General features: G+C 70.9%; 58 protein-coding genes and 1 tRNA gene (1 of these 59 only partly in view). 23 read left to right on the top strand and 36 right to left on the bottom strand.

What is annotated here, in order from left to right; translation table 11 throughout:
* Positions 1 to 32: 32 nt before the first annotated feature.
* Genes EZM51_RS15195 through EZM51_RS15190 form a run of 3 tightly spaced genes read left to right on the top strand, consistent with a single transcriptional unit; the run spans position 33 to position 1,623 of the window.
* A complete protein-coding gene (locus tag EZM51_RS15195; protein WP_136709157.1) occupies positions 33 to 827 on the top strand; it encodes a class E sortase in 795 nt (264 codons plus the stop codon).
* Position 828: 1 nt separating this feature from the next.
* Positions 829 to 984, top strand: coding sequence for a hypothetical protein (locus EZM51_RS20615; protein ID WP_169053936.1), 156 nt, complete (start codon positions 829 to 831; stop codon positions 982 to 984).
* Positions 985 to 1,623, top strand: a complete 639-nt coding sequence (locus tag EZM51_RS15190; RefSeq protein WP_136709156.1) for a gamma-glutamyl-gamma-aminobutyrate hydrolase family protein — start codon at positions 985 to 987, stop codon at positions 1,621 to 1,623.
* A gap of 14 nt (positions 1,624 to 1,637) precedes the next feature.
* Here the strand turns inward: EZM51_RS15190 and pknB are convergent, their stop codons facing one another.
* From pknB to EZM51_RS15145, 9 genes are all read right to left on the bottom strand, one after another.
* On the bottom strand, positions 1,638 to 3,332 hold the full coding sequence (gene pknB / locus EZM51_RS15185; RefSeq protein WP_136709155.1) for a Stk1 family PASTA domain-containing Ser/Thr kinase: 1,695 nt from the start codon (positions 3,330 to 3,332) through the stop codon (positions 1,638 to 1,640).
* Between the two features lie 34 nt (positions 3,333 to 3,366).
* Positions 3,367 to 5,076 (bottom strand): protein kinase, encoded by a 1,710-nt coding sequence (locus EZM51_RS15180; RefSeq protein ID WP_136709154.1) that lies wholly within the window; start codon positions 5,074 to 5,076, stop codon positions 3,367 to 3,369.
* Positions 5,073 to 6,527 carry a penicillin-binding protein 2 gene (locus EZM51_RS15175; protein ID WP_136709153.1) on the bottom strand — a complete coding sequence of 485 codons (1,455 nt, stop codon included), beginning with the start codon at positions 6,525 to 6,527 and terminating at the stop codon, positions 5,073 to 5,075. Before EZM51_RS15175 ends, EZM51_RS15180 begins: the two co-directional genes overlap by 4 nt.
* Complete coding sequence (locus EZM51_RS15170) at positions 6,524 to 7,927, bottom strand: FtsW/RodA/SpoVE family cell cycle protein (protein ID WP_136709152.1); 1,404 nt, start codon at positions 7,925 to 7,927, stop codon at positions 6,524 to 6,526. The genes EZM51_RS15175 and EZM51_RS15170 overlap by 4 nt, the downstream gene beginning before the upstream one ends.
* Positions 7,920 to 9,152: a PP2C family serine/threonine-protein phosphatase gene (locus tag EZM51_RS15165; protein WP_136709151.1), complete on the bottom strand. Its 1,233-nt coding sequence runs from the start codon at positions 9,150 to 9,152 to the stop codon at positions 7,920 to 7,922. Before EZM51_RS15165 ends, EZM51_RS15170 begins: the two co-directional genes overlap by 8 nt.
* Before the next feature lie 3 nt (positions 9,153 to 9,155).
* Positions 9,156 to 9,707 (bottom strand): FHA domain-containing protein, encoded by a 552-nt coding sequence (locus tag EZM51_RS15160; RefSeq protein WP_136709150.1) that lies wholly within the window; start codon positions 9,705 to 9,707, stop codon positions 9,156 to 9,158.
* Positions 9,704 to 10,447 carry a DUF3662 and FHA domain-containing protein gene (locus tag EZM51_RS15155; RefSeq protein ID WP_136709149.1) on the bottom strand — a complete coding sequence of 248 codons (744 nt, stop codon included), beginning with the start codon at positions 10,445 to 10,447 and terminating at the stop codon, positions 9,704 to 9,706. Before EZM51_RS15155 ends, EZM51_RS15160 begins: the two co-directional genes overlap by 4 nt.
* A 66-nt stretch (positions 10,448 to 10,513) precedes the next feature.
* Positions 10,514 to 13,024: a glycosyl hydrolase family 65 protein gene (locus EZM51_RS15150; RefSeq protein WP_136709148.1), complete on the bottom strand. Its 2,511-nt coding sequence runs from the start codon at positions 13,022 to 13,024 to the stop codon at positions 10,514 to 10,516.
* Positions 13,021 to 13,851 (bottom strand): beta-phosphoglucomutase family hydrolase, encoded by an 831-nt coding sequence (locus EZM51_RS15145; RefSeq protein WP_136709147.1) that lies wholly within the window; start codon positions 13,849 to 13,851, stop codon positions 13,021 to 13,023. The genes EZM51_RS15150 and EZM51_RS15145 overlap by 4 nt, the downstream gene beginning before the upstream one ends.
* A 342-nt stretch (positions 13,852 to 14,193) precedes the next feature.
* Here EZM51_RS15145 and EZM51_RS15140 point away from each other — a divergent pair.
* A tRNA-Leu gene (locus EZM51_RS15140) sits at positions 14,194 to 14,280 on the top strand.
* An 83-nt stretch (positions 14,281 to 14,363) separates the two neighbouring features.
* On the opposite strand, the gene EZM51_RS15135 is transcribed toward EZM51_RS15140, so the two are convergent.
* Together EZM51_RS15135 and EZM51_RS15130 are read right to left on the bottom strand one after the other, a co-directional pair.
* On the bottom strand, positions 14,364 to 14,963 hold the full coding sequence (locus EZM51_RS15135; RefSeq protein ID WP_136709146.1) for a histidine phosphatase family protein: 600 nt from the start codon (positions 14,961 to 14,963) through the stop codon (positions 14,364 to 14,366).
* A 67-nt stretch (positions 14,964 to 15,030) separates the two neighbouring features.
* The gene (locus tag EZM51_RS15130; protein WP_349236069.1) at positions 15,031 to 16,482 is read right to left on the bottom strand and encodes a PEP/pyruvate-binding domain-containing protein; all 1,452 of its coding nucleotides are present in this window, start codon (positions 16,480 to 16,482) and stop codon (positions 15,031 to 15,033) included.
* An 86-nt stretch (positions 16,483 to 16,568) separates the two neighbouring features.
* Between EZM51_RS15130 and EZM51_RS15120 the strand changes: the two genes are divergently transcribed.
* A complete protein-coding gene (locus EZM51_RS15120) occupies positions 16,569 to 17,297 on the top strand; it encodes a transcriptional regulator (RefSeq protein WP_349236068.1) in 729 nt (242 codons plus the stop codon).
* Positions 17,298 to 17,401: 104 nt separating this feature from the next.
* The gene (locus EZM51_RS15115) at positions 17,402 to 17,644 is read left to right on the top strand and encodes a hypothetical protein (protein ID WP_136709143.1); all 243 of its coding nucleotides are present in this window, start codon (positions 17,402 to 17,404) and stop codon (positions 17,642 to 17,644) included.
* Positions 17,645 to 17,821: 177 nt separating this feature from the next.
* On the opposite strand, the gene EZM51_RS15105 is transcribed toward EZM51_RS15115, so the two are convergent.
* A complete protein-coding gene (locus EZM51_RS15105) occupies positions 17,822 to 18,682 on the bottom strand; it encodes an SDR family NAD(P)-dependent oxidoreductase (RefSeq protein ID WP_136709142.1) in 861 nt (286 codons plus the stop codon).
* A 180-nt stretch (positions 18,683 to 18,862) separates the two neighbouring features.
* On the opposite strand from EZM51_RS15105, the gene EZM51_RS15100 reads away from it, so the two are divergent.
* The gene (locus tag EZM51_RS15100; protein ID WP_136709141.1) at positions 18,863 to 19,735 is read left to right on the top strand and encodes a helix-turn-helix transcriptional regulator; all 873 of its coding nucleotides are present in this window, start codon (positions 18,863 to 18,865) and stop codon (positions 19,733 to 19,735) included.
* 9 nt (positions 19,736 to 19,744) lie between these two features.
* Here EZM51_RS15100 and EZM51_RS15095 read toward each other — a convergent pair whose 3' ends face one another.
* Together EZM51_RS15095 and EZM51_RS15090 are read right to left on the bottom strand one after the other, a co-directional pair.
* Complete coding sequence (locus EZM51_RS15095) at positions 19,745 to 20,932, bottom strand: 4-hydroxybenzoate 3-monooxygenase (RefSeq protein WP_136709140.1); 1,188 nt, start codon at positions 20,930 to 20,932, stop codon at positions 19,745 to 19,747.
* Positions 20,933 to 21,083: 151 nt separating this feature from the next.
* Complete coding sequence (locus tag EZM51_RS15090; RefSeq protein WP_136709139.1) at positions 21,084 to 21,842, bottom strand: IclR family transcriptional regulator; 759 nt, start codon at positions 21,840 to 21,842, stop codon at positions 21,084 to 21,086.
* A 55-nt stretch (positions 21,843 to 21,897) separates the two neighbouring features.
* Here EZM51_RS15090 and EZM51_RS15085 point away from each other — a divergent pair, with 55 nt between their 5' ends.
* From EZM51_RS15085 to pcaC, 6 genes are all read left to right on the top strand, one after another.
* Positions 21,898 to 22,701: an IclR family transcriptional regulator gene (locus tag EZM51_RS15085; RefSeq protein ID WP_248305685.1), complete on the top strand. Its 804-nt coding sequence runs from the start codon at positions 21,898 to 21,900 to the stop codon at positions 22,699 to 22,701.
* Between the two features lie 99 nt (positions 22,702 to 22,800).
* Positions 22,801 to 23,616: a protocatechuate 3,4-dioxygenase subunit beta gene (pcaH, locus tag EZM51_RS15080; RefSeq protein ID WP_136709137.1), complete on the top strand. Its 816-nt coding sequence runs from the start codon at positions 22,801 to 22,803 to the stop codon at positions 23,614 to 23,616.
* Positions 23,616 to 24,194, top strand: a complete 579-nt coding sequence (pcaG, locus tag EZM51_RS15075) for a protocatechuate 3,4-dioxygenase subunit alpha (RefSeq protein ID WP_136709136.1) — start codon at positions 23,616 to 23,618, stop codon at positions 24,192 to 24,194. Before pcaH ends, pcaG begins: the two co-directional genes overlap by 1 nt.
* The gene (locus EZM51_RS15070; protein ID WP_248305681.1) at positions 24,184 to 25,614 is read left to right on the top strand and encodes a lyase family protein; all 1,431 of its coding nucleotides are present in this window, start codon (positions 24,184 to 24,186) and stop codon (positions 25,612 to 25,614) included. Before pcaG ends, EZM51_RS15070 begins: the two co-directional genes overlap by 11 nt.
* Positions 25,611 to 26,381: an alpha/beta fold hydrolase gene (locus EZM51_RS15065; RefSeq protein WP_136709135.1), complete on the top strand. Its 771-nt coding sequence runs from the start codon at positions 25,611 to 25,613 to the stop codon at positions 26,379 to 26,381. The genes EZM51_RS15070 and EZM51_RS15065 overlap by 4 nt, the downstream gene beginning before the upstream one ends.
* Before the next feature lie 5 nt (positions 26,382 to 26,386).
* Positions 26,387 to 26,791 carry a 4-carboxymuconolactone decarboxylase gene (gene pcaC, locus EZM51_RS15060; protein ID WP_136709134.1) on the top strand — a complete coding sequence of 135 codons (405 nt, stop codon included), beginning with the start codon at positions 26,387 to 26,389 and terminating at the stop codon, positions 26,789 to 26,791.
* A 178-nt stretch (positions 26,792 to 26,969) separates the two neighbouring features.
* On the opposite strand, the gene EZM51_RS15050 is transcribed toward pcaC, so the two are convergent.
* Complete coding sequence (locus EZM51_RS15050) at positions 26,970 to 27,875, bottom strand: LysR family transcriptional regulator (RefSeq protein ID WP_282568149.1); 906 nt, start codon at positions 27,873 to 27,875, stop codon at positions 26,970 to 26,972.
* 153 nt (positions 27,876 to 28,028) lie between these two features.
* Here EZM51_RS15050 and EZM51_RS15045 point away from each other — a divergent pair, with 153 nt between their 5' ends.
* Entirely contained in the window at positions 28,029 to 29,384 is a 1,356-nt protein-coding gene (locus tag EZM51_RS15045) for an aminomethyltransferase family protein (protein WP_136709131.1), read from the top strand.
* A 22-nt stretch (positions 29,385 to 29,406) separates the two neighbouring features.
* Here EZM51_RS15045 and EZM51_RS15040 read toward each other — a convergent pair whose 3' ends face one another.
* The 9 genes from EZM51_RS15040 to EZM51_RS15000 all read right to left on the bottom strand — a co-directional run bounded on the left by EZM51_RS15040 (position 29,407) and on the right by EZM51_RS15000 (position 36,604).
* Positions 29,407 to 30,198, bottom strand: a complete 792-nt coding sequence (locus EZM51_RS15040; protein WP_136709130.1) for an IclR family transcriptional regulator C-terminal domain-containing protein — start codon at positions 30,196 to 30,198, stop codon at positions 29,407 to 29,409.
* Positions 30,199 to 30,222: 24 nt separating this feature from the next.
* On the bottom strand, positions 30,223 to 31,392 hold the full coding sequence (locus EZM51_RS15035; RefSeq protein ID WP_136709129.1) for a thiolase family protein: 1,170 nt from the start codon (positions 31,390 to 31,392) through the stop codon (positions 30,223 to 30,225).
* Complete coding sequence (locus EZM51_RS15030) at positions 31,389 to 32,024, bottom strand: 3-oxoacid CoA-transferase subunit B (RefSeq protein ID WP_136709128.1); 636 nt, start codon at positions 32,022 to 32,024, stop codon at positions 31,389 to 31,391. The genes EZM51_RS15035 and EZM51_RS15030 overlap by 4 nt, the downstream gene beginning before the upstream one ends.
* Entirely contained in the window at positions 32,021 to 32,731 is a 711-nt protein-coding gene (locus tag EZM51_RS15025; RefSeq protein WP_136709127.1) for a 3-oxoacid CoA-transferase subunit A, read from the bottom strand. Before EZM51_RS15025 ends, EZM51_RS15030 begins: the two co-directional genes overlap by 4 nt.
* A gap of 471 nt (positions 32,732 to 33,202) precedes the next feature.
* The gene (locus tag EZM51_RS15015) at positions 33,203 to 33,592 is read right to left on the bottom strand and encodes a hypothetical protein (RefSeq protein WP_136709126.1); all 390 of its coding nucleotides are present in this window, start codon (positions 33,590 to 33,592) and stop codon (positions 33,203 to 33,205) included.
* An 843-nt stretch (positions 33,593 to 34,435) separates the two neighbouring features.
* The gene (locus EZM51_RS15010; protein ID WP_136709125.1) at positions 34,436 to 35,140 is read right to left on the bottom strand and encodes an SOS response-associated peptidase; all 705 of its coding nucleotides are present in this window, start codon (positions 35,138 to 35,140) and stop codon (positions 34,436 to 34,438) included.
* A gap of 44 nt (positions 35,141 to 35,184) precedes the next feature.
* Positions 35,185 to 35,307 (bottom strand): hypothetical protein, encoded by a 123-nt coding sequence (locus EZM51_RS21245; protein ID WP_282568148.1) that lies wholly within the window; start codon positions 35,305 to 35,307, stop codon positions 35,185 to 35,187.
* Positions 35,286 to 35,558 carry a CDGSH iron-sulfur domain-containing protein gene (locus EZM51_RS15005; protein WP_136709124.1) on the bottom strand — a complete coding sequence of 91 codons (273 nt, stop codon included), beginning with the start codon at positions 35,556 to 35,558 and terminating at the stop codon, positions 35,286 to 35,288. Before EZM51_RS15005 ends, EZM51_RS21245 begins: the two co-directional genes overlap by 22 nt.
* On the bottom strand, positions 35,555 to 36,604 hold the full coding sequence (locus EZM51_RS15000; protein WP_248305680.1) for an iron-containing redox enzyme family protein: 1,050 nt from the start codon (positions 36,602 to 36,604) through the stop codon (positions 35,555 to 35,557). The genes EZM51_RS15005 and EZM51_RS15000 overlap by 4 nt, the downstream gene beginning before the upstream one ends.
* A 128-nt stretch (positions 36,605 to 36,732) precedes the next feature.
* Here EZM51_RS15000 and EZM51_RS14995 point away from each other — a divergent pair, with 128 nt between their 5' ends.
* The 3 genes from EZM51_RS14995 to EZM51_RS14985 are packed head-to-tail and all read left to right on the top strand — an operon-like array spanning position 36,733 to position 39,435.
* Positions 36,733 to 37,212, top strand: a complete 480-nt coding sequence (locus EZM51_RS14995) for a universal stress protein (protein WP_136709123.1) — start codon at positions 36,733 to 36,735, stop codon at positions 37,210 to 37,212.
* Between the two features lie 4 nt (positions 37,213 to 37,216).
* Positions 37,217 to 38,608, top strand: coding sequence for an MBL fold metallo-hydrolase (locus EZM51_RS14990; RefSeq protein WP_136709122.1), 1,392 nt, complete (start codon positions 37,217 to 37,219; stop codon positions 38,606 to 38,608).
* Positions 38,605 to 39,435, top strand: a complete 831-nt coding sequence (locus tag EZM51_RS14985) for a universal stress protein (protein WP_136709121.1) — start codon at positions 38,605 to 38,607, stop codon at positions 39,433 to 39,435. The genes EZM51_RS14990 and EZM51_RS14985 overlap by 4 nt, the downstream gene beginning before the upstream one ends.
* 87 nt (positions 39,436 to 39,522) lie before the next feature.
* Here the strand turns inward: EZM51_RS14985 and EZM51_RS14980 are convergent, their stop codons facing one another.
* On the bottom strand, positions 39,523 to 40,359 hold the full coding sequence (locus EZM51_RS14980; RefSeq protein WP_136709120.1) for a universal stress protein: 837 nt from the start codon (positions 40,357 to 40,359) through the stop codon (positions 39,523 to 39,525).
* A gap of 162 nt (positions 40,360 to 40,521) precedes the next feature.
* On the opposite strand from EZM51_RS14980, the gene EZM51_RS14975 reads away from it, so the two are divergent.
* Both EZM51_RS14975 and EZM51_RS14970 read left to right on the top strand, forming a co-directional pair.
* Positions 40,522 to 40,959: an Hsp20/alpha crystallin family protein gene (locus EZM51_RS14975; protein WP_136709119.1), complete on the top strand. Its 438-nt coding sequence runs from the start codon at positions 40,522 to 40,524 to the stop codon at positions 40,957 to 40,959.
* 110 nt (positions 40,960 to 41,069) lie between these two features.
* Positions 41,070 to 41,519, top strand: coding sequence for a pyridoxamine 5'-phosphate oxidase family protein (locus EZM51_RS14970; protein ID WP_136709118.1), 450 nt, complete (start codon positions 41,070 to 41,072; stop codon positions 41,517 to 41,519).
* A gap of 48 nt (positions 41,520 to 41,567) precedes the next feature.
* Here the strand turns inward: EZM51_RS14970 and EZM51_RS14965 are convergent, their stop codons facing one another.
* Both EZM51_RS14965 and EZM51_RS14960 read right to left on the bottom strand, forming a co-directional pair.
* Entirely contained in the window at positions 41,568 to 42,206 is a 639-nt protein-coding gene (locus tag EZM51_RS14965; protein WP_136709117.1) for a response regulator transcription factor, read from the bottom strand.
* Positions 42,203 to 43,909, bottom strand: a complete 1,707-nt coding sequence (locus tag EZM51_RS14960) for a GAF domain-containing protein (protein ID WP_136709116.1) — start codon at positions 43,907 to 43,909, stop codon at positions 42,203 to 42,205. Before EZM51_RS14960 ends, EZM51_RS14965 begins: the two co-directional genes overlap by 4 nt.
* A 225-nt stretch (positions 43,910 to 44,134) precedes the next feature.
* Here EZM51_RS14960 and EZM51_RS14955 point away from each other — a divergent pair, with 225 nt between their 5' ends.
* Positions 44,135 to 44,956, top strand: a complete 822-nt coding sequence (locus EZM51_RS14955) for a universal stress protein (RefSeq protein WP_136709115.1) — start codon at positions 44,135 to 44,137, stop codon at positions 44,954 to 44,956.
* On the opposite strand, the gene EZM51_RS14950 is transcribed toward EZM51_RS14955, so the two are convergent.
* Both EZM51_RS14950 and EZM51_RS14945 read right to left on the bottom strand, forming a co-directional pair.
* Positions 44,946 to 46,589, bottom strand: coding sequence for an ABC transporter permease (locus tag EZM51_RS14950; protein ID WP_169053935.1), 1,644 nt, complete (start codon positions 46,587 to 46,589; stop codon positions 44,946 to 44,948). The two genes, EZM51_RS14955 and EZM51_RS14950, sit on opposite strands and share 11 nt — an antisense overlap.
* A complete protein-coding gene (locus EZM51_RS14945) occupies positions 46,586 to 47,509 on the bottom strand; it encodes an ABC transporter ATP-binding protein (protein WP_136709113.1) in 924 nt (307 codons plus the stop codon). The genes EZM51_RS14950 and EZM51_RS14945 overlap by 4 nt, the downstream gene beginning before the upstream one ends.
* A 42-nt stretch (positions 47,510 to 47,551) precedes the next feature.
* Between EZM51_RS14945 and EZM51_RS14940 the strand changes: the two genes are divergently transcribed.
* From EZM51_RS14940 to EZM51_RS14930, 3 genes are all read left to right on the top strand, one after another.
* The gene (locus EZM51_RS14940; RefSeq protein ID WP_136709112.1) at positions 47,552 to 47,854 is read left to right on the top strand and encodes a hypothetical protein; all 303 of its coding nucleotides are present in this window, start codon (positions 47,552 to 47,554) and stop codon (positions 47,852 to 47,854) included.
* A gap of 81 nt (positions 47,855 to 47,935) precedes the next feature.
* A complete protein-coding gene (locus tag EZM51_RS14935) occupies positions 47,936 to 48,262 on the top strand; it encodes a hypothetical protein (RefSeq protein WP_136709111.1) in 327 nt (108 codons plus the stop codon).
* Between the two features lie 37 nt (positions 48,263 to 48,299).
* Complete coding sequence (locus EZM51_RS14930; protein WP_211195934.1) at positions 48,300 to 49,217, top strand: DNA-3-methyladenine glycosylase 2 family protein; 918 nt, start codon at positions 48,300 to 48,302, stop codon at positions 49,215 to 49,217.
* Positions 49,218 to 49,256: 39 nt separating this feature from the next.
* On the opposite strand, the gene EZM51_RS14925 is transcribed toward EZM51_RS14930, so the two are convergent.
* The 7 genes from EZM51_RS14925 to EZM51_RS14895 form a co-directional block, all read right to left on the bottom strand.
* Complete coding sequence (locus EZM51_RS14925; protein WP_169053934.1) at positions 49,257 to 50,765, bottom strand: FAD-binding oxidoreductase; 1,509 nt, start codon at positions 50,763 to 50,765, stop codon at positions 49,257 to 49,259.
* Positions 50,766 to 50,840: 75 nt separating this feature from the next.
* A complete protein-coding gene (locus tag EZM51_RS14920; RefSeq protein ID WP_136709109.1) occupies positions 50,841 to 51,131 on the bottom strand; it encodes a hypothetical protein in 291 nt (96 codons plus the stop codon).
* On the bottom strand, positions 51,128 to 51,535 hold the full coding sequence (locus tag EZM51_RS14915; RefSeq protein WP_136709108.1) for a metalloregulator ArsR/SmtB family transcription factor: 408 nt from the start codon (positions 51,533 to 51,535) through the stop codon (positions 51,128 to 51,130). Before EZM51_RS14915 ends, EZM51_RS14920 begins: the two co-directional genes overlap by 4 nt.
* Before the next feature lie 419 nt (positions 51,536 to 51,954).
* A complete protein-coding gene (locus tag EZM51_RS14910; RefSeq protein WP_248305679.1) occupies positions 51,955 to 52,815 on the bottom strand; it encodes a carbohydrate kinase family protein in 861 nt (286 codons plus the stop codon).
* Between the two features lie 4 nt (positions 52,816 to 52,819).
* Positions 52,820 to 53,176: a hypothetical protein gene (locus EZM51_RS14905; protein WP_136709107.1), complete on the bottom strand. Its 357-nt coding sequence runs from the start codon at positions 53,174 to 53,176 to the stop codon at positions 52,820 to 52,822.
* Entirely contained in the window at positions 53,173 to 54,393 is a 1,221-nt protein-coding gene (locus EZM51_RS14900) for a peptidoglycan-binding domain-containing protein (RefSeq protein WP_136709106.1), read from the bottom strand. Before EZM51_RS14900 ends, EZM51_RS14905 begins: the two co-directional genes overlap by 4 nt.
* 251 nt (positions 54,394 to 54,644) lie before the next feature.
* Positions 54,645 to 54,678 carry the final stretch of a cupin domain-containing protein gene (locus tag EZM51_RS14895; protein WP_136709105.1) on the bottom strand. Its footprint extends 311 nt past the window's final position, so the window shows 34 of its 345 coding nt (coding positions 312-345); its start codon lies off the right edge, out of view; its stop codon occupies positions 54,645 to 54,647.

The following is a 54,678-nucleotide window of genomic DNA, read 5'->3' as shown; positions in this document are numbered from 1 at the left end:
GGTTCTGTGCACGCGGGAATAGAATCGCTCCTATGTCCGACGAGCAGCCCGAACCGTCACCCGCGCGGGGTGCGGCGACCTCGGGCGGCCGACGGCCCGTCAGCGTCGTCGGCGTGCTCGGCGAGGTCCTGCTCACGGCCGGCGCGCTGATCCTGCTGTTCCTCGGCTGGCAACTCTGGTGGAACGACGCGATCATGGCCGGCCAGCAGTCGACCGCGGCATCCGGTCTCAGCGCGGAATGGCTCGAAGAGGCGCGGGCCGCCCGTGCCGACGACGCTCCGCCCGCCGCCGAAGACTACGGAGACCCCGTGGTCGCGGCCGCCTCGTTCGACAACGGCGATCCGTTCGCGATCATGTACGTGCCGCGCTTCGGCGAGGATTCCCAGCGGCGCATCGCCGAGGGCGTCGGACTCGACGTGCTGAACAGCACCGAACTCGGGGTCGGCCACTACCCCGACACGCAGATGCCGGGTGAGGTGGGCAACTTCGCGATCGCGTCGCATCGCAGCGCGTACGGCGGCGGCATGCACGAGATCGAGCAACTCCGACTCGGTGACGCCATCTACATCCAGACCCGCGACGGCTGGTACACCTACCGGTTCCGCGACCTCGAGTACGTGACGCCCGAGACCGTCGAAGTGCTCGCCCCGGTGCCGCACCACCCCGACCTGGAGCCGTCGGACCGCATCATCACGCTCACGAGCTGCAATCCGCTGTACTCGACGGCGGAACGCATCATCGCGTACGGCGTGCTCGAGTCATGGCAGCCGAGCACCGCCGGTGCGCCCGCCGAGATCGCCGACATCGTCGAGAGCTGGGAGTCCTGACATGTACGCTGCACTCTGGCGGGTGCTTCCCGGGCCGGTGTGGGTGCGGATCATCCTGCTCCTGCTGATCGCCGCGGCCGTCGTGTTCGCGCTCTTCACATGGGTGTTCCCATGGGTCGACGGCATCGTCAATCCGATCGAAGTCACGGTGGAGTGAATGACCCGAGTACTCGTCATCGACAACTACGACAGCTTCGTCTACACGCTGAACGGCTACCTGCAGGAGCTCGGCGCCGAGACCGAAGTGGTGCGCAACGACGCGATCGCGCCCGAGGACGTGCCCGCGCGCATCGCGGAGTACGACGCCGTGCTCATCTCGCCCGGACCCGGGAAGCCGTCTGATGCCGGAGTCTCCATCCCGGTGGTCGAGGCAGCGCTCGCCACGGGCCAGCCCCTCCTCGGCGTCTGCCTGGGGCACCAGGCGATCGCCGAGGCGTTCGGTGCCGTGGTGACGAACGCCGAGGAACTCATGCACGGCAAGACGTCGAGCATCACGCACGACGACAGCGACTTCTACGCGGGCGTGCCGCAGCCGTTCACCGCCACGAGGTATCACTCCCTCGCCGTCGTCGACGACACGGTGCCGCCCGAGCTCGTGGTCACGAGCCGCACCCAGGGCGGCGTCATCATGGGCCTCCGCCACGAGTCCGCGCCCATCTTCGGCGTGCAGTTCCACCCCGAGTCGGTGCTCACCGAGGGCGGATATCGGATGCTCGGCAACTGGCTCGCAGAGGCCGGGATGCCCGAAGCCCGCGAACGCGCGGTGCACCTGCATCCCCTGGTTCGCGCGAGCTGACGCCCGCCGCGCCGTCAGCCGGCGCAGTAGGTGAGCTCGACGTCGGACCGCTGCGGCACGTCGCCGGGAGGCAGCGATTGCTGCGTCACGGGCGAGCCGGGCTGCGACTTGCACGACGGGTCGGGCTTCGGGATCGGATTCAGCTGCAGGTTCTCGGCCGACAGGTACGAGGATGCCGCCGACAGCGTCTGCCCCGTGAGGTCGGTGAGCGTGACCATCCCGCTCGAGATGCGGAAGTCGACGGTCGACTCCGCCTCGACGGAGCTGCCCGCCTCGGGCGACGTGCCGAGCACGGTGTCGGCGGGCACGGACGGCGAGTTCTCCCGCGTCTCGGTGCCGGGGACCAACCCGACCGCCTGCAGGTCGGTCTTCGCCTGCTCGAGGGACTTGTTGCGCAGGTCGGGCACCGTCACGGCCTCGCGACCTGACGATACCCAGATGGTCACGGCGGTACCGGCGTCGACGATCTCGGCGGCGGGCGGGTCGGTGCGGATGACCTGGCCGGCCGCGACGGTGTCGCTCGTCTCGTCGATGCGGCTCGCCGGCAGCCCGAGTTCCTGGAGTTGCCGCACCGCCTCCTCGTACGTCACGCCCGCCAGCGCCGGGATCTCGCGTGCGTTCGACGGCAGGTCGTCGGTCGGTTGCAGGTTGAACGCCCAGTACATGACGGCGACGACGATCACGACGACCCCGATGATGCCCGACCAGATCCAGACCGCGGGGGGACGACGCTGGGTGCGAGTCATCGTCTCGTCCTCGGTGAGCTGGCGCAGTGCGAGTTCCGACGTCGACAGGGCCCCCGTCGGCGCGCCGAACAACAGGGTCGCCTCATCGGGTTGCTGGTGCACGGGGACCCGACCGGTCGCCGCGACGTCGACGTCGGCGCGGAACTCGGCGGCCGTCTGATAGCGCTCGTCACGGTTCTTCGTGAGCGCGTGCAAGACGACCGCGTCGAGCGCGGGTGAGACCTTCGGGTTGATGACGCTCGGCTTGACCGGCCGTTCGCTGACGTGCTGGTAGGCGACGGCCACCGGCGTGTCGCCACGGAACGGCGGCCGCCCGGTGAGCATCTCGAAGAGCACCACGCCCGTCGAGTACAGGTCGGTGCGGGCGTCGACCGTCTCGCCCTTCGCCTGTTCGGGCGAGAAGTACGATGCGGTGCCGAGGATGGCCGTCGTCTGGGCGACCGTCGTCGCCGAATCGGAGACCGCGCGCGCGATGCCGAAGTCCATCACCTTCACCTGGCCGGTCGAGGTGATCATGATGTTGCCGGGCTTGATGTCGCGGTGCACCACACCCGCACGGTGCGAGTACTCGAGCGCCGTGAGCACGCCGTCGATGACGCGCACGGCCGCGATCGGCTCGAGCGGACCCTCGTGGATGATGTCCTTCAGGAGCCGCCCCTCGACGTACTCCATGACGATGAAGGGCAACTGCACCTCGTGACCCGCCGAATCGACGACGGTCTCCTCGCCCGCGTCGAACACGCGGACGATCGTGGGGTGCGCCATTCGCGCGGCCGACTGCGCCTCCTGGCGGAACCGCATCCGGAACGCCGGGTCGGTCGCGAGCTGCGGCTTCAGGAGCTTGATCGCGACCTGACGGCCGAGACGGGCGTCGGTGCCGACGTGCACGTCGGACATGCCGCCGCGCCCGATGAGCGCACCCACGCGGTATCGTCCCGCGAGCACGCGTCCTTCATCGCTCACCGTGCAGCTCCGTCCCGTACGTCCACGTCGTCCGTCAGCCGTTCCCGTTGGCCTGCTCGATCTGGACCGTCAGGGCCGGTGAGAACGGCGAGTCGAGCTGACCGCAGAAGTAGCGGAAGGTGACGTCGAACGATCCGCCGGGGGTGTTGTCGACGTTGATCTGCGCACTCGTCGTGCCGGGTCCGAAGACCGGGTTGTTCGGAACGGACGCGTCACCCGTGACCGCGACCTCGTATCCGCTGAGGGTCTGCCCGGCAGGGCACGACTGGGCGTTCCAGCTGACGGTGATCTGCCCGACGTCGGCCGGAACCGGGTTGTCGTCGGTCGTCGGCGGGTCGCTCGGCGCGCTCGGGGCGACGGGGTCGGTGAGGTAGGTGAGCGTGATGTTGGTGCCGGGCTGCACGGGCCCGCTCGGGTTCACCTCGGAGACGGTGTTCGCGAGCCCTGGCTCCGTGGCCGGGGCCCCCGCCTGACGCGTGACGGGCAGGCCGAGCGCCTCGATCGCCGCCGCCGCATCGTCGATGTGCATGCCGATGTAGGAGTTGCGGTCGACCTGGATCGTCTGCGGCGCCTCGGTGGTGGACGGCGTGGTCGCCGTCGGGGTCGGAGTGCCCGTCGCCGTCGGACGGGCCGACGTCGAGGCGGGAGGGTTCCGGTCGCCCTGGTTCAGCGCGAGCGCGATGATGGTGCCGATGAGCACGATCGCGAGGATCGCGATGAGCACGATGAGCGGCCAGGTCCACGGGCTGCGCTTGCGCTGGGCCGGCTCCTCCTCGACCGTCTCGGTCGTGCTCATGCCGCCCCCTGCGGCCGCCGGCAGCACCGTGGTCGCGGCCGTGGCGCCCGGCTGGGGCATGAGCATCGTCGCCGCGGTGATGCCGCCGGCGCCGAGCACGGCGGGAACGGCCGCGGCGGCGGCCTGCACGTCGCCGCGACGGAGCGCCGTCGCGGCGCGCGCGAGGTGCGCGGCCGACTGCGGACGGTCGGCCGGGTTCTTCGCGATCGACGAGTACACGAGGTTGCGCACCGGCTCGGATACCGTGACCGGAAGGTCGGGCGGCGTCTCGTTGATCTGCGCCATGGCGATCGCGACCTGCGACTCGCCCGTGAACGGCCGGCGGCCGGCGAGGGCTTCGTAGGCGACGATGCCGAGCGAGTAGATGTCGGTGGTCGGCGACGCCGGGTGGCCCGACGCCTGCTCGGGCGAGAGGTACTGCACGGTGCCCATGACCTGGCCGGTGGCGGTGAGCGGTACCTGGTCGGCGATGCGGGCGATGCCGAAGTCGGTGATCTTCACCCGTCCGTCGGGCGTGATGAGCAGGTTGCCGGGCTTGATGTCGCGGTGCACGAGGCCCGCGGCGTGCGCGGCCTGCAGCGCGGCCGCGGTCTGCGCCACGATGTCGAGCACCTTGTCGGTCGAGAGTACGTGCTCACGCTCGAGGATGGTCGAGAGCGCCTCGCCGGGCACCAGCTCCATGACGAGGTAGGCGCTGCCCTCCTCCTCGCCGTAGTCGAAGACGTTCGCGATGCCCTCGTGGTTCACGAGCGCGGCATGCCGGGCCTCGGCGCGGAACCGCTCGAGGAAGCCGGGGTCGCCGAGGTACTCGTCCTTCAGGATCTTGATCGCGACCTGACGGCCGATGACGAGATCGGTGGCCTGCCACACCTCACCCATGCCGCCGATGGCGATCCGGGACTGCAGTTCGTAGCGCCCTCCGAAGGTGAGCCCTGCGCTCGGTCTCATGTGTTCAGCACCGCCTCTAGTACCTGCTTTGCGACGGGTGCGGCGATGAGATTGCCGTACCCCTCCTGACCAAGTCCCCCGCCATCCTCCACGAGTACCGTGATCGCATACTGAGGGCTGTCGGCGGGGGCAAAACCCGTGAACCAGAGAGTGTAGGGGTCACTCTCGCCGTTCTCTGCAGTACCCGTCTTACCGGCCACGCTGACGCCGTCTATTCTTGCATTACTCGCGGCCCCGTTCTCGACGCCGTTGACCATCATCTGCACCATCGTGTCGGCCGTGTCCTGGCTGATCGCCCGGCCGAATTCCGAGCCCTCGAACTGCTGCAGCGGCGTGAAGTCGGGAGCCGTGATCGCGTCCACCATGTTCGGGTTCATGACGATGCCGCCATTGGCGATGGCGGCCGACACCATGGCCATCTGGAGCGGCGTCGCACGCACCGTGTACTGGCCGAACGCGCTGAGCCCGGTCTGCGGCTCATCGAGCGCCCGGGGGTACGTGCTCGCCTCGGTGGAGTTGGGGATCTCGAACTCGGTGTTGAAGCCGAACTTCTCGGCCTGCTCGCGGATCGCGGCATCGCCGAGCTCCATGCCGAGCTCCGCCATCGGGATGTTGCACGAGAGTCGCAGCGCGTCGGCGAGCGTGACCTCGGCACCCGGCCCGCACGTGCCGCCGCCCGAGTTGCGCACCACCGAGTCGGTGCCCGGCAGGGTGAGCGTCGCGGGGTTGGGGAAGGTCGACTGCGGCGTGTAGCGGCCCGATTCGAGCGCGGCCGCCGTGACGACCAGCTTGAACACCGAACCGGGCGGGTTCATGTCGCCGCCGGTCGCCCGGTTGAACAGCGGGTCGCCCGGATCGGCGAGCAGCCCCTCGTAGGTGGCCTGCACCTGGGCCCCGTCGTGTACGGCCATCGCATTCGGGTCGAACGTGGGCTTGGTCACCATGGCGAGGATGCGCCCGGTGGCCGGCTCCGTGACGATCACCGCGCCCGTGTAGTCGCCGAGGGCGTCCCACGCGGCCTGCTGCAGCACGGGGTCGATGGTGACGTCGACGGAAGCCCCCATGGGGTCCTGCCCGGAGATGAGGCGATTGAGCTGGTCGAAGAACTGGCTCGACGACTGGCCGCTGAGATAGGAGTTGAGCGACGCCTCGAGGCCGGTCGCCTCGCCGTTCACCGGGATGTAGCCGGTGATGGGCGCATAGAGGGGACCGTTGGCGTAGACGCGCTGGAACTTGTAGAGATCGTCGGAGGCCTGCGAGAACGCGACCGGCGTGCCGTTCACGAGGATCGGCCCGCGCTCGACCGAGTAGCTCTCGTAGAGCGTGCGCGAGTTCCGGGGGTCCGCCGCGAGGGCGTCGGCCTGCACGTACTGGATGATCGTCGTCGAGACGAACAGGGTCAGGAACATGAGCAGCGCCACGATCGTCACGCGCTTGAGTTCGCGGTTCATCCGTCGATCACCAGCCTCGGATGGTTGCGCACGGTATCGGAGAGTCGGAGCAGCAGCGCCACGATGATCCAGTTCGCCACGAGCGACGAGCCGCCGGCCGCGAGGAACGGCGTGGTCAGACCGGTGAGCGGGATGACGCGCGTGACGCCGCCGACGACGATGAAGACCTGCAGCGCGATGACGAAGGCGAGGCCGACGCCGAGGAGCTTGCCGAAGTCGTCCTGTCCGGCGAACCCGATGCGGAAGCCGCGGGCGACGAACAACGCGTACAGGGCGAGGATCGCGAAGATGCCCGCGAGGCCGAGCTCTTCGCCGAGGCTCGCGATGATGTAGTCGCTCTGCGGGACCGGGGTGATGTCGGGCCGGCCCTGGCCCCAGCCCGTGCCGATCAATCCGCCGTTCGCGAGTCCGAACAGGCCCTGCACGAGTTGGTAGCTGCCGCCGAAGTCCTGGTCGAATCGCTCGGGATTGAACGGGTCGAGCCAGTTCGCGAACCGGTTGCCGACGTAATCGAGCGTCTGGCTCGCGACGATGGCGCCGCCGATGAAGAGGCTGAGCCCGAGCACGACCCAGGAGAGCCGGCTCGTCGCCACGTAGAGCATGACCAGGAACAGGCCGAAGTAGAGCAGGGCGGTGCCGAGGTCGCGTTGGAACACGATGACGGCCATGGACAGCGCCCACACCACGAGCAGCGGGCCGAGGTCGCGGGCGCGCGGGAACCGCATGCCGAGCACGGTCCGGCCGACCATCGAGAGCGAGTCGCGGTTGCGCACCAGATACCCCGCGAAGAACACGGCGAGGGCGATCTTCGCGATCTCACCCGGCTGGAACGACGCGACGTTCCCGAACTGGATCCACACCTGGGCGCCGCCTTCCGCCTTGCCGAGGCCGGGCACGAGCGGCAGCAGCAGCAGCACGATGGCGACGAGGCCGGAGAGGTAGGTGTAGCGGAACAGCACGCGATGGTTGCGCAGCGCGAGGATCGTCGCGATGGCCGCGACGATCGCGATCGCGCTCCACACGATCTGTCGCACCGAGGCGCTCTCCCAGCCGGATTCGCCATCGGCGATGTCGATGCGGTAGATCATCGCGATGCCGAGCCCGTTGAGCAGGGTGGCCACGGGAAGCAGGAGCGGGTCTGCGTCGCGCGCCACGAAGCGCATCGCGACGTGCAGGCCGAACACGAGCACCGACAGGCCGGCGCCGAGGAGCACGACCTGCGTGTCGATGCGGCCGAGGGCGCCGAGCTGCACGAGCACGATGGCGCCGACATTGATGAGGCATGCGAGGAGCAGGAGCCACAGCTCGGTGTTGCGGAGTCGCTGGGGGACCCGGATCCGCCGCACGCCGCCCGGCGGCGTACCGGTCGAGACCCCGCCCGCGGTTCGCTGGTCAGTCAACGGATTCCTCCAGTCGCTGCACGATGCGGTAGGCCTCGGCGAATGAGCCCGCACTGATGGTCTGCTCCACGCGCTGCTGGTCGTAGGTTCGCAGGTCGGCCATGTCGATCGTGGTCTCGGTGTGGAGCTCGTGCAGCGAGATGGGGCCGAGGTCCTGCTGGATGCCCTGGAAGATGGCCACCCTGCCGTTCGATTCGCCCACATAGTAGCGCGTCTGCGTCCACTGGTAGCCGAGCACGAACGTCGTCACGATGGCCCCGATGAGCAGGACGATCCAGAAGGTCCACATGAAGCGCCGACGCCGACGCCGACGTTCGTCCTCTTCGATGATCTCGTCGAAGTAGTCCTCGGAGTCGGGCTCGAAGTGCGTCTCCTGCACGGGGTGCGGCCGGAACGGCGCCAGGCGGATGCCCCGGGGTCGCACCGGTTCCGCCGCCGCGCCGAACGCGAGCGGGGCCGCCGCCGAGCCGACCACGAGTGGCGGCGTCGCCGGCGCGGGGGGCTCGCCGATGTCGACCACCACGACGGTGACGTTGTCGGGCGCGCCCCCGTCGAGGGAGGCCTTCACGAGCCGGTCGGCGACCTGCCTCGCCCCGGTGTCGGCCGAGAGGAACTCGTGCAGGTCCTCGAACGAGACCACGCCGGACAGGCCGTCGGAACAGAGCATCCAGCGGTCGCCGGGGCGCGTGTCCAGCACCATCGAGTCGATCTCGGGCGAACTCTCCACGTCGCCGAGCACGCGCATGAGCACCGAGCGCCGCGGGTGCACCATCGCCTCCTCGGCCGTGATGCGCCCGGCGTCGACGAGCCGTTGCACGAACGTGTGGTCGGTGGAGATCTGGCTGAGCTCGCCCGAGCGCAGCAGGTAGATGCGCGAGTCGCCGATGTGCGAGATCACGACCCGGTCGCCCTGCACGAGCAGCGCGCTCACCGTGGTTCCCATGCCGGTGAGCTCCGAGTGCTCGGCCACGGTCTCGGCGAGTTGCCGGTTGGCGGCGACCAGGGCGCCCTCGAGGGCGGCCGCGGCATCCGGTGCCGAGGGGTACTCCTGATCGGCGTCGGCGATGCGGGTCGTCGCGATCGCGCTCGCCACATCGCCGCCGGCGTGGCCGCCCATGCCGTCGGCCACCAGGAAGAGGTGGCGTCCGGCGTAGCCGGAGTCCTGGTTGTTCGAGCGGATGCGCCCGACGTGCGAGACCGCGGCGCTCGCCTTGACCGTCGCCATGGGCTACCGCCGCAGCTCGAACGTCGTCGCTCCGACCTTCACCGTGGCTCCGAGCGGGATCGGGGTCGGCACGGTCACTCGGGAGCCGTTGAGGAAGGTGCCGTTCGTGGAATCGAGGTCCTGGATCATCCAGCGGCCGTTCCACAGCATGAGTCGGGCGTGGTGGGTGGAGGTGTAGTCGTCGCGGATGATGATCGCCGAGTCGCTGGAGCGGCCGATCGTGATCTCGTCGCGGCCGAGCGGGAACTCGGCACCGGCCTTCTGGCCGCTCGTGATCACGAGCCGTGCGGCGTTCTCGGTCGACGCGGTCTCGCCGCCGGGGCCGGACGCCGGTGCGGCCGGGTGGGAGACGGCCTCGGTCGCCACGCCGGCGGAGCCGCCGGCACTCGGGAAGGCGGATGCCGCGACCGGCGCCGCGGCGGCGGCATCGGGCTGGAGCTTGCGCACCCGTTGGCCGAAGAGGTCGCTGCGGAGGGCGTACACGATCGCGAAGACGAAGACCCAGAGCAGCAGGAGGAATCCGAGCTGGAGGACCAGGAGGGTGAGTTCGCTCATTCGCCGGGCCCCCAGAATCCGCCCATGTCATGGCGTTGGGTGGCGGGGTCGGAACGCCCCCCGGGAGCCGGGGCGGACGCCTGGGCGAGGACGCGGAAGACGATGCGGGAGCGGCCGATGGTGATGACGGAGTCGGGTTCCAGCACGGCGTCCTTCACCGGGGCGCCGTTCAGCTGGGTGCCGTTCGTGGAGCCGAGGTCGCGGACGCGGGCGCGCGTGCCGTCCCACTGCACCTCGGCGTGGCGGCGCGACGCCCCGGAGTCGTCGAGCGTGACATCGGCCTCGCTGCCGCGGCCGATGACGGTACGGCCCTTGAGGATCGGGTAGCGGGTGCCGCCCACGTCGAGCACCGGGGTCCAGGCGACCTGCCCCTTCACGTTGCGTGAGTCGACCTGCACCATGCCCTCGGTGAGGCCGGGGTCGGACTGCAGCGCGATCGAGATGCCGCCCGCGAACTGGAAGCGCTGGCTCGCGGCGTGCTTCTGCACGAGATCGGTGAGCTCGTCGATGAGGGCGGGACCGAGTCCGGCCATGCGGTCATGGTCGGCCGGCGACATCCGCACCGAGAACGTGTTCGGCACGAGGACGCGGTCGCGTGAGACGACCGCCGCCTTCGTGTCGATCTCGCGCTTGAGTGCCGCGGTGATCTCGACGGGTTGCAGCCCCGAGCGGAAGGTCTTCGCGAATGCGCCGTTGACGGCGCGCTCGAGACCCTTCTCGAAGTTGTCCAGTAGGCCCACAGGTCTCCCGATCCGGTTTCCGTGATTGTGTGACATGGTAGCCCGAGCGGCTGGGAACGCCCCCGCTCAGTCCACGCCCAAGGACAATTCCTCCTCGTCCACGTCGAGCGACAGCGTGGGAATCGATGCGGTGAGCAGGGTGCCGTCGGCGCGGCGGGTGCCGGTGACGTCGCGCATGGTGGGGGCGCCGTAGAGGCGTGGTCCTTGTCCGTCGAGGGGGATGGTGACGGGTGCGTCTGGGGTGATGTGGATGTCGGTGCCGCGGACGCGGACGTGTGCGTGGTCGCCGGTTTCGATGGTGAAGGTGATGGTGTCGGGTTCGAGGGTGGTGCGGATGCGGGTGCCGTGGAGGGTGATGCGGAAGGTGAGGCGGGTCCAGTCGTCGGGTAGGCGTGGGTCGAAGGTGATGGTGCCGTTGTGGTCGCGGAATCCGCCGAAGCCGGCGACGAGGGTGGACCAGACGCCGCCGGTGGAGGCGACGTGGACGCCGTCGGCGGTGTTGTTGTGGAGGTCGGCGAGGTCGACGAACAGGGCGGAGCGGAAGTATCGGATCGCGAGTTCGTGGTAGCCGACTTCGGCGGCGATGATGGATTGCACGACCGCGGAGAGGGTGGAATCGCCGGTGGTCAGGGGGTCGTAGTACTCGAAGTTCGCGCGTTTGTCGTCGCTTGTGAAGCGGTCGCCTTGGAGGTAGAGGGCCAGGACGACGTCGGCTTGTTTGAGGACTTGGAAGCGGTAGATGACGAGGGGGTGGTAGTGCAGGAGCAGGGGGCGGCGGTCTTCGGGGGTGTTCTCGAGGTCCCAGAGTTCTTTCTGCAGGAACGCGGAGTCCTGGGGGTGGATGCCCAGTTGCGGGTCGTAGGGGATGTGCATGTGCGCGGCCGCTCGGCGCCAGCCGGCGACTTCGCCGGGGGTGACGCCGAGGCGTTGGACGAGTTTGTGGTACGCGATGGGGTCGTGGATCTGGAGGTTGTCGACCGCGGCCGCGGCGGCGGCGAGGTTCGCGCGGGCCATGACGTTGGTGTAGAGGTTGTCGTTGACGACGGTGGTGTATTCGTCGGGTCCGGTGACGCCGTGGATGTGGAACACGTCGTCGGCGTTGGAGCGCCAGAAGCCGAGGTCTTCCCACATGCGTGCGGTTTCGACGAGGATGTCGATCGCGCCGCGGGCGAGGAAGTCCTCGTCGCCGGTCGCGGCGACGTATTGGCAGAGGGCGTAGGAGATGTCCGCGTCGATGTGGTACTGCGCGGTCCCGGCGGCGTAGTACGCGGATGATTCCTGCCCGTTGATGGTGCGCCAGGGGAACAGGGCGCCGTGCTGGTTCAGTTCCATCGCGCGGGCGCGGGCGGCGTCGAGCATGCGTTGCCGGAAGCGGAGCACGTTGCGGGCCACGATCGGGGCGGTGTAGGAGAGGAACGGGAGGACGTAGATCTCGCTGTCCCAGAAGTAGTGGCCGCCGTATCCGGAGCCGGAGACCCCTTTCGCGGCGACGCCGCCGCCGTCGGTGCGGGCGGTGGCCTGCGCGAGTTGGAACAGGTTCCAGCGGGTGGCCTGCTGGATCGCGGGCTGGTCGGCGATCTCGACGTCGGAGCGGGTCCAGAAGTCATCGAGCCAGGCGCGTTGCTGGTCGAAGACCTCCGCGACGCCGAGTTCCGCGGCCCGGTCCAGGGTGCGGTCGGCGCGGTCGACGAGCTCCCGGGAGGGCACCTTGCGGGCGGTGTGGTACGTGATCGTCTTCGTGATCCGGATCGGGTTGCCGCGGCTGGCGTGCACCCGGTAGATGTGCTTGGCGAGGTCGTCGCCGATCGAGCCGGTCTCGGTGTACGGGTTCTCGGTCGCGATCGAGTGCTCCGCGCCGACCGCGATCGCCATGCCCGAGTTCGTGGTCTGGTAGCCGAGCAGGTACCTCGCGTTCTCGGCGCGCTGATAGCGCGGCTGCAGGACCCGCTCGTTGAACTGCTCCGCCTTCCGCGGATCGAACCCGGCCGCCGTCTCGGGCACCCCGGACCGGTACTCGTCACGACCGTCCTGCCGGTTCAGGATGTGGGACGTGATCGTGACCGCGGCATCCGCGTCGAGCAACTCGACCTCGTAGTCCAGGACCGCGAGGTGACGGTCGGTGAACGACACCATCCGCCGGCTCGTGATCAGCACCCGCTTGCCCGACGGGGTACGCCACTGGATCGACCGGTTCAACGTCCCGAGCCGGAAATCCAGCCGCCGCTCATACGACAGCAACTCGGCCTCGGTCAGCACCAACGGTTCGTCATCGACGTACAGGCGGATGATCTTCGCGTCCGGGACGTTCACGATCGTCTGCCCGACCCGCGCGAACCCGAACGCCTCCTCCGCATGCCGGATCGGCCACGTCTCGTGGAACCCGTTCACGAACGTGCCGTGATAATGACCGTCCCGGCCCTCCTCGACATTGCCCCGCAACCCCAGGTACCCGTTACCCACCGCGAACAACGTCTCGGTACGACCCATGTCGTCCTCACCGAACTCGTGCTCGACCAACGCCCACTCATCGACCGGGAACCGAGTCCGATTCAACGGATCATGATCAGCGAACCTCATACCGGTTCCTCCCGGATCGTGCTGGGGAATGCGGCCTCGGTCGCTGAGCCCGTCGAAGCGGTTGCCGCGGCGCGCTCGACCGCGGGAATGAGCTCATCGAGCTCGTCGACGATCACGTCGGCGCCGAGTTCGGCGAGCGTGTGGCGCCCGACGCCGCGGTCGACGCCGATCACGATGCCGAACTCGCCCGCGGCTCCCGCCTTCACGCCGGACTCGGCGTCCTCGACGACCGCGCACACGGTGGTCGGCAGCCCCAGCAGTTCGGCGGCGCGCTCGAATGTGTCGGGCTGGGGCTTGCCGGGCAGGCCCTCCCGCGCGGCCACGGCCCCGTCGACGACGACCTCGAACCGGTCGGCGAGGCCGGCGGCCTCGAGCACGGCGGGCGCGTTCTTCGAGCTCGAGACGACGGCCACGTGGCATCCGCTCGCCTGTACGGCGTCGAGGAACGCGACACTCGCCGGGTAGGCCTCGACGCCCTCCTCGGCGAGCGTGGCGTTGAAGGCGTCGTTCTTGCGGTTGCCGAGTCCGTGCACGGTGTCGGCGGACGGGGCATCCGTCACCTCGCCCTCGGGCACGACGATGCCGCGGCTGGCCAGCAGGCTGCGCACCCCGTCGTAGCGGGGCTTGCCGTCGATGTGGGCGAAGTAGTCGGCGTCGGTGTACGGCGCGGCGCCGTGCTCTTCGAGGTACGGCGTGAACAGGCGCGACCAGGCGTGCATGTGCACGACGGCGGTCGGCGTGAGCACGCCGTCGAGGTCGAAGAGGTAGCCGCGGATGCCGCTGAGGTCGACGTCGCGGGGGTCGGAAGACGAGGCAGGGGGAGTCATGGATTCCGGGGGAATGTCTGGGGAGGCGTCGGGCGAGGTCACGGTCGTCCTCTCATCGTGTCGGTCGGGGCACCGGACCCGCTGATCGATGCTATTCCCGTGCGCCGGGGCGAGCGCAAGTGGCAGCGGAACTCGAAGCAATCCCGAAGGGTCGCTCGGCCTGCATTCTTCGAGTCGAAGGAAGAACCTCGCGACGCGCCGTGCGGACACCGCGTGTCGCGTGATTCGCCCTGCAACCGGAGCAGTGGATGTCGCGAGCCGGCGCCGGCCGCCGCCGAATGGCGATTCCCGGGGTCGGGGTGATAACCTCGGTTGGTTGGCGCACTTCGGTGCGCCCCACGTGCGCGAGTGGCGGAATTGGCAGACGCGCTGGCTTCAGGTGCCAGTACTCGCAAGGGTGTGGGGGTTCAAGTCCCCCCTCGCGCACCAGTGTGAATTCGGCCCCTGGGCGATCGGCCTGCGAGCAGTGGGGACGAGTTGGGCGTTGTCGCGGGAACGCAGACGATCGAGGGTCAGGGCCGGGCGGCGTTGGGGAATCCGGTCCAGCGGAGTTCGGCGGGGAGGTGGCTCATGTCGTTGAACATGGTGATGCCAGAAATGCCGGGACGGTACTCGATGACGGTGAGCGCGGTGTTGGCGCTGTTGAGGCCGAGCCACCGTGCCGGGGGCGCGTCGAGGGCGTCGCGGATGAGCCATGCGATCGGGTAGGTGTGCGTGATGAGCACTTCGTGCACATCGTCGGCCTGCTCGGGTGGCGAGGCGAACCGGGCGGTCAGGCTCTGCGCGATCCGGTTGCCGGCGGCGGCTTCTGCGAGGTCGTAGCCGTCGAAGAACCGCACCCAGGCGCGGGGCGTTTCCTCGGGCGTCGGCAGATACGGCACATGGTCGACAAGCTCCGCAGCTTCAGCGACAGACGCTCCTGACCGGAGTTGGGCAACCACCTGCTGTGCGGTGTCGGCGGCGCGCGGCAGCGGGGAGTGCCATACCGCGTCGATGGGAAGGTGGGCGAGGCGCTGGCCGAGGAGTCTTGCCTGCTCGCGGCCGGTGTCGGTGAGCTCGCCGAATGCGTCGGCGTCGCCATGTCGTGCGATGTAGAGATGTCGTGTCGCCATGAGTTGTCAGGAGCTCGGCGCCTTACGCCATCGCCCCGTTTCCTTTCTGTTGAATGCGTGGTCGGCGTCAGTCCTGTGCAGCGGTGACGGTTCCCTCGGTGCCGTTGACGGTGATTCGGGTGCCGTCGTGGATCCGGGCGGTGGCCTGTGGCACGCCGAGGACGGCGGGGATGCCATGCTCACGGGCCACGATCGCCGCATGTGAGAGCACCCCGCCGGTCTCCGTGACGACAGCGGCGACGACGCGGAACAAGGGCGTCCATGCGGGGTCGGTGTAGGGGCAGATCACGATGTCTCCGGGCTGGACGCGGGCGAAGTCGGATGGGCCGCGCAGGACGCGGGCGATCCCGGTGACGACGCCGTGGGCTCCCGGCGACCCGGCCAGAGACGCGCCTTCCGTCGGGGTGGTCTGTGCCGGCAGCGAAGGGAGGGACGCGGTGATCGGCCTCGCCTGGAGAATCCACGCCTGTCCGTCTGCGATCGCCCATTCGATGTCCTGGGGCTGACCGAGAAGCCCCGCGATCCTGCGTCCAAGAGCCGTGAGGGTCGTGACGGCCGCATCGTCCAGTGTCGGGAGTGTCTGCTGTAGCTCGGGCACGTCGGAGGCGGTGAGGCCGCCGCGGCGATCGCGGTCCAGGCGTGTCGTCTTGCGCACGATGGTGCGCCGGATGGTTGCGTCTGTTGCCACCTCATAGGTGTCGGGGGTGACGCTGCCCCCGACGACGCTGACCCCCAGGCCCCACGATGCCTCGATCCGAATGCCGTCCTCGGGCCGGGCTGGAGTGAACATCACGCCGGACACTTCGGCGTCGATCATCCGTTGGACGAGCACGGCCATGTCCCGATCGCCGTCCACGGCGCCGCTGTTCCGGTGGTGCCAGTATTCGGTGGCGCGTGCCGAGGACGACGACGCCCAGCAGACCCGGATCGCCTCCGCGACCGCTTGCGCGCCGTGCACGGCCAGCACGCTCTCGTACTGGCCGGCCGCCGACGCGCCGGCGGTGTCCTCGTCCGCGGCCGATGAGCGCACGGCTGCCGGAGGGTCGCCCAGCTCGGCAAGGCGCCGCGCGAGCACCTCCCGCAACGCCTCGGGCACCGAGAAGCCGGCGTCACTCCGAGCGGCGCGGTAGGCGGCAAATGGCACGACGAAACCGTCTGGCACCGGCAGACCCGCTCGCAGCATGGTCGACAGCGACGCCGCCTTGCCGCCGCAGGTGTCCGCTTTCGCGTTCCGTAGAGTCGTGACCACAACCTCAACCATCAACGTTTTGTTGACAACAATATGTTGATTCTCGAGGATGGATGCATGGAACGCAAGCACGAATTCGACCTGTCGGCCGAGAGGGACCACGCGCAGGCGCGCCGAGAACGCGACGCGCAGGACCGGCTTCTCACGCTTGGCGCCGATGGGCTGAGCGCTCGCCCGTGGCGGCCTGAACCGGTACCGCCCACGGCCGTGGAGTTGACGCAGTTCGCGCTCTGGCGCTCCGCTCACCTCTCTCCCGATGATCTGCTCCACGCGCTCGCTCTCCTTCCGGCAGCGCGGGCCGAAGTCGAGGGCGTGGAGACCGGGTTGCTGTTCACGGCCCGAGCTGCGGGGTTGACGTGGGCGCAGATCGCCGAGGCGATGGGCTTCCGCTCTCCCCAGGCGTGCCACCAGCACTTCAGCAGACTCACCACCCGGCAGGGCGACCGAGCATGACCCGGCCCTCACCGCCGTCCTTGCTGGTGCTGCACGGGGTGCGGCTCCTGGGCCTTGCAGACAACGCCGCGATCGCCGAGCGTGCCGGGGTCGGTCACGAGGAGACGATCGACATTCTGCACGATGCGGAGCAACACGGCTGGGTGCAATACAACTCGTTCGCGGGCCTCGAAGGATGGTCACTCACCGAGGAAGGCAGAATCGAGAACGAGCGCCAGCTCGCCGACGAGCGCTCAAGCGCCGACCCCGGCGACGCAATCGTGGCGGTCTACCGCGACTTCCTCCCGATCAACGCACGATTCGTGCGAGCATGCACCGACTGGCAGGTCAAACCCACCAGCGAAGACCGCCTCGCTCCCAACGACCACACCGACCCCGCCTGGGACGCCCGTATCCTCGATGAACTCGCCGCCCTCAGCGCCGCCCTCACTCCACTGATCGAGCGACTGGCCGGCGTGCTCACGAGGTTCGCCGGATGCGACGCCCGCTTCGACGCGGCACTCCGCCGCGCGCAGGTCGGCCAGAACGGATGGGTAGACAGGACCGACATCGACTCCTGCCATCGCGTCTGGTTCCAACTCCACGAAGACCTCGTGGCGACCCTCGGCATCGACCGCAGGACGGAGTACTGAGACCCTCGCTCGCAGCACCGGCAGGCATCTCGAACGACCGCCGACGGTGCTCTCTCAGGTTCCGATGCCGCGGACCCACGGCCGCCGCACTCGGACGCTTCAATGTGTTCGGCACGGTGGTCGCGCTCTACGTGCTCGCCGTCGGCATCAACGGGCTGCAGCTCGCGGGCTCGCCACGCTGGGTCGACGACCTCTTCTACGGCCTGGCGCTGCTGCTCGCGGTCGCGCTGTCGCAGTGGGAGAAGCGCGCGAAGCGGCGGGCGGGGCGTGAGCGAGGCCGGCGAGACAGGCGACGAGGATGTCCCGCCCGCCGTCGGCCCCAGGAGCGTGCGGCGGTCGTCGTGTGACGCCGCGACCTCAGAGCTCGGTCTCGAACGGGCAGCCCGTGTACGCCTCGGCGAGGTAGCGGCGGACGCCTCCGACTCGACCACGGAGCGCAGCTCGCCGAGCTGGCGCAGGCGGTCGAAGTCCGAGGCGTCCGGCGCGACGTGCAGCTTTCGGCACGGGCCGTGCGGCTCGATCACTCAGGCCGCGTCGGCGATGTCGATGGTCACGGCCAAGGCCCGGGCGGCCTCGATGTCGGCAGTCAGTGCGCGCACGCGGGCCTCTGCGAGCGCGAGGGCATCCGATCCCAGCAGCTGGTGCATCGGCGCCGCATCGGTGGTCGCGACCGCGATGATCGCCGATGCGGCCTTCGCGGGGTCGCCGGGCTGGGTTCCGGGCATCCGCAGGTGCTGCTCCACCATCTCCCTGATGGCCGGGTAGGCGTCGACGGTCGAAGTCGGGAGACCCAGCGACACCGGTCGCAGGAAGTCGGTGCGCATGTAGCCGGGCTCGACGAGGTTGACCCTGATGCCGTGGTCGGCCACTTCTGCAGCGAGTGACTCGGTGAGCGCCTCGAGCGCGAACTTGCCGGCGCCGTAGAGGCTCCAGCCCGGGAAGGGCAGCAGGCCCACGATCGAGGACACGTTGATGATGTGGCCGCTGCGGCGCTCGCGGAAGCTCGGCAGTAGCGAACGCAGCACGTTCCAGACACCGAAGACCTGCACGTCGAACATGGCGCGCGCTTCGGCGTCGGAGACCTCCTCGACAGCGGCGAGGAACCCGTAGCCGGCGTTGTTGACCACCACGTCGATGCCGCCGAAGCGCTCGATGGTGGCGGTGACGGCCGCGGATACCTGCGCCTCATCGGCGAGGTCGACCTGGAGGGGCAGCAGCCGCGCAGTATCGGTGCCGTCGAGTGAGGTGGTGAGGCGTTCGACGGAGCGCGTGGTGGCCGCGACGTTGTCGCCACGGTCGAGCAGCTGCGTGACGAGCTCGAGGCCGAGGCCGCGCGAGGCGCCGGTGACGAACCAGGTGGCGGGGTGATCAGTGGGGTGGGTCATGATGTAGCTCCTTCCGAGTCGGTGGCCGGCACGCGCGTGCGGGCCACTTCCAGACTCGGGCTGTACGCCGCTGTTCGGGTCCGCTCCTCGAGCCCTCTCCGACCGCGGACCGGGCGGCCTAGGACTCGGCGGTCCACCCATGCCGATCCGCGCCGCGCCGCTCGGAGCCAGAATGGAGTCATGCCGGAGAAGAACTTCGAGCTCGCCGACTTCCTGCGTCGCGCACGGAGTCAGTGCGACCCCTCACGGGCCGGCCTCCCGGCCGATGGCCGGGTGCGGCGAGTGCCGGGCCTGCGCCGCGAGGAGGTCGCGTTCCTGGCCGGCGTGTCCACCGACTACTACGCCCGCCTCGAGCAGGGGCGGCGGATCGTGCCGTCGCAGTCCGTGGTCGACGCGATCGGTCGCGCCCTGGGGCTCGACCAGGCGGGGAGGGCTCACCTCGCCGACCTCATCGGACTCGGTACGGCGACGGCGCGCCCTCACGTCCTGCCGGTCCAACGCGTGCGTCCGGGCGTGTACCAGATGCTCGAGGCCCTCGACGGCGTGCCGGCCATCGTTCTCGGCCGTCGTGCCGACGTGCTCGCCCAGAACCGCCTGGGCAAGGCGCTCTTCACCGACTTCGAGCGATTCCCTGCGGCGCACCGGAACTACGCCCGGTGGATGCTCCTCGACGAGGAGGCGCGGTCCCTGTTCGTCGACTGGGAGGACCAGGCGCGCACCGCGGTCGAGAACCTGCGTCTCCAGGTGGGCAACGACCCGGGCGACCGCGCGGCCACGGAGCTCCTCGCCGGGCTGCGTGAACGCAGCCCGGAGTTCGGCAGGTGGTGGGACGCCCACCACGTGAACCAGCGCACGTACGGGTCGAAGCGGCTCCGGCATCCAGTGGTCGGCGATCTCACGGTCGAGTACGAGACCCTGACGCTTCCGGGCGACGGAGACACGACGCTGTTCCTCTATTCGACGGAGCCGAACTCGCCGTCGGACCGGGCGTTGCGCGTGCTCGCAAGTTGGTCGCTCACGGGCGATGGCGCCGTGCGCTCGGATGCCGGGTAGGCGGCCGGCTCAGAGTTCGGTCTCGAACGGCCAGCCCGTGTACGCCTCGGCGAGGTAGCGACGGCCCGCCTCCGACTCGACCACCGAGCGGAGCTCGCCGAGCTGGCGCAGGCGGTCGAAGTCCGAGGCGTCCGGCGCGACGTGCAGCATGCTCGTCATCCACCAGGAGAAGTGCTGCGCCTTCCAGATGCGGCGCAGCGCCGTCTCGGCGTAGCGGTCGAGGGGACGCTCGTCGCCGTCGAGCAGCAGCGCGCGCAGTGCGCGGTCGAGCAGGAGCACGTCGGCGACGGCGAGGTTCATGCCCTTGGCGCCCGTGGGCGGCACGGTGTGCGCCGCGTCGCCGACGAGCGCGACGCGGCCGCGGCGCAGCTCGTGGGCCACGAAGCTGCGGAAGCGCAGCACGTCGCGCTGGAAGATCGGGCCCTCGAGCAGTTCGTGTCCGTCGACGCGCGACCGGAGGTCGTCCCAGATCTCGCGCTCGCTCAGCGACTCGGGGTCGATCTCCGGGTCGCACTGGAAGTACATGCGCTGCACGGTGGCGCTTCGCTGGCTGATGAGCGCGAACCCGTTGGGCGAGTTGCTGTAGATGAGCTCGGGGGCGCTGGGCGGCGCCTCGCAGAGGATCCCGAACCACGCGAACGGATACTCGCGGAAGTAACCCCCAGTGGTGGAACCGGTCACGGCGGTGCGGGCGACGCTGCGCGATCCGTCGGCGCCGACGACGAAGTCGGCCTCGATCACGAGCGGCTCGCCGTCGGCGGTGGTCGCGTGCACGACCGGCCGATCGGTGTCGGCGCCCTCGACGGCGACGGCGGTGACGCCGAACCGCAGGTCCTGGCCGGCGGCGAGGCGCACCGCGATGAGGTCGATGAGCACCTCGTGCTGGGGATAGAGCCAGACGCCGCGCCCGGTCAGCGCGGCGAAGTCGATGCGGTGCCCCTCGCCGGCGAAGCGGAGCTCGATGCCGTCATGCCGGTGACCGACGGTCTTCACGCGATCGGATGCCCCGGTGGCCGCGAGCACCTCGGCGGTGCCGTGCTCGAGGATGCCGGCTCGGATCGTGTGCTCGATCTCCTCGCGCGTGCGCTGGTCGATGACGATCGACTCGATGCCGGCCTGCCCGAGCAGGTGCGAGAGGAGGAGCCCGGCCGGGCCGGCCCCGATGATGGCGACCCGGGTGCGGGTGGTGGCGGTCATGCGGTCTCCTTCGACGAACGTGCAGGCGTGCGGATGTCGCGACCCAGTGTGCGATGCCGACCACGACCTCGGCGGACTGTTTCCCGATGAATGGGAAACCATCCAGACGCGGACGCTGACGCCGACCCCGACGCCGACGCCGGCGCTGCCGCTACTCGCGTCGCCGCCCCAGCGTCCGCGTGATCCCCGCGGACGCGGCGGTCAGCTCCTCGATCGCCGCGGCCTCCGCCCCGGAGTCGCGCGGGAGCACCACGGAGAGCGCGGCGATCACGTGTCCGCGTTCATCGCGCACGGGCACGGCCACGCCGGTGGAGACGCGCTCGATGGAGCCGGGCGCCACGACGTGACCGCGCCGCCGCACGTCGGCCAGCGCGCGGCGGAGGACCGCGGCATCCGTGATCGTCTCAGGCGACACCGCCTGAAGCGGTTTCGCGAAGACCCGCTCGACCACGTCGGCGTCGGCGTACGCGAGCAGCACGAGTCCCGACGACGACGCGTGCAGGGGGAGCCGGCCCGCCACGCGCGTGATGTTCGCGCCGGAGGTCGGCGACGAGAGCCGCTCGAGGAACAGCGCCTCGTCCTGCTCGAGCACGGCGAGCTGCGTGTGCTCGCGCAGTCGCGCCTGCACGCGCTCCATGAACGGCAGGGCCGCCTGGCGCAGGCGGAGCGCCCGGGAGCCGCGGAGCGCGAGCTCCCACAACCGCATGCCGAGGCGGACCCGATGGTGCTCGTCGCGCTCGAGCAGGCCCGCCTCGACGAGGTCGTCGACGATGCGGTGCGCGGTCGACGACGGCAGGCCGGCCCGCCGGCCGATCTCGGCGGCGGTCTGCACGGTGCGATCGGTGGAGAAGGTCTCGAGGATGCGCACGAGCCGTTCGATCGCGGAGTCACCGGAAGGTGAGTTCGCCATGCCCTCAGGGTCTCACGCTGGAGTAGCCTCGGCTCAGGAGGCACCCTTGAGCGACGTGGGCGACGAGAGCGACGCGAGCACGGAGGCTGCCGCGGGAGAGCCGGCCGAGGGCGTGCTGGCCCGTGCCATGCGGGTGATGAGCTGCTTCACCGAGGAGGAGCCGGCACTCTCGGCCGCGCAGCTCGCCGCGCACACCGGCATGCCGACATCGACCATGCATCGGCTGCTCGCGCAGCTCGTCGAGTACGGGCTCGTCATGCGGGTGCCGGGCCACGCCTACACGATCGGCGCGCGACTGTGGGAGCTCGGCGAGCTCTCGCCGCTGTCGCTGCGGCTCCGCGAGACGGCGCTGCCCCACATGATGCGCCTCTACGAGGCGACGGGCGAGAACGTGCACCTCGCGGTGCTCGATGCGCCGACGCCCGAGACGGCGACCGCCCTCTTCGTGGGCCGGCTCACGGGGCAGGGATCGATCCCGACGCTCGGGCGCATGGGCGGGAGGCATCCGCTGCACACCACCGGCGTCGGCAAGGCGCTGCTCATGACCCGTGACGAGGCGTGGCTCGGCCGATTCTTCTCGGTGCCGCTCGAGCGCGAGACGACGCACTCGATCACCTCGGAGGAGGAGCTCCGGGCCGACCTCGGGCGGGCGCGCGCCCGCGGCTACGCCACGACCCGCGAGGAGATGACCCTCGGGAACCTGTCGGTCGCGGCGCCGCTCGGGCGGGTCGACGGCCTCCCGCCCGCGGCGGTCGGCGTGGTCGCGCGACTCAGCCGTGCCGACGAGCGGCATCTCGGGCCGCTGGTGGTGCAGGCGGCGAAAGAGCTCACCAAGGCTCTGCGCGCGGGCACGACCTGAGCAGGATTCCCGCTGAGTGAGAATCCGCACGGGCTCCGGATGCTTCGAATGTCACCCTTGAAGGAAGCCACCAGCCGCGGTGACAGTCGAAGGAGACCCATGACCAGCAACAAGACGGCGGCGGCGCCCGAGGAGCTGCTCGCGGCGCCCGACCAGGCGACGCAGAACCAGATCACGCAGGAGATCCGCGACCTGCACGACGAGGTCGCGCGACGCGAAGCCGAGGGCGAGACCGTGCCCTCGACGATGTGGAACTTCCCGCCCTACCGCTCGAGCATCCTGCGCCACCCGACCAAGAACCCGCGCCTCGTCGACCCCGAGACGATCGAGCTGTGGTCGCCCGCGTACGGGCAGCGCGACGTCGCCGCCATCGAGTCCGACCTCACCCTGCAGCACACGGGCGAGCCGCAGGGCGAGCGCATCACCGTGCAGGGCCGGCTGCTCGACTCGTGGGGCCGCCCCGTCGCGAACCAGCTCATCGAGGTCTGGCAGGCGAACGCGGCCGGCCGCTACATCCACCAGCGCGACCAGCACCCGGCGCCGCTCGACCCGAACTTCACGGGCGCGGGCCGCTTCATCACGAACGACAACGGCGAGTACAAGTTCACGACCATCAAGCCGGGGCCGTATCCGTGGAAGAACCACGTCAACGCGTGGCGCCCCGCGCACATCCACTTCTCGATCTTCGGGTCGGGATTCACGCAGCGCATCGTGACGCAGATGTACTTCCCGGGCGACCCGCTCTTCGCGCTCGACCCGATCTACAACACCATTCCGCGCCAGAAGGACCGCGACCGGCTGGTCGGCACGTACGACCATGACCTCACGGTGCCCGAGTTCTCGATGGGCTACCGCTGGGACATCGTCGTCGACGGTCCGGATGCCACGTGGTTCGAGCCCGAGGGAGACCACTGATGACCGCCCGCAACCTGCGCGACCTCGGCCCGAAGACGCACGAGAAGACGCCCGGCCAGACCGTCGGACCGTTCTTCGCGTTCGGCACCGTGTACCCGAAGATGAACGAGGTCGTGTTCCCGCACAGCCCCGGCTCGGTTCGCCTGTCGGGCGCCGTGTACGACGGCGCCGGCCAGCCGATCCCCGACGCGCTCGTCGAGATCTGGGGCGCGGACTCCGAGGGCAACATCCCGCGCGGTCGCGGCTCCCGCCGTCGCGACGACTTCACCTTCACGGGATACGGCCGCTGCGCCACGACCGACGAGGGCGGCTTCGTGTTCTGGACGCTCAACCCGGGCCAGGTCGACAGCCGCGCGCCGTTCTTCGCCGCGATCGTGTTCGCCCGGGGCCTTCCCGACAAGCTGCACACGCGCATCTACCTGCCCGACGACCAGGACCTCCTCGACGCCGACCCGTTCCTCTCCTCGCTCACGCCGGACGAGCGCGCTACGCTCATCGCAACGCGCACGCCCGACGGCAACCTGCACCACGACATCCGGTTGCAGGGCGAGAAGGAGACCGTGTTCATTGCCTTCTGACGCATTCCCCGACGAGTCGCCCAGCGCGCTCGACGTGGGTCTGCTCGCGCCGGTGGCCGTCGGCCACGACGCGGAGGTGACGGATGCCGCGGTGCTCGACGCACTCGTGGCCGCCGAGGTCGCGCTCGTGCGCGCGTACGCCGACGTCGGCACGGCCCCCCGCGCCGTGGCCGACGCCGTCGAGTCGGCGCTCGGATGGCGCGGCGTCGGCGAGCCGTGCCGCGGACACGGCGTCGACCCGGTGGCGCTGGCCGGGACATCCGTCTCGGGTGGCAACCCGGTGATCCCGCTCGTGGCGACGCTGAAGGAGCGGGTGCCCGCCGAGGCCCGTGCGTGGGTGCACCGCGGCGCGACGAGCCAGGACATCCTCGACTCGGCACTCATGCTGATGGCGTTCCGGGCTGCGCGTGCCGTCGTCGCCGACCTGCGCGCGACCGAGGCGGCGCTCGCCGCGTTCGCGGAGGAGCACCGCGGCACGGTGGCCGCAGCCCGCACGCTCACCCAGCACGCGGTGCCGACGACCGTCGGGCTGCGCGCGGCGACCTGGCTGCGCGCGGTGCACCGCAGCGCCGACCGTCTCGAGGCGGCGATCGACCGGTTGCCCGCACAGCTCGGCGGCGCCGGCGGAACCCTGGCGTCGTTCGTCGAGATCGCGGGGCCGGATGTCGCGCCCCGCATGCCCGAGCGCTTCGCCGCGTCGCTCGGGCTCGCCGCGCCCGAGGCGCCGTGGCACACCACCCGCTGGCCCGTCACCGAACTCGGCGATGCGCTGGTGGCGGCGATCGATGCGCCGGGGGTGATCGCGGCGGATGTCGCGACCCTCAGCCGCACCGAGATCGGCGAACTCGCCGAGGGCCTCGGCGGCGGGTCATCCGCCATGCCCCAGAAGCAGAACCCGGCGGGCGCCGTGCTCATCCGCTCGGCCGCACTGCGCGCTCCGCAACTCGGCGCGACCCTGCACGTCGCCGCGGCAGGCGCGGTCGACGAACGGCCAGACGGCGCCTGGCACGCCGAGTGGCCCACGCTGCGAGAGCTCCTGCGGCTCGCGCTCGGCGCCACGGCGCACGCGGCGCGCCTCGTCGAGGGGCTCTCGGTCGACCGCGACGCGGTCGCGCGCAACCTCACGCTCACCCGCGGGCTCATCGTGGCCGAGCGACTCTCGCTCGTGCTCGGCCCGCGCATCGGGCGCGATCGGCTCGCGGCGCTCATCGCTGCGGCACGCGGTGGCGACGGCGGCGACCTCGCCACGCTCGTGCGGGCCCTTCCCGAGGCCGCCGACCTCGACGTCGACGCCCTGCTCGACCCCGCGAAGTACACCGGGCTCGCCGCCCGGCTCGTCGATGATGCCGTCGCCGGCGCCGGTGACGTCGCCCGCCCCCACGCCGGTGCGCAGCCGGCTCGACCGGAGGACACCCCATGACCGTTCCCCACATCGCCCTGACCGACGAGGTCGGCCCCGCGGGTGCCCCGCTCGTCGTGCTGGGTTCCTCGATCGGCACCTCCTCGGTGCTGTGGGAGCAGGTCATCCCCATCCTCGCCGACCGGTACCGGGTCGTCGCGTGGGACCTCCCCGGACACGGGCGCGCGCGACCGGCGACCGAGCCGTTCACGATCGCCGAGCTGGCGGACGCGGTCGCCGAGGCCGTCTCGGGGTCGGGCCCCGTGTTCTATGCGGGCGTTTCGCTCGGCGGCGCCGTGGGCCTCGAGTTGCTGCTGCGGCATCCCGAGCTCGTGAAGGCCGCGGCGATCGTCTGCTCGGGCGCCAAGATCGGCCAGTCCGAGACCTGGCACGAGCGGGCGGACCAGGTGCGGGCGCAGAGCACGTCGGTGCGCATCATCCCATCGGCTCAGGTCTGGTTCGCACCCGGTTCGATCGAACGCGAGCCCGAGCTCACCGGCCGCCTGCTGCATGTGCTGCAGGACGCCGACGACGAGAGCTACGCGGCGTGCTGCGACGCGCTCGCCGAGTTCGACGTGCGCGACCGGCTGGGTGAGATCACCGCTCCGGTGCTGGCGGTGTGGGGTGAGCACGACACCGCGACGCCCGAGGCGACCGCCGCGGAGATCGCGAACGGCGTGCGTGACGGCCGCCTCGAGCGCATCGCGGGTGCCGCGCACCTCCCGCCCGCCGAGCGTGCACAGGAGACGGCGGAACTACTGCTCGACTTCTTCGGGACGAGGGGTTGAGCGCGATGACGCGACCGCAGGGCGACGGCCTGACCGACGGCGAACGGTACGACCAGGGCATGACCGTTCGGCGCGAGGTGCTCTCGAACGAGCACGTCGACCGTGCGACCGCCGCGGCGACCTCGTTGACCGCGGACTTCCAGGACTTCATCACGCGGGTCGCGTGGGGTGACGTGTGGTCGCGGCCGGGCCTCGATCGCCGGATGCGATCGGTCGCCGTGCTCACCTCGCTCATCGCGCACGGACACGAGGAAGAGCTCGCGATGCACCTGCGCGCGGCGCGGCGCAACGGGCTCACGATCGAGGAGATCGAAGAGGTCATCCTGCAGTCGGCGATCTACTCGGGCGTGCCCGCCGCGAACACCGCGTTCCGGATCGCCGGCGAGGTGTTCGGCGACGAGGTGTCGTAGCGCCCGCGCCCCTCACGCCCCCGCCCCCCGCACCTCGCCCATTTCGCCGAGCGCGTGCAGATCCGACCAGCGCGCACGCGGACGCAATTGCGCTCGACGGATCTGCACGCGCTCGGCGGGGCGGGGGCTGGGGGCTGGGGCGGGGGCTGGGGCGGGGGCTGGGGCGGGGGCCGGCCCGTCACGAGCCGCCGCGGATCGAGAAGAACTCGCCCTGCAGGCCGCGGAGCGCACGCTCGACCGTGTCGTACAGCCAGTCGAGGGCAGCGAGGTGCTGCGTCGTGGTGCGCCGGTGGAGGCACACGTCGACCGGGTGCATGTCGACCGGAAGCGGCTTCAGCGTGAGCGGCCAGGCCGTGGTCCACGCCGCGCCGATCGTGTCGGGCACGGTCGCGATGAGGTCGGGGCCGGCCACGAGCATCGGCGGCACGGACGCGAAGTGGTTGACCGTGATCGGATCCTCCATCGCGATCGAGGCCCGCCGAAGCGCGGCGCGCAGGTTGGGCAGACCCGAGTCGCCGGCGACCACGATGTGCGTGGCGGCCGCGTACGATGCGGCGGTCAGCTCGGCATCGGCCAGGGGATGTCGCGTCGACATGAGCACCCCGTAGGCCTGCTGCTTGAGCACCACGTGCTCGAGGCCGGCCCGCACGGGGGACGACGTGACCGCGAGGTCGACGGCTCCCGTCGCGAGCCACTCGGGCAGGGCGGCCACGTCGAGCGCCACCGCGTCGATGCGCACGTCGGGGGCGGTGCGGCGGATGATCTGCGTGATGGCGGGCAGGTAGCCGATCTCGCCGAGCTCCGACAGGGCGATGCGGAACCGTCGCCGCGAGCTGCCCGGGTCGAAGGAGTGCACGGCGTCGAGCGTCCGGTCGACGCCCACCACGGCGTCGCGGAACCCGGGGAAGACCGCGTCGGCGAGCGGGGTCGGCTCCATCGCGCGACCCACCCGGCGGAACAGCGGGTCGCCGAGCTCGCGTCGGAGCCGGGCGAGCGACTGGCTCACCGCGGGCTGCGTCACGTAGAGGCGCTCGGCCGCGACCGTGAGGCTCCGCGCCTCGTAGACCGCCACGAAGACGCGCAGGAGGTTGAGGTCGATGGGGTGCTCCGAGCCATTCGGGAATCGTTCCCCAAGGATAAGCGCTGCTTATCGGAGAACCCTCTCGCGACTGAGGCATCCGCATAGCATGGGCACGTCCCGCGCATCGCCGGGCGTGCCCGAACGAAGGAGTTCCCCATGGCCGAGTCCCTCGCCGACGCCATCGCCCGCGCCGGGAGCGCGGTCGAGTTGCTGCGCAACGCACCCGCACGGCCGACGATCTTCCCGGTGACGCCGGAGTACAGCAACTGGCGCTCCGAGCAGCAGTCCTGGCGAAGCACGGTGGCGCTGCTCGACCAGTCGCACCACATGACCGACCTCTTCATCTCGGGGCCCGACGCGCTGCGACTGCTCGCCGACGTCGGCGTGAACAGCTTCGCGAAGTTCGCGGTCGACAACGCCAAGCAGTTCATCGCGGTGAACCACGAGGGGTACCTCATCGGCGACGCGATCCTGTTCTACCTCGCCGAGAACGAGTTCGACCTCGTCGGGCACCAGATGGTGATCGACTGGGTGCAGTTCCACGGCGAGACCGGCGACTACGACGTCACGTTCGAGCGCGACGGCAATTCCATCGTGCGCGCCGGCGACCCGAAGCTGTTCCGCTTCGAGCTGCAGGGTCCCAACGCCCTCGCGCTGATGGAGACGGTCACGGGCGCGCCGGTGCCGCCCACGAAGTTCTTCCACATGGCCACGTTCACGATCGACGGCCTCACGGTGCGCTCGCTGCGGCACGGCATGGCGGGGCAGCCGGGCTTCGAGCTCTTCGGCCCCTGGGAGCAGGGGGAGCGCGTTCGATCGGCGCTGGTGCGCCACGGCGACGAGTTCGGCCTCGTGCTCGTGGGCTCGAAGGCGTACTCGTCGGCCAACCTGGAGTCGGCGTGGGTTCCGTCGCCGCTTCCCGCGATCTTCAGCGGCGACGGAACCGAGGAGTATCGGCGATGGCTCCCGGCCGCCGCTGCCGGGTCGCTCGCGGGCAGCTTCACGTCCGACCGCATCGAGGACTACTACGTCACGCCCTACGATCTCGGCTACGGTCGCAGCGTCGCGTTCGACCACGACTTCATCGGTCGCGAGGCCCTCGAGCGGCACGCGCAGAACCCCCGTCGTCAGAAGGTCACCCTGGTCTGGAACGACGAGGATGTCGCGGCGGCGATCGGCTCCCTCATGAAGCCCGGCCTGCCGGCGAAGTACATCGACCTCCCGAAGGCGCGGTACGGCCTCTACCAGGTGGATCGTGTGCTCGCGGACGGCCGCGATGTCGGCATCTCCCATGACGTGGGCTACATCACGAACGAGCAGGTGTTCGCGTCGCTCGCAAGCATCGAGAACGACTTCGCCGCGCCGGGCACCGAGGTGACGGTGGTGTGGGGTGAAGAGCCGAACTCGCGCAAGCCCGTCGTCGAGCCGCACCGGCAGGTCGAGATGCGCGCCACCGTGCAGCCGGCGCCGTACTCGTCGTTCGCGCGCGAGAACTACCGGAAGGACACGTAGGCCCCGGGCGCCGACGGCGCGCTCACCGCACCGCCCCCGTCGCCCCGCTGTGCCGCAGCGCCTCGTCGATCTGTGCGGCGGTGCGGAGGAGGGCGGGCAGGTACTCGTCGCGGAGGCGCTCGAGGCTCGACGTCGCCGCGGCACCCGACACGTTGACGGCCGCGATGACGCTTCCGTCGCGGGCGTGCACGGGTGCGGCGATGCTGCGCACCCCGATCTCGAGCTCCTGGTCGACGAGCGCCCAGCCCTGCGCTCGCACCTCGTCGAGGATCGCGCGGAGCTCCGCGGGGTCGGTCACCGTGCGATCGGTGTGGTGCTCGGCGTGCAGCGAATGCAGCAGCGGCTCGAGCTCGTCGTCGGGGAGCGCCGCGAGCAGCACCCGGCCCATCGAGGTCGCGTGCGCGGGGAAACGCGTGCCGATCGTGATGCCGACGTTCATGATGCGCCGAGTGGGCACGCGAGCGACGTAGACGATATCGGCGCCGTCGAGCACCGAGGCCGACGTCGACTCGCCGAGCTCGTGCGACAGCGCCTCGAGGTGCGGCTGGACGAGTTCGGGCAACGTGAGCGCCGAGAGATAGCTGAACCCGAGCTCGAGCACGCGCGGGGTGAGTTGGAAGAGCCGCCCATCGCCCGAGACGTACCCGAGGCCGATCAGCGTGTGCAGGAACCGGCGGGCGGCCGCCCGGGTGAGCCCGGTGCGTTCGGCGACCTCGCTCAGGGTCATCCGCGGATGGTCCGCGTCGAAGGCACGGATGACCGCGAGCCCGCGAGCGAACGACTGCACGTACTGGTCGCTCGGCTCGGGCTGCATGGAAGTCACGCTACCGGGAGCACGCTAGCGTTCGAGCACGACGGCGAGGCCCTGGCCGACGCCGATGCAGATGGCCGCGACGCCCACGCCGCCGCCTCGCCGGGCGAGCTCGTGCGCGAGGTGGCCGATGATGCGGCCACCGGATGCCCCGAGCGGATGTCCGATGGCGATGGCACCGCCGTGGATGTTGACCTTCTCGGGGTCGAGGTCGGGCCACAGCCGGAGGCACGCGATCGATTGCGACGCGAACGCCTCGTTGAGCTCGACCACGTCGACGTCGGCCCAGGTGCGGCCGGCCCGGGCGAGCGCCCGGTTCGCCGCCTCGACGGGCGCGATGCCGAACGTGTGCGGGTCGTTGCCGAACGCGCCGCGCCCCGTGATGCGGGCGAGCGGATCGGCGTCGATCGGGGCATCCTCACCGCCGATGAAGAGCATCGAGGCGCCGTCGTTGAGCGGTGAGGCGTTGCCGGCCGTGACGGTGCCGTCGGGGCGGAAAGCGGGCTTCAGTCCCGACAGCGTCTCGACCGAGGCATCCGGCCGGATGCCCTCGTCGCGGGTGAGCGTCGTGCCGGGCACGGGCACGACCTCGGCGTAGAGGCCCGCGTCCCACGCGGCGGCCGCGAGGTGGTGGCTGCGCACGGCGAACTCGTCCTGCTCCTCGCGCGTGATGCCGAAGCGGTCGGCGAGCTGCTCGGCGGTCTCGCCGAGCGGCACGGTCCACTCCTTCGGCATGCGCGGGTTCACCATGCGCCAGCCCAGCGTCGTCGAGTGCATGGTCTCGGATGCCGCGGGGTACGGGTTCTGCGGCTTCAGCACCACCCACGGGGCGCGGCTCATCGACTCGACGCCGCCCGCGAGCACGAGGTCGGCGTCGCCGGTCTCGACGGCGCGGCTGGCCTGGATGATGCTCTCGACGCTCGAGCCGCAGAGCCGGTTCACGGTGCTGCCCGTCACCGACGTGGGCAGGCCGGCGAGCAGGGCCGCCATGCGGGCGACGTTGCGGTTGTCCTCGCCGGCCTGGTTGGCGTCGCCGAGGATGACGTCGTCGATGCGGGCCGGGTCGAGGTCGGGATGCCGCGACATCAGCGCCTCGATGGTGTGCGCCGCGAGGTCGTCGGGGCGGACGCCCGCGAGGCCCTTGCCGAATCGCCCGAACGGGGTGCGGATCGCGTCGTAGACGTAGCTGGCGGTCATCGCTGCTCCTTCAGGTCGAGGCCGAGCAGCTCGCGCAGCTCGTCGACGGTGGTGCCGAACGTCTCGCGCACCACGAGGCCGTCGGGGGTGATGTCGAACACGGCCCGGTCGGTGTAGATGCGGTCGACGCATCCGACGCCCGTGAGCGGGTAGGTGCAGTCGGCGACGATCTTGGGGGTGCCGTCGCGGGTGAGGAGGTCCATCATCACGAACACCTGCTTGGCGCCGATGGCGAGGTCCATGGCGCCGCCGACGGCCGGGATCGCGTCGGGGGCACCGGTGTGCCAGTTCGCGAGGTCGCCGCGGGCCGACACCTGGAAGGCGCCGAGCACGCACACGTCGAGGTGGCCGCCGCGCATCATCGCGAACGAGTCGGCGTGATGGAAGTACGCGGCGCCGGGCCGCTCGGTCACGGGCTGCTTGCCGGCGTTGATGAGGTCGGGGTCGACCTGATCGGGCTCGGGGGCCGGGCCCATGCCGAGCATGCCGTTCTCGGTGTGGAGGATGACGGCGTCACCCGGCGGGAGGTAGTTGCCGACGAGCGTCGGGATGCCGATGCCGAGGTTGACGTACGAACCCTCGGGGATGTCGCGGGCGACGACCGCCGCGAGTTCCTGCCTGCCCATGCTCATGATGCCGCCTCCCCGATGAACGCGCCGTCGCGGAGCCAGGGCCGCTCGCCCACCTCCACGACGTGGTCGACGTAGATGCCCGGGGTGACGACCACCTCGGGGTCGAGCGCGCCGAGCTCGACGACGGAGTCGACCTGCGCGATGGTCGTGGTCGCCGCCGCGGCCATGATCGGGCCGAAGTTGCGCGCCGTCTTGCGGTAGACGAGGTTGCCCCACGGGTCGGCGTGCAGGGCGCTGACGAGCGCGAAGTCGGCACGGATCGGATACTCGAGCACGTACTGGCGACCGTCGATCTCGCGCGTCTCCTTGCCCTCGGCGAGGAGCGTGCCGTAGCCCGTCGGCGTGTAGAACGCGCCGATGCCCGCGCCCGCGGCGCGGATGCGCTCGGCGAGGTTGCCCTGCGGCACGAGCTCGAGCTCGATGAGGCCGGCGCGGTACAGGCCGTCGAAGACCTGCGAGTCGGACTGGCGGGGGAACGAGCAGACGATCTTGCGCACCCGGCGCGCGGCGAGCAGTGCCGCGAGGCCGGTCTCGCCGTTGCCCGCGTTGTTGTTCACGATCGTGAGGTCGGACGCGCCCTGTTCGATCAGCGCGTCGATGAGCTCGACCGGCTGGCCGGCGCGACCGAAGCCGCCGATCATGATCGTCGCGCCGTCGGGGATCTCGGAGAGCGCGGTGGCGACGCTCTCTCGCACCTTCGATTTCACCGAGCACCATCCTTGTGTTCGTGATACGAACGACTGTTCGCACAGCGTCAGGATAGCACGATGCCGTGCCCAGCCGCGCGCCGCCCGCCGCGGTCCCGTGGAGGACCCCGACTGCGGCGAAGTCCGCTGCCGCACAGAGGAGATCTCCCGCGAGTTTCCTCAGAGTTTCTAGGTGCCGTGCGTGTGCACTCGTGCATGAAACTATTCATGAAACTCGACGGCTTGGGTGATGTGTTGCAGCGTGTGCTGAACGGCGCATCGGCGGGATCCCTGGAGACCGGGGTGCTGGACTTCAAGCGCGACCCGCACACGATCACTGGCCCTGACCCGCCTGGCAATCCTCAGGCACGCCTGATCGAGGAATTGGTCGACGCCGTCGTCTGCTTCGCGAACGCGCGCGGCGGACGGATCGTGCTCGGCGTAGACGACAAGGCCACCGGTGAAACGGCGTTCAGCGGAACATCCGTCGATTCAGCGATGCTGCGCAGTCGGATCTACGGCAACACCCGGCCGCAGCTGACCGTGCCGCAGCAAATGGCGGACCTCGATGACAGGAGCCTGCTGCGGGCACTCAACGTGCTCGACCGGGAGGATCGTCTGCTGATCGCCGGAGAGATTCTCTTCACGACGCCGGCACATGACGGCGTCGACATTCTCGCGCGGACCGCAGCGGGTGCCGAACCGTCGGTTCGCAGGTTGCGAGAGCCGCTGGTGCTGCTCCTCCCGAGGACCCTCGACACCATTCGCTCCACCATCGATCCTGAGGTCGCGCATGTCGCTCTGGCCGGCGGCCAGGAGATCGCTTTGCCTGACTTCTCGCCGATCGCGATCGATGAAGCTGTCACCAACGCGTTGGTGCACCGTGACTACTCTCGACCGGACAGGGTGGTCATCGACCACTCCCCGAACGCGCTGCGCGTATGGTCACCCGGTGGCCTGCCATTCGGCGTGACGGAGGATCGCCTGCTCAGCACGGTCTCGACGCCGCGGAACGCGGCGCTCATGGGCGCGATGCAGCAGCTTGGACTCGCTGAGCGCGCATCACGCGGTATCGACAGGATGTTCCGGGAACAGGTCCGAGTCGGTCAGCAGATTCCGGGCATCCGGGCAGACGAGTACTCGGTCGAGATCTCCTTCACAAGCGGTGCCCCAAACCGAGCGTTCGCCGGCTACGTGGCCACGCTCCCTCGAGCGCTTCGTGACAACGTTGATGCGATGCTCGCGCTCGTGCATCTCTGTCAACGCCCCACGCTCACTCTGAGCGACGCCGCACGCCTCCTGCAGTTGAGTGAACCCGAGGCGAAGGATCGACTCGACGCCCTGGCTGCCGGCGCAGAGGCGATCATCGAGCGAGATGGCGACGCCCGTCGAGGGACCCGCTGGCGGCTACGCTCATCCGTCGCTTCGGCGCTCGGGACTGCCGTGCAACACCGTGCGCGAGCGGACTCTGCTCGCCCCCGCGTCGAAGCCCACCTCCACGAGTACGGATGGATCACCAACAAGACCATTCGCAACATGTTCGACCTCGACCTGCAGCAGGCGAACCAGATACTCAGCGACTTGCGCGCAGCGAATGTCGTTGTGAAAGACCCGACGGGCCGCAGCGAGGGCCATCCATCCGTTGGTTGCCAGCAGATCGATTGGACGGACCATTCAAGCGGTGATGTCGATTCGGGAGGAGCAGACCGGACCGCCGGCGGGTGCTCAGTCGAGCGGCTCGATGAGCGACGGATCCTCGGGGTCGGCGGTACGCGAGTTGTTGACCTTGCGGTCGACCTCGTGGCTCTCGATGGTCGATGCCACCTTCGACGACTCGGCGTCGAGCAGCGCGACCATGTGCTCCTTGCCGGCGTCGTCGAGCTTCACGGGCGCGAGGTACTCGTCCCACGCGTCGCGGTCGAGGAACACGGGCATGCGGTCGTGCACCTCGCCCGAGGCATCCCGAGCCTCACGCGTGATGATGGAGGTCGAGACCTCCCACTCGTCGCCCACCTTGCGCGCCGTGTAGATGCCGGCCGCGGCGAGCATCGGCCGCTCGCCGTGCAGGAAGAACGCCTGCTTGTGCCCTGGCTCGCCCGTCCACTCGTAGTAGCCCCGCATCGGCACGAGGCAGCGCGACGATGCGAACGCGCCCTTCCAGAGCCCGTTCGTCGCCACGGTCTCGATGCGGGTGTTGAACTGGGGCCGCTTGGACTCCTTCATGAAGGAGGGGTGGAAGTTCCAGACCGCCGCGTCGATCGAGCGCACCACCTCGCCGGTCTCGCGGTTCGGCCGCTCGCGCACGATCGGGATCACCTGGGTCGGCGCGATCGAGTACTGCGGCCGCCAGTCGCGGTAGTCGCCGCCCTGGGCGACGAACTCCTGGATCATCTCGTCGACCTTGGCGTCGTTGGCGAAGCGTCCGCACATGCTGCCAGTCTGCACCCGCCCGCCGACATGCGCACGGCCCGGATTCAGCCGGGCTGGGCGATCGGCAGCACCTCCGCGCTTGGAAGCGACGCGAGGAAGGCACCGGTGACGAGCAGCTTCGAACCCCGGATGCCGCTGCCCACGATCAGCCGGTCGTGCCGCGCCACTCCTCATCCTCGTACGTCACCGCCGGCGTCCGCGGCGGCGGCCCGGTGCGGAACCCCACGAGCTTGTGCGACCCGTCGCAGAACGGGCGCACGGCAGATGCACCGCACCGGCAGAGCGCGAAGGTGCGGCGGTTCGGCTCGATGGGCGCACCGTGCTCGTCGAGCAGCGCGAGATCGCCTCGCACGAGCAGCGGGCCGTCGGGGCACGCGGTGATCGAGACCGGTCGAGCGGATGCCTCAGCGTCCGTCACAGGGGCCTCCGAAGCGCCGACTCGCCGCGCTCGAACCGCTCGCGCAGGCCGCCCCAGAGTCGCCCGTCGACCGTGAGGCACGCCGACGCGCCGAAGAGGATGTCGCGGGCGAGTTGCGGTTCCTCCTCCGCGAGCGCGCCCGCCAGGTCGCGGGCCGCGAGCTGCTCGTGCACCGCGTCGGCTTCGACGTGCTCGTCGAAGTAGTCGGCGACGTCCTCGCCGAAACCGAGCCGTCGCAGCCCGTTCGCGTAGGCACGGCACGGCAGCGACGACGTCATCTCGTAGGCGGCGAGATGCCCGACGATCGCACCGCGAAGGCGTCGGTGCAGGCCGAACAACGACATGAGGTTCATCGACGTGTACACCTCGACCGGCACGTGGTCGGCGTAGGCGCCGTAGCGGTCGTCGAGTCCCGCACCGCGCATCGCGCGAGCGAAGATCGTCGCGTGCAGGCGATCGGGTCGGCCGCCGCCGTACTCGTCGGCCTGGATCTCGACGAGCGCCGACTTCGCGCGCCCGTGCAGCCGCGGGATCGCCCAGCTGTGCGGGTCCGCCTCCTTCAGCGTGTAGATCGAACGGCAGGCGAGGATCTCGCGCGCCTGGTCGGCCGTGGCATCCCGTTCGACGAACCCCGACAGGCTCGGCGAGTCGTCGTCGCCCACGAGCGCGAACAGGGCCTCCGGCACGTCGCGCACGGCGACCGGCTGTCGCACCGAGTGGCGCAATGCCTCCTCGAACTCGCGCTCGATCGGGCCGCGCACCGCGAGCAGTCGCGGGTCCCACTCCCACGAGTCGGACACGCCCTCGAGGCCGCCGTAGTGCAGCTCGTACATGAGGAAGAGCGCGAGCTGCACGTCATCGTCGATGAGCGGGTCGACGGATGCCGCGAGCCCCTCGGTCGCGGCAAGGGCGAGGTCGCCCACCGACGCGTGCTCGGGACCGGTGAGGACCTCGATGAGCGCGGCGGTGATCGGTCCGCGCGGCTCGGGCAGCGCCATGGGGCGCATTCGCGCGTCGGTCAGTCGACGCTCGGCGGTGATGGTCATGACTGCCCCCCTCGGTCGGTCATGTGCCCACCGTACGGAGGTCGGAGTCTCGCGCGGGAGGGGTTGACCCGCAACCCCATGTGACCTTCGGCCCGCCGCGGCGCGCCCGGGGCCGCGATGATTCGGGCATGGCGGACGCAGTGAAGGACCCGAATCCACCCGAGCCGAACCATGAGCCCGAACCCGGGCCTCCCGGCATCGTCGTCGGCGTCGACGGCTCCGAGTCGTCGGTGTCGGCGCTGCGTTACGCCGCCGACCTGGCCCCCAAGCTGGGACTCCGCGTGCGCGCCCTCGCGGTGTGGAACTACCCGGTGTACTTCTACGGCGGGTACTACCCGCAGTTGGACTGGACGCCCGAGGACGACGCCGATCGCATCGTCGCCAGGGCCACCGAGGAGGTGTTCGGCACCGAGGTGCCGGAATGGTTCGCGACCCGTACCCGCCAGGGCCGCCCGGCCGAGTCGCTCATCGAGGAATCGGGGCACGCCGAGATGATCGTCGTGGGCAGCCGCGGTCACGGCGGCTTCGCCGGCCTGCTCCTGGGATCGGTCAGTGCCGCGGTCGCCGAGCACGCGCGCTGCCCGGTGCTGGTCGTACACGGGCGCTGATCCGATGGCCGCACACCTCCAGTTCCTCGGAGCCGCCGATACCGTCACGGGCTCGAAGTTCCTCGTCGACACCGGTGACTCCCGGGTGCTCGTGGACTGCGGGCTCTTCCAGGGCTTCAAGGTGCTACGCGAGCGCAACCGAGCACCGTTCCCGGTACCGCCCGAGTCCATCGACGCGGTGGTGCTGACCCATGCGCACCTCGACCACACGGGCTACCTCCCCGCGCTCGTGCGCGACGGGTTCCGGGGGCCCGTGTACGCGACGCCCGGCACCGCCGAACTGTGCGGGGTGCTCCTCCCCGACAGCGGGTACCTCCTCGAGGAGGAGGCCAGGCACGCGGCATCCGGCGGCTGGTCCTCGCACCGCCATCCGACTCCGCTCTACACGGCAGCGGATGCCGCGCGGTCGCTCGAGCGGTTCGTCCCCGTCGACTTCGACGCCACCCACCGCGTCGGGCGCGACCTCGAGTTCACCCACGTGCCCGCCGGCCACATCCTGGGGGCCGCGGGCGTCCGAGTGCGGGTCGGCGGTCGCGTCGTGCACTTCACGGGCGACCTCGGCCGGCCGAACGACCCGCTCCTGCACCCGCCGCGTCCGCTCGAGCCGGCCTCCGTGCTCGTCACCGAGTCGACGTACGGCGACCGCCTGCATCCCAAGGACGACGTGGAGGAGGTGCTCGGCGACGTCGTGCGCCGGGTCGCGAAGCAGGGCGGGGTCGTGCTCATCCCGGCGTTCGCCGTCGCGCGCACCGAGACCGTGCTCCTGCACCTCTCCCGCCTCCGCGACCGCGGCGAGATCCCCGACATCCCGATCTACCTGAACAGCCCGATGGCGGTCGACGCGGCCGCGATCTACCGGCGCCACCCCGAGGAGCACCGGCTCGACCCCGACGAGATCGCCCGCATGTACGGTCTCGCGAGGCCCGTGCACACGGTCGACGACTCGAAGCTGCTGAACCTGCGGGGCGGCCCGATGATCATCATCTCGGCGAGCGGCATGCTGACCGGCGGCCGCATCCTGCACCACCTCGTCGCCTATGGGTCCGACCGTCGCAATGCGATCGTGCTCACGGGCTACCAGGCGGGCGGCACGCGCGGCTCCGCGCTGCTCGGCGGGGCGAGTTCGCTGCGCATCTTCGGCGAGGACGTGCCGATCCGCGCCGAGGTCGTCGCGATCGACGGCATGTCCTCGCACGCCGACGCCGACGAGCTCATGGCATGGATGCGCGCGGTCGACGAGCCGCCCGACATGGTCTACGTGACGCACGGCGAGGCCGTCGCGTCCGACACCCTTCGCGCCCGCATCAAGCGGGAGCTGCACTGGCCGGTGCGCGTGCCCGAGCACCTGGAACGCGTCAGGATGGACGCACCCGAACGACAGGAGATCGCATCATGACCGATCACGTGATCCTCGCCCTCGACGGCGGCGCCGCCAACGCGGTCGCCGAACGGTGGGTGGCCGAACGCTGCCGGCATTTCGACGTCGACGTCGAGGTGACGACCGTGCTCGAGCACGTACCACTCGCGGCGGGCTACCCCGACGTCGAGCGCGATCGGCGCCGGGAGCGGCTCGATCGCGTCGCCGAACGGCTGCGCGAGCGGCTGCCGGACGCCTCGGTGCACGTCGAGCTGCGCCAGGGCGACATCGTCGACGAGCTCCTCGACGCGTCGAAGGCGGCGAACCTGCTCGTGATCGGCATGACCTACGTCGACGCCATCGACGAACTCGCGCACCTGCCCCTCGGGCTGCGCCTCGCGGGCCGCACGGGCGGCGTGCTCGTCGTCGTGCCGACCGCCTGGTCGGGCGGCGGCAGCGGTGTGGTCGTCGGATGGGATCCGGATGCCGCGAGCGACGCCGCCATGGCGTTCGCCGCCCGGGAGGCGCGGCACGCGGCATCCGCGTTGACCATCGTGCACGCGGGCGGCGGCGCGCCCCCGCGCGAACTCGAGGTGGCGGCCGAGCGGATCCGCGCGAGCCATCCCGAGACCCCGGTGAACGTGGTGCCCAACGAACGCTCGGCGGCCGACGCCATCCTCGAGGCCGCGCGCGACGCGGCCCTCGTCGTGGTCGGGTCGCACGGCCGCGGTCCGCTGGAGGACCTGCTCATCGGTTCGGTCAGCGAGCACGTGCTGGCCCGGTCGTCGGTGCCGGTCGCCGTCGCGCCCGTGCCCGCCGAGCCGATCGAGGTGTCGCCGGGCCTCGAGGACGAGGACCTCATCTGAGGCGACGGCCTCGGGGAGACGGGACTGACCGACCTCGACGAGACGGGTCAGTCCCGGGCGAGACGGGTCACTCCCGGGTGAGACGGGTCACTCCCGGGGGCCGACGATCATGAGCGGCGCGGGGAGCGACACGAGCAGCTCGTGGCTCACCGAGCCGAGCAGGAACCTCGCGAGGGTTCCGCGCCCGTGGCTGCCGACGACCAGCAGCGCCGCGCCGTCCGCGACGCGTTGCAGCGCCTCGGCGGCGGGTCCGGGCTCGAGCCGTCCGGTCGGCCGGGTGTGCAGGCGTCGGGCGAACTCGACGGCTTCCTCGAGGACCCCTCGATGCATGTCCTCGAGCGCGTCGATGTCGGCCAGGTACTCGGGGTAGGCGGTGTTCCAGCCCGGCGGGATGCTCCACGCGTGCACGACCTCGAGCTCCGCGCCGAGGCGCTGGGCTTCGGCGGCGGCCGTCTCCAGCGCCGCCATCGACGCGGGCGAGCCGTCGACGCCGACGACCACCGCGGGTCGCGTGTCGGTCGCCGGACGCGATGGGATGACCGCCACGATTCCCCCTCCGTGACGGCCGGCCAATCGGGACCCGGTGGTCCAACGGGAGCCGCGATGCGTCGCCGGCGCTCCCACGACCACGAGGGTGTCGGCGCCGAACTCCTCGGCGAGCACCGTGCTCGGCGACCCGTGCTCGGTCTCGGTCGTGATGTTCAGGTCGGGTCGCTCGGCGCGCAGCTTTTCAGCGACGTCCATGAGTCGCACCCGCTCGTCCGACAGCTCGCCGCCCGCCCGCAGGTACTCGCTCGCCGTGGGCGTGCCGCCGATCGCGTGCACGATCTTCAGCGGCGTCCCGACCCCGCGGGCGACCGCCCATTCGAGCGCGGCCTCGGACTCCGGCGTGCCGTCCCAGCCGACGACGATGCGAGTGAACATGACGGCAGGCTGCCCCAGCCGTCGCGGCCGCCGTGGGGTCGAAGGTCACATGGGTTTCGCCCGGCGGGTGCCGGACGCGGGACCTTCGGCCCGCCCGCGGCTGCCGCCGGCTCCTACCGTCGAAGCACATCGAATGACGATCATTCATGAAAGGAGCCGACCATGGCTGGATCACTCAGCCGTTTCGACCCGTTCGCCGAACTCTCGGCGCTGCAGAAGCAGCTCTTCTCCGACGGACTGTTCGGGCAGGCACGCCGGCAGATGCCGATCACCGACATCTACACGCAGGACGACTCGAAGCTCACCGTCGAAGCGCACCTGCCCGGCTTCTCGCAGGACGACATCGAGATCAACGTCGACGAGGGTGCGCTGGTCGTGCGCGCCGAGCGGCACGAGAAGGAAGAGGACAAGGGCAAGAAGTACGTCGTGCGCGAGTCGAGCTCGAGCTACTACCGGCGCATCCAGCTTCCCGAGCAGGCCGATCAGGACGCCGTCAGCGCCTCCTTCGAGGAGGGCGTGCTGCACGTCACGGTGCCGTTCAAGGAGCTGCCGAGCCCGCGCAAGGTCGAGATCAAGCGCGGCGGCGACGCGACGTCGTGACGATCGGCGCCGCGACGTCGTGACGATCGGGGCCGGGCCGGGGCGGGGGCGGCCCGGCCGAGGGACCTTCGGACTTGCCGACGGATGCCGCGGGCGACCAGACTCGATGCATGAACGATGACGCCGTCAACAACCGCCCGCCGACCCGAGCGCTCACCGAAGAGGAGTGCTGGCAGCGGATCGACGACGCACCCTACGGGCGCGTCGCCGCGGCCGCGGCGGGTCAGGTCGACATCTTCCCGGTGAACCACGCCGTCGACTCGCACGGCGCCGACGCGCGCACGATCGTGTTCCGAACCTCGCCGGGCACCAAGCTCCTCGAGCTCACGATCCACGAGACCGTCGCGTTCGAGGTCGACGGCTTCACCGACGCCGACGCCTTCAGCGTGGTCGTCAAGGGCACGGCCGAGGAGTTCGACCGCCGCGGCGAGGTCGACGCCGCCGAGAAGCTCGGCATCGCCCCGTGGGCGCCCGAGGAGAAGACCCGGTGGGTGCGGATCACCCCCACCGAAGTGAGCGGCCGCATGTTCCAGCGACGGCAGGTCGCTCCGGCGGGCTGACCGGGCGAACCGGCTGAGTGATGCCACGGGCCGGCCCCGTGGCATCCCTCATCTCGGCTGGTCGCGGTGCTCGAGCTGGTAGACGGCCGCCTGCGTGCGACGTTCGAAGCCGAGCTTGCGCAGGAGTCCCGAGACGTAGTTCTTCACGGTCTTCTCGGCGAGGTCGAGCTGCTCGCCGATCTGCCGGTTGGTGAGCCCCTCGGCGATGAGGGCGAGCACCTGCCGTTCGCGCAGGTTGAGGGAGCCGAAGCGGGGATCCTCGCGGTCTTCGGACGCGGCCCTCGTCGCCACCTGCCTCGTGACCCCCGCATGCAGCAGGTTTCGCCCGGCCGCGGCTGCGCGAACGTGGTCGACGAGCTTCGAGCCGTTGATGTTCTTCAGCACGTACCCCGACGCGCCCGCGAGCACCGCGCTCATCGCGGCCTCGTCGTCGTCGTACGCCGTGAGGATCAGGCATCGGATCTCGGGATGCCTCGACCGGATCTCGCGGCACAGCGCGATGCCGTCGCCGTCGGGCAGGAGCATGTCGAGCAGCGCGACGTCGGGCAGGGTGGCATCGATGCGGGGGAGGGCGTGTGCGACGTCGCCGGCCTCGCCGACCACCTCGAGGTCGCCCTCGCGATGCAGCAGCTCGGCGACGCCCCGCCGCACGATCTCGTGATCGTCCACGAGGAACACGCGCGTCATGCGTCTTCTCCTTCGCCTCGTTCCGCGGGCACGGTCCAGCGCACCGTCGTGCGACCGGGCTCGGAATCGATGCGCAGCCGGCCGCCGCGGCGTTCGGCGCGTGCTGCCAGGTTCGCGAGACCGCTGCGCCGCCCCGTGTCGGTGATGCCCGAGCCGTCGTCGTCGACGGCGACGCGGACGGCGCTGTCGTTCGCGACGATCGAGAGACGCACGGTCGAGGCCGAGGCGTGTCGCACGGCGTTGGCGAGCAGTTCGCGCGACACGGCCGCCACGTCTTCGGCGACCTCGCCCGTGACGACGAGATCGACGGGGCCGCTGAAGCTCACCGCGACCGGCTGGGGCAGTGACGCCGAGGACTCGGCCGCGATGTCGAGGAGGCGGCGACGCAGGGAGCTGTCGGCCGTGGGTCGGGGCGACATCGCGAAGATGATCGTGCGGATCTGCGCGATGGTGTCGTCGAGGGTCGCGACCGCCGACTCGAGGCGACGGGCGAGCTCGGAGTCGGGGGTCGTGCCCGCGACGGCCTGGAGCTCGAGACCGGTGCCGAACAGTTGCTGGATCACGTGGTCGTGCAGATCGCGTGCGATCCGGGAGCGGTCGTCGGCGAGCAGGGCGCGCTGGCGTTCCTCGCGGGCGCGCGCCAGCTCGATCGCGAGTCCCACGCGGCTCGCGAGGTCGTCGGCGATGTCGAGCTCGGCCGGCGTGAAGTGCCCCCTGCCCGGCGCCCGGCTCACGGACACCACGGCCCACACCGAGGACGGATTCTTCAGGGCCACGAACATCGTCGGACCGGCGTCCTCGCCGTCGACGAGGGCCAGGGCATCGGCGGTCTCACCGGCCCGTCCACCGGGTCGTGCACGCGACTCGCCGCTCTCGAACACCACCGCGGCGGCGGTGCGCATCGACGGGATGACCGCCCCGGCGAGGGCCTCGGCACCGGTGCCGCGCGCTTCGGCGACGCGGACGGTGAGCGGGTCGACGCCGGGGACGACGATGCAGATGCGATCGGCCGCGGTGCGCGCGATGAGCTCGTCGGCGAGCATCGGCACCGCGGCGTCGCTCGCGGTGCCGAGGAGCGCCGAGGCGATCTGCGCCGACGAGGCGGTCCAGGACTGCCGCATGCGCGACTCGTCGAACAGCCTGGCGTTCGCGATCGCGAAGCCCGCGGTCGCCGCGAGGGCGGTGACCATGTCCTCGTCCTGATGGGAGAACTCGCCGGCGCGCGGATTCGAGAGGTAGAGGTTGCCGAAGACCTCGTCGCGCACGCGGATGGGCACGCCGAGGAACGCGTCCATCGCCGGATGCCCCTCGGGGAAGCCGACCGACCGCGGGTCGTCGGAGATGTGCCGCAACCGGATGGGACGCGGGTCGTCGATGAGGGCGCCGAGCACGCCGTGGCCCTGGGGGAGATGCCCGATCCGCGCGACCGCAGCGGGAGCCATGCCCACGTGGATGAATTCCTCGAGTCCACCCTCGGGCGCCACGACCCCCAGCGCACCGTACTGCGCGTCGACGAGCTCGACCGCGGCACGCACGATGCGCTCGAGCACCATCGGCAGCTCGATGGGTTCGACGACGGCCTGGGTCGCGTGCAGCAGCGCACGCAGGCGACCCTGCGTGGCGATCACGTCGTCGGCTCGGTCGACGAGGTCGTGCAGGGCCCGATCCAGCTCCGACCGCGGCTGATCGGAAGGCTGCGGCATCCGCTCCGGCACGGCACCCCCTCCGTATCGCGGGTTGTCGGCAGGCTATCACCGGTTCCGCGGTGCGCGCACGAGGCGGAGCGGGGGCCAACGGCGACCGGACGGGGCATCCGGGGGACCAATGGCCCGAGACGCGACCGACGATCGGGTGATGCTGGGACGAAGCGATCGGAATCGTCGCGGCAGCGCCCTCGCCGCGTCCGGGTCGCAGGAAGACGGTGCAGCATGGAAAGGTCGATCCTCGTCGGCATCGATGGTTCGATCGCGAGCCGGGCGGCGGTGTCGTGGGCGATCGAACGGGCAAAGGGCATCGGGGCTGATGTCACGCTGCTGTTCGTCGTCGACGACGAGTGGGGCACCATCAGCGACCGTGACCTGACGGAGCTGCGCAATTCGGCCGAGCAGACCGCCGCGCGCGAGCTCGAGTTCGCACGCGAGCAGGCCGGCGGCGTCACCGTGAGCGCTCGCGTGGCCGTGGGCGCGCCCATGCTGGTGCTGGCCTCCGAGGCGGCCGCGTTCGAGTCGGTCGCGATCGGCACGCACAAGGTCGGGTCCTTCCACGGCCACGCACTAGGCTCCCGGGGGCTGCAGCTCGCGGCCATGGCGCCCGTGCCGACGACGATCGTTCCCGTCTCGGCGTCGCCGGGTCGGAGCGGCGTGGCCGTCGGCGTCGGCGACGAGCCCGGTTGGATCGACCCGGTGCGGTTCGCCGCGCACGAGGCCGTGCGGCTCGGCGAGCGACTCATGCTCATCCGGTCGGGCGGGCCGGACGCGACCGACGACGAGCGGGCCCTCGGCCTCGTGCGGGAGCTTCCCGAGACCAGCGAGCTCGCGGCGGGCATCGTGGTGCGCCGGTCCACGTCGTCGCCCGGCGAGGCGCTCGCCGCGGTGTCGCGCCGCGCCGTGGTCACCGTGAGCGGCCGGCCGACCGCACCCGATGCGCAGGGCTTCCGGCCGCTCGGGCGCACGAACAACGACCTGCTCATGAACGCCGGCGGACCGGTGATGATCGTCCCGTTCCGCGCCGCGGCGCCCGTCAGCGCCTGACGCGTCGCCGTTCCAGCAGGAGGGCCGCGGCGCCGGCCGCGCCGCCCCACGCCGCGAGCACGGCCAAGTCGAGCCACGGCACCGTCGCGACATCCGGATCCCAGGCGTCGGTGAGCCCGTGCTGGAGGTGCACGAGGGGGAATACGGCCCCCACCGGTTCCATCCACTCGGGCGACTCCACGAGGAAGACCTCGGAGAAGAACGCGAGCACGAACAGCAGGATGAGCGCCACGGATCCCACCGCGCGTGCGCTCGGCAGGGCTGCCGCGAGCAGGTGGCCGCATGCCACGAGCGAGGCGACGCCGACGGTCGTGACCACGAGCCCGACGGCGATACCGCCGAGCGTCACCGGGGTGCCGTAGGCGGAGACCATGACGGCGAGCAGAGCTGCCGTGACGAGGACGCCCAGCACCACCGTGGCCACGCTCCGGCCGGCGATGAGCTCGCCCACGCTCGACGGGGTGCCGTCGAGTCGCTTCAGCATCCCGCGCTCCCGGGACCTCGCGAACGACTCGGCCGTGTTCATGAAGGAGACGACGGCGATGCCCCACGTCGCCATGCTCGCGGCCGTGAAGGTCGCGACGGGGATGCCGTCGGCCCGCATGACGTCGCCCTGCAGCGTCACGAGCAGGAGGAAGAGGCCGAGCGGCACCGCGATCGCGAAGAACAGATCGCCCGGGCGGCGCGCCGCCACCCGCAGCGCCGCCGCCGACTGGGCTCCGACGCGGGAGAGCACGGTCGACGGCCTGCGGCGGGTCGTCGAGGGGGCCGCGGTCGTGGGCGCGAGGCGCCCGGTCTCCGCAGCGGCCATGCCCGCGGAGGGCGCACGGCGGATCGTCGGCTGCCACCGGAACGCCACCATCGCGACGACCGCGCCCACCACGCCCCATGCGGCGATGACGGCGAGCTGCGGGAGCGCCCACTGCGGCTCCTCGTTGGACGGGTCGAACTGGTCCTGCATCGCGGTCAGGAACGGCTTCAGCGGCAGGGCGCTCGCCAGCGCGTCCAGCCATGCCGGCAGTGCACCGCCGATGACGAACACCCCCGAGATGAACGCGAGCGTGACAGCGGTCGCGATCGAGACCGTCTCGGCGATGCGCGCCGAGGGGGCCACCGACGCCACGGCGATGCCGAGGGCGCAGAAGGAGGCGAGCGCGACGAGCACGGTCACGATGAACGGCCAGACGGATGCCGCGGGCAGCCGCACGTCGTAGGCGAGCCAGGCGACGAACACGGTCGCGCCCACCGACGCGGCGCCGAAGCCCGCGGCCGCGAGCACCTGCCCCGCGACGTACGCCCAGCTCGGCATCGGGGTCGTGCGCAGCCGCTTCAGCACGAGGCGGTCCTTCGCCTCCCCGACGGCCACGGCGACGGAGGGCATGGTCGCGAAGAAGGCGCCCATCGCGATGGCGCTGGGTGCGGCGAGCTGCATGACCCGCAGTCCCGTCGACTCGTCGATCACGGCGTTGCCGGCGACGAGCCCGATGAGCACGAGCCAGGCGAGCGGCATGCCGAAGCTGAAGATGAGGACGATGAGCGACCGCCACAGCGACACGGCGGCGTGCTGGAACTGGGCGCCGAGTTGCGCGACCCAGCCTCCGCCGGAAGCGGTCGAGGCGCCGGCGGTGCTCACGGTGCCGATCCCATGTTCGCCTGCGGGGGCTCGCCCACGAGGTCGAGGTAGGCGTCTTCGAGGCTCGGTCGCCGTACCTCGAGGGCGGGCAGCTCCGTGCCGCGGTCGATCGCCCATCCGGTCAGGGCGTGCACCACGGCCGACGGATGCTCCGTCGCGAGCCGCCATCCCGCGCCGTCGGCCACGGGACGGGCGCCGAGGCCCGGGAGCTCGTCGACCGTGGTCGCGGGCGGCAGCCGGAACGAGACCGTCGCACCGGTCCGGCCGGCGGCGAGCTCGGCGGGTGGTCCGACGGCCACGAGGCGCCCGGCGACGATGACGGCGACGCGGTCGGCCAGGTGCTCGGCCTCGTCGAGGTAGTGGGTGGTGAGCAGGATCGTGGTGCCCCGGGCCTTGAGCTGCTCGATGACGGACCAGGCCTGGCGCCGGGCGGCGGGGTCGAACCCCACGGTCGGCTCGTCGAGGAACAGCACGTCGGGGTCGCCGATCAGTCCGAGTGCGAGATCGAGCCGGCGGCGCTGGCCGCCCGAGAGGGTCTTCACCTTCGCCGAGTGCTTCTCGTCGAGTCCCACCAGGTCGATGACCTCGTCGACGTCGAGCGGATGTGCGTAGAACGCGTGGAAGTAGCGCACGAGTTCGCGCACCGTGAACTCGTCGTCGAACCCGGCCTCCTGCAGCACCACGCTGATGCGTTCGCGGAAGGCGCGTTCTCGACGCCGGGGGTCGAACCCGAGCACCGAGATCGTGCCGCCGTCGGGCCGGCGATGGCCCTCCAGCATCTCGACCGTCGTCGTCTTGCCGGCGCCGTTCGGCCCGAGCAGGGAGAACACCTCGCCCTGGCCGATGCTCATCGAGATCCCGTCGACCACCGCCACTCCGCCGTAGGTCTTCGTGAGCCCCTGCACCTCGATCGCGTCCATACCGCCTCCCGCCGTGAGGCTATGGGCCGGGCGGCGGCCGCCGTGGGACCTTGGGCCCGCCTGCATGTCGGGACCGCATCGCCGTTCGGCTCCGTCGTGCTGCCGCATGTCGTGCTCGCGCTCGTGCTGGGCGGCATCCACGTGCTCGCGTTCGCGTTGCTCTCGCGACGGATGCCGCGGGCACTGTTCTGGGCCGCGGCGGCCGGGTTCGCGCTGCTCATCTGGATCTTCGTGCAGATGATCTTCGTCCCGTTCAGCGTGCTTCAGGCCGTGTACTTCGTGCTCGGCCTCGCGGAGCTCGGCCTGGTGCTGCCGCTGCTCGGCCTGTTCGATCGGCGGTCGTAGCGCCCTTCGACGCGGCGTCGGTGACGCCGCGCCCCCCGATCAGGTGACGGGCGCCCCCTTCGCCCGGTATGGTGCTGGATCATGGGGGCAACCGAGACCGAAGTCATCGTCGAGAAGCCGAAGCAGTTCTCCATGCACGGGGCGCCCGCGAAGGTGCTGTGGTGGGGAATCGTGGTCGCTCTGGTCGGGGCGGCGCTCGTCGTTCTCGTTCCCATGTTCCTCGATCAGCTCGGTCTCGGCTCGACGGAGCAGGGGCAGACCATCCGCGTCGCGCTCGAGCTGTCCCTGCGAGTGATCCGCGAGGTCCTCGTTCCGCTCGGCGCCGCCCTGATCGCGGCGGGAATCGTGATGGCGTTCATCCAGGCCCAGTACCCGCGTCGGGAGTCGGTGCGCCACAACTGGAAGTGACGATCGCGCTGTCAGGCGCGTGGGGCACACTGGAGCGGTGATCGCCGAGCATGCCCTGACGTGGAGCCCGCGGCATCCGACCGATCTGCACCAGACGATCGGGTCGCTGCGGCGGGGGCCCGGTGATCCCACGTACCGCCTCGACGCGGCGGGCGCGGTCTGGCGCACGACCCGCACGTCCGGAGGGGCCGCGACCCTCCGGTACACCCAGCCGGCACCCGACGAGCTTCGCTGCGAGGGCTGGGGCCCGGGCGCCGGCGTCGCGGTCGCCTCGGGCCCTGAGCTCCTCGGCGATCGCGACGATCCGACCGACTTCGAGCCCGGCATCAGGCTGCTCGACGACGCGCACCGACGGCACCCCGGGCTCCGCATTCCGCGCACCGGGCGGGTGTTCGAGGCGCTGGTGCCCGCGATCCTCGAGCAGAAGGTCATCACGCTGCAGGCGCACGACTCCTGGCGCCGGCTCGTGCAGCGATTCGGCGAGCCGGCGCCCGGGCCGACGCCGCGGCGGATGATGGTGGCCCCGACGGCCGAGGCGTGGGCGTCGATCCCCGTGTGGGAATGGCACACGGCCGGCGTGGATCCGCGGCGGGCGCGCACGATCGTGAACGCGGCGCGGTACGCGGCCCGCCTCGAGGAGGCGGTCGGCATGAGCCCGGCGGATGCCGCGGCCCGACTCACCCTGCTGCCGGGCATCGGCGCCTGGACCGCCGCGGAGGTGGCCCAACGCGCCCTCGGCGACGCGGACGCACTCTCGGTGGGCGACTACCACCTGTCGAACTATGTCGGCCACGCCCTGTGGGGCCGCGACATGACCGATGCCGAGATGGTCGAGGCGATGACGCCGTGGGCGGGTCATCGGTACCGGGTCGTGCGACTGCTCGGCGCCGCCGGGGTGCGCGGGCGTCCGCGGCGCGGGCCGCGCATGCCGTTCGTGGATCATCGCGCGATCTGAGCGGAGCGGCGCTCGGCCCTGGCCGCTCCGCCCCAGTGCTCAGCCGTTGCCGCTCAGCCCTTGCGCCGAGGTGAAGATCCCGTCGGGATCCCACTCGGCCTTCACGGCTCGGAGCCGGCCGAGGTTCTCTGCGAAGTACTGTTCGGGCCAGTCCTCGACCGCCAGGTTGGGGAAGTTCTGGTAACTCTCTCTGGGGGTGTGCGGATCGAGCACGTCGATGACGGCGCTCGTCCATGCCTCGAGGTCGGCGACGAGCGCGGCATCCGTGAGGTTCGCCCACACCGGCGTCGGGCGGAGCAACTCGGTCATGCCCCGGTGCACGTATGCGGTCTCGGTGCGGCCGACCGAGTCCATCACGGCGCCGCCGACCCAGCCGATCATCCAGAACTGCACGTTCGTGGTCGGAGTGCGGCTCGGGGCATCCGCCGTCAGTTCGACGACGTGCTGCAGTGCCGCCTCGGGGAGCGGTGCGTCGGCGTAGCGGGAGATGTCGCCCCACGAGTGGTTCTCGGACTCGGGGTTGGTGAATCGTGGTGCAACCTCCCAGAACGGTTCCACTCGGATGTCGCGGCTGAGCGGCGGCGGCGTGGCCTCGAGGAGCGGTGCGATGATCGCCAGGAAGTCGTCTTCGCCGCCGAGGTACTGGCCGCGCACGAAGACGTCCATCGCGGCATCCGGCCCGTCGTCGTCGACCGGGGTGGCCTGGATGCCGGCCGACGCGACGAACTCGGGCGGCGCGGTCTGGTGGATGCGGTCGAGTGCCACGAGCATCGCGAGCGCGGCATCCGCGCCCGTCCAGGCGAAGCGGTAGTAGACGATCTCGCCGCGCGGGACGGGCACGGCATCGAACCGGAACTCGGTGCAGACGCCGAACGTGCCGCCCGTGCCGCCGCGGAGCGCCCAGAACAGGTCGGGGTGCTCGTCGGCGCTGGCGATGACGACGTCGCCGTTCGCGGTGACGACCCGCGCCGAGTGCAGGTGGTCGCTCGTGAGCCCGGCCCAGCGGGAGTGGTAGCCGATGCCGCCGCCGAGCACGAGACCGCCGACGCCGACGCTGAGGCACGTGCCGCCGGGCAGGAGCCACGATCCGTCGCGCGTCGCGTCGAGCACGTCGGCGTTCGTCGCGGCCCCGCCGACCGTCATGCGTCCGTCGGGTCCCACGCGGACCGACGACAGCCGTGACAGGTCGAGGACGAGGCCGGTCGTCGTCGACAGCCCCGCGTAGTTGTGGCCGCCCCCGCGTACCGCGATCGGAAGTCCGTGCTCGCGGCACCACGCGAGGCAGGTCGCGACGTCGGCGTCGCCGGCGACACGCACCACCAGTTGTGGCACGGCATCGGCGAATCGGCCGTTCCGAGGCATCCAAGCGTTCGTGAATCCGGAGTCGCCCGGCACGAGCACGGTGCCTTCGACGCGGCGGCGCAGCGCCTCGATCGCCGAGGCCTCGAGCCGCACCCAGTCGCCGTCGGGGGTGCACGCCGCGAGTCCGACGCCGGCCGCAGCGAGCGCTCCGGCGAAGAGGAAGGTGCGGCGGTCGATCGTCGACACATGGCCGACGCTATCGCCGGTGAGTCGCATGCGCCAGACCGCGACCGGGGGGTCGGTTCCCGGCGCCGGCGCCGGCTACATGCGGGCGAGCTCGTAGACGACCACGCTCGTGATCATCGGATTGGTGTTGGCGAGCTCGATCGCGTGGTCCATGCTGTCGGCGTTCACGATCGAGTAGCCGGTGAACGACTCCAGTCCGGGCTCGATGGCGGTCACGCCGTCGCGTGAGACCTCCGCTCCACGGCTCATCGGCTTCCCGCTGTCGACCATGCGGTCGCCGACGCCGGCGAACCAGTCCATCCAGGCCTTCCCGATCTCGGGCGTGGGGGTGACATAGCCCTTGTAGAGGAACATGTACGTGTTCATCGCTCTCGCTCCTTCGGATCTGCGGTAGTGGTCGGGGCATCGCCCGTGGTCGTTCCGGTGCGGTCGGCGCGCTCGATGGCGGCGATGTAGTTCTCCAGGGTCTCCTCGTCGGTGCCCCAGTAGGCGTGGTACCGGCTGGTCCACTCGTGCAGGTGGCGCAGAGGGTCGCGCCGGAGTGCGAGGAAGTTGACCCGGCCGTGCTTCCTGCGTTGGACGAGGCCGGACTCCTCGAGCACGGTGATGTGCCGGTTGATCGCGGGCAACGACATGCCGACATGGTCGGCGAGCTGCCCGATCGAAGCGGGCCGAGCCGCGAGCAGGTCGACCATGCGCCGCCGGGCGGGGTTGCCCAACGCCGTGAATACGGCGTCGAGGCTGTCACGGTCGGGTTCTCGATAGTTCACAATGTCGTTAACTGTAGGTGCGAGGCGGCAGGTGTCAAGTGCCGGGCGCACGTGACGCCATCTCGGGCGCGAATCGCCTGACGGCCCGACCGTTTCGTTTCACATGTCGGTGCCGCGGTGCCGGGGTGCCGCGGTGCCGCGGTGCCGAAGTGCCGGGGTGCCGGGGTGCCGCGGTGCCGCGGTGCCGAAGTGCCGGGGTGCCGGGGTGCCGGGGTGCCGGGGTGCCGGGGTGCCACGGTGCCGAAGTGCCGGGTGCCACGGTGCCGGGGTGCCGGGGTGCCGCGGTGCCGCGGTGCCGAAGTGCCGGGGTGCCGGGGTGCCGGGGTGCCGCGGTGCCGCGGTGCCGAAGTGCCGGGGTGCCACGGTGCCGAAGTGCCGGGGTTGCGGGCATCTCGGAACGAGGAACCGTCGCCGAAAGCTCAGCTGAGCAGCGCGTCGAGCCTCGGATGCAGGTGCCTCGTCGTGAGCACGGAAGCCGCGTGTCGCGCTCCGGCCTGCAGCGCCTCCGGCAACGGCGAACCCGCGAGCGTCGCGTCGAGCACGCCCGCCATGAACGCGTCGCCCGCACCGTTGGTGTCGAGCACCTCGACCGGCGCCGCCGCAACGGCATGGCGGGTCATCCGTTCGTCGACGGCGATCGCACCCTCGGCCCCGAGCGTGCAGACCACGAGCGACGCCCCGCCCTCGATGCATCGCTCCATGAACGGCAGCGGGTCGTCGCCGATGCGGTCGGCGTTCATGAAGATCGCGTCGGCCGCCTCGATGAAGGGGCGGTGGAAGTCCGCCGAACCGTCGTAATCGTGGATGTCGGTCCAGATCGGGCGGCCGGTCGCGCGCGCCAGCGGGATCAGGCCGAGCGACAGCGGGGCGAGGTCGAGCACGATGGCCGAGGCATCCGTCATCGCCGCGACCGCCGCAGGGTCTGGGCCGCCGCGGCGGTCGTCTGGGGTCGCGAGGTACAGCGAGACGCGCTCGCCGTCGCGGGTCATGAGGTTGAGGTGGCGTTCGGTCGTGCCGCCGTGACCCGCGATGACGTCGACGCCCGCCGCGGCGAGGAGGTTCCGCACACGCTCGCCCTCGGCGTCGCCGCCGAGGAGCACGTGCAGGGCGACATCCCGACCGAGTCCGGCGAGCGAGAGCGCCTTGCCGGCCGACGTGCCGCCCACGGTCTCCCAGTCGCCCAGCGCGAATTGCATGTGCGGAACGGGCTCGGGAAGCCGGTCGAGCTCGACGATGTGGTTCCAGGAGGCGGGTCCGGCGATGAAGACGTGGTCGGTCACCAGATCATTCTGTCGCCTGCTCCACCTCCAGCTCGACGGTGGGGCTGAGCTGCTCGCCGAGCCGCACGGCGACGTGGTGCGCGCCGGGCGCCAGGGCGGCGACGCCCACCTCACGGGTCAGCGTCGCGGTTCGGCCCGGCGGCAGTTCCACCAGCTCAGGCTCGATCGGGCCGTTCAGGGCGAGGCGCCAACTCGGGTCCGGTCGTCCGTCGACCAGCAGCTCGGAGGCGAACACGCCCGGCGCGAGCGCCGCCGCCCCGGTGTTGGTGAGCTCCAACGTCACCTCGAGCAACGTGCGTCGCGCCGTTGCGCCGGCGACGGTGACCTGAAGGCCGAGCTCGAGCCCACCCGATTCGCTCACGTGACCGCTCCCGCCTTCGTGCGGGTGATGTTCGCACCCTGCTTGCTCACCGTGGTCGTGCCCGAGGAGTCCACCAGGAAGAACTGGAGCGTGGTGACGAACGGCGTGCCGCCGCTGCCGCTCCCGAGGATCCTGAACCGGTTGGGGATCGACCAGAACCACCCGCCGCCGAAGAACATCGGCGGTGGGAAGAACCGCCGGAAGGGCGGTGCCAGTGGGAAGCCGCTGCCGCAGTGGTCGTGCAGGAAGTGATTGTCGGGCCGGAGGGTGACGAACGCGGGGTTGGGGTGGTGGTTGAGATCCATGGCCGCGCCGTTGCCGAACGCGAAGTATCCATGCACCGCGCTCGGCGGCCCGGGGTCCTCCAGCCACTGCACTCGGGAGAAGCTGACGTCGGTGTGACCGAAGTCGACGTCGGTCAGCATGTCGGCGCCGGCCTGGCCGGCCGGGATCGGATTCACGACCGCCCGGCGCATCCTGATCGAATCGGGCGGCACCACCTGGAACGTGGTGACCGTGGGCGGGCCGCCGGCCGGCGTGGCGGTGACGGCGACGGAGCCGGTCTCCGGCGCGATCCACCGCGTGGCCGGGCCGCTGGCCACCGAGAGGGTTCCGGCCGCGGCCGTCCACGTCACGGCCGCCGACGCGGTGAGGTCGACGAATTCGCCGGGCCCGACCCGCTGCCTCGTGTTGGCGCCGCCGTCGGGTGCCGCGGCGACCGTCGCGGTCGTGACGGTCGGTGGTGGAGGAGTGGGTCCGCCGCCGCCGCCTCCTCCGCCGCCGGGGATGCGACGGTCGAACTCGCCCATCGTGATCGGTCCGACGATCCCGTCGTCCTTCACCCCGGCCGAGCGCTGGAAGTCCTTGATGCGGGACATGGTCTCGGCGCGGAACTTCCCGTCGACCCCGAACTTGGGCAGGGTCAGGCCGATGTCGACCATGGCCTGCTGCAGCTTGGTGACCGACGGACCGTCGGATCCGAATCGGACGGTCCGCTCGTTGTCGAAGCATCCCTCCAGCACGCGGTCGCCGGCGAATCGGGGATTGGCCAGGTCGTGCCCGTCGCCGATCGTGCGCTGGATCGTCGGCGCCTCGCCCCGGCGCTCGGTCTCGCCGACGCCGACCGGCCGCGGCGGATCGGCGGCCACCGCATCGGCCTGCTCGTCCGCCGGCACCGTGCGGCCGGCCGGGTGGGACTCGGCGAGGTAGGCGGACACAGCCGCATTGCCGGCAAGTCGCTGCAGCCGCAGCATCCCGGAAGCGGCGGACGTTCCGCTCGACGCCGACGACGGCGCGGGAACCCTGGCGGCGCGCGCCCGCGCGGGAGCCGCTGTCATCGTCCCGCGCGACGGAAGTCGCTCGGCGATCATCGTCATCTCGGCCCCCCTGCAGCCGGCCTCATTCCAGTGTCGCACCGTGACCGGCGGGCACGGGCTGCCCGATCGGGCAGACTCGACGCGAGCGGCCGCTACTCCAGCCACTCCGTGACGAACGTCGGGTTC

This window comes from Agromyces sp. H66 (assembly GCF_004959775.1).
Taxonomy (GTDB): Bacteria; Actinomycetota; Actinomycetes; order Actinomycetales; family Microbacteriaceae; genus Agromyces.
Note: the sequence above shows the minus strand (reverse complement) of the source record. Positions and strands in the feature narration are given on the sequence as shown.

Excerpts from the sequence above, each read along its gene's own strand:
- EZM51_RS15195 (WP_136709157.1), top strand. The coding sequence starts at position 33 with ATGTCCGACGAGCAGCCCGAACCGTCACCCGCGCGGGGTGCGGCGACC.
- EZM51_RS20615 (WP_169053936.1), top strand. The coding sequence starts at position 829 with ATGTACGCTGCACTCTGGCGGGTGCTTCCCGGGCCGGTGTGGGTGCGG.
- EZM51_RS15190 (WP_136709156.1), top strand. The coding sequence starts at position 985 with ATGACCCGAGTACTCGTCATCGACAACTACGACAGCTTCGTCTACACG.
- EZM51_RS15180 (WP_136709154.1), bottom strand. The coding sequence starts at position 5,076 with ATGAGACCGAGCGCAGGGCTCACCTTCGGAGGGCGCTACGAACTGCAG.
- EZM51_RS15175 (WP_136709153.1), bottom strand. The coding sequence starts at position 6,527 with ATGAACCGCGAACTCAAGCGCGTGACGATCGTGGCGCTGCTCATGTTC.
- EZM51_RS15165 (WP_136709151.1), bottom strand. The coding sequence starts at position 9,152 with ATGGCGACGGTCAAGGCGAGCGCCGCGGTCTCGCACGTCGGGCGCATC.
- EZM51_RS15160 (WP_136709150.1), bottom strand. The coding sequence starts at position 9,707 with ATGAGCGAACTCACCCTCCTGGTCCTCCAGCTCGGATTCCTCCTGCTG.
- EZM51_RS15150 (WP_136709148.1), bottom strand. The coding sequence starts at position 13,024 with ATGAGGTTCGCTGATCATGATCCGTTGAATCGGACTCGGTTCCCGGTC.
- EZM51_RS15145 (WP_136709147.1), bottom strand. The coding sequence starts at position 13,851 with ATGACTCCCCCTGCCTCGTCTTCCGACCCCCGCGACGTCGACCTCAGC.
- EZM51_RS15135 (WP_136709146.1), bottom strand. The coding sequence starts at position 14,963 with ATGGCGACACGACATCTCTACATCGCACGACATGGCGACGCCGACGCA.
- EZM51_RS15105 (WP_136709142.1), bottom strand. The coding sequence starts at position 18,682 with ATGACCCACCCCACTGATCACCCCGCCACCTGGTTCGTCACCGGCGCC.
- EZM51_RS15100 (WP_136709141.1), top strand. The coding sequence starts at position 18,863 with ATGCCGGAGAAGAACTTCGAGCTCGCCGACTTCCTGCGTCGCGCACGG.
- EZM51_RS15095 (WP_136709140.1), bottom strand. The coding sequence starts at position 20,932 with ATGACCGCCACCACCCGCACCCGGGTCGCCATCATCGGGGCCGGCCCG.
- EZM51_RS15090 (WP_136709139.1), bottom strand. The coding sequence starts at position 21,842 with ATGGCGAACTCACCTTCCGGTGACTCCGCGATCGAACGGCTCGTGCGC.
- pcaH (WP_136709137.1), top strand. The coding sequence starts at position 22,801 with ATGACCAGCAACAAGACGGCGGCGGCGCCCGAGGAGCTGCTCGCGGCG.
- pcaG (WP_136709136.1), top strand. The coding sequence starts at position 23,616 with ATGACCGCCCGCAACCTGCGCGACCTCGGCCCGAAGACGCACGAGAAG.
- EZM51_RS15065 (WP_136709135.1), top strand. The coding sequence starts at position 25,611 with ATGACCGTTCCCCACATCGCCCTGACCGACGAGGTCGGCCCCGCGGGT.
- pcaC (WP_136709134.1), top strand. The coding sequence starts at position 26,387 with ATGACGCGACCGCAGGGCGACGGCCTGACCGACGGCGAACGGTACGAC.
- EZM51_RS15045 (WP_136709131.1), top strand. The coding sequence starts at position 28,029 with ATGGCCGAGTCCCTCGCCGACGCCATCGCCCGCGCCGGGAGCGCGGTC.
- EZM51_RS15040 (WP_136709130.1), bottom strand. The coding sequence starts at position 30,198 with ATGCAGCCCGAGCCGAGCGACCAGTACGTGCAGTCGTTCGCTCGCGGG.
- EZM51_RS15035 (WP_136709129.1), bottom strand. The coding sequence starts at position 31,392 with ATGACCGCCAGCTACGTCTACGACGCGATCCGCACCCCGTTCGGGCGA.
- EZM51_RS15030 (WP_136709128.1), bottom strand. The coding sequence starts at position 32,024 with ATGAGCATGGGCAGGCAGGAACTCGCGGCGGTCGTCGCCCGCGACATC.
- EZM51_RS15010 (WP_136709125.1), bottom strand. The coding sequence starts at position 35,140 with ATGTGCGGACGCTTCGCCAACGACGCCAAGGTCGACGAGATGATCCAG.
- EZM51_RS15000 (WP_248305680.1), bottom strand. The coding sequence starts at position 36,604 with ATGACCATCACCGCCGAGCGTCGACTGACCGACGCGCGAATGCGCCCC.
- EZM51_RS14995 (WP_136709123.1), top strand. The coding sequence starts at position 36,733 with ATGGCGGACGCAGTGAAGGACCCGAATCCACCCGAGCCGAACCATGAG.
- EZM51_RS14990 (WP_136709122.1), top strand. The coding sequence starts at position 37,217 with ATGGCCGCACACCTCCAGTTCCTCGGAGCCGCCGATACCGTCACGGGC.
- EZM51_RS14985 (WP_136709121.1), top strand. The coding sequence starts at position 38,605 with ATGACCGATCACGTGATCCTCGCCCTCGACGGCGGCGCCGCCAACGCG.
- EZM51_RS14980 (WP_136709120.1), bottom strand. The coding sequence starts at position 40,359 with ATGTTCACTCGCATCGTCGTCGGCTGGGACGGCACGCCGGAGTCCGAG.
- EZM51_RS14975 (WP_136709119.1), top strand. The coding sequence starts at position 40,522 with ATGGCTGGATCACTCAGCCGTTTCGACCCGTTCGCCGAACTCTCGGCG.
- EZM51_RS14970 (WP_136709118.1), top strand. The coding sequence starts at position 41,070 with ATGAACGATGACGCCGTCAACAACCGCCCGCCGACCCGAGCGCTCACC.
- EZM51_RS14965 (WP_136709117.1), bottom strand. The coding sequence starts at position 42,206 with ATGACGCGCGTGTTCCTCGTGGACGATCACGAGATCGTGCGGCGGGGC.
- EZM51_RS14960 (WP_136709116.1), bottom strand. The coding sequence starts at position 43,909 with ATGCCGCAGCCTTCCGATCAGCCGCGGTCGGAGCTGGATCGGGCCCTG.
- EZM51_RS14955 (WP_136709115.1), top strand. The coding sequence starts at position 44,135 with ATGGAAAGGTCGATCCTCGTCGGCATCGATGGTTCGATCGCGAGCCGG.
- EZM51_RS14945 (WP_136709113.1), bottom strand. The coding sequence starts at position 47,509 with ATGGACGCGATCGAGGTGCAGGGGCTCACGAAGACCTACGGCGGAGTG.
- EZM51_RS14935 (WP_136709111.1), top strand. The coding sequence starts at position 47,936 with ATGGGGGCAACCGAGACCGAAGTCATCGTCGAGAAGCCGAAGCAGTTC.
- EZM51_RS14920 (WP_136709109.1), bottom strand. The coding sequence starts at position 51,131 with ATGAACACGTACATGTTCCTCTACAAGGGCTATGTCACCCCCACGCCC.